Source organism: Streptomyces sp. NPDC029956, from assembly GCF_055574655.1.
Genome location: NZ_JBVHZJ010000041.1, coordinates 1 through 57671, shown reverse-complemented (window position 1 = coordinate 57671; position 57671 = coordinate 1). Strand labels below are relative to the sequence as shown.

The following is a 57671-nucleotide window of genomic DNA, read 5'->3' as shown; positions in this document are numbered from 1 at the left end:
GCCCCCGCCGGGCCGGTGGAGGTACCCGAGACGACCGCGGCCCGGGATCTGCTGGAGAGCTGGGGCCTCAGGGTGCGCACCACTCCCCGGCTCCTCGCCACCCACCGTGGCTACCTCGCCGGCACCGACGACGAACGCCTCGAAGACCTCACCGAGGCATGGCTCGATCCCGAGGTCCGAGCGGTCGTGTGCGCACGGGGCGGATACGGGACCCAGCGCATCGCGGACCGCCTCGACTACCGGCGCCTCGCGACCGCGGGTCCCAAGTTCCTCGTCGGTTCCAGTGACATCACGTGCCTTCATCACGCACTCGGCGAGCGGCTCGGCCTGGTGACGCTTCACGGCCCCATGCCCGCCTGCCGGCCGGTCCACGAAGACAGGTCCACCGCCGAAGGTCTGCACGCGGCCCTCTTCGGGCCGTTGCCGCGCTCGCTTCCCCTCACCGGCCCCGTCCTGGTCCCGGGACAGGCCGAGGGGCCCCTCGCCGGAGGAAACCTCACCATGCTCGCCTCATCGGTCGGAACCCCCGACGCACCCGATACGGAAGGCCGCATTCTCGTGCTCGAGGACGTCGGTGAGGACCCCTATCGCCTGGACCGGGCGCTGACCCAACTCAGACGCGCCGGTGTCCTGGGGCGCGCGGTCGGTGTCGTCCTCGGCGATTTCACCGACTGCGGCCCCCCGGACCAGGTGGAGGCTCTCCTGCGTGACCGCCTGTCAGACCTTGGTGTCCCCGTGGCGGCGGGACTGCCCGCCGGTCACGGAAGGCGTCAGCTGACCGTCCCCCTCGGTGCGGGCGCGGTGCTCGAGACGGCCCTGCGCCGCATCACCCTCCCCCTGCGGGAAAGGACCCCACAGTGACGCGTGTTCTCATCTCCGCGGACATGGAGGGCGTCACCGGCGTCACGTGCCCCGACGACGTCGAACCCGGCACCGCTTCCTGGGAGCGCATGCGCCCGCTTCTCACCGGCGACGTCAACGCCGTCGTCGACGGGCTCCTCGCCGGCGGCGCGAGCGAAGTCCTGGTCAACGACGCCCACTACACGCAGCGCAACCTGCTCCTGGAGACCCTCGACCCCCGTGCGCGCCTGCTCACCGGCCGTCATAAACCGCTGGGCATGATGGAGGGGATCGCCCTGGCCGACGCGGTCGTCCTCCTCGGCTATCACACGGGCGCCGGAGAGCAGGGAGTCCTGTCCCACACCTATCTCGGAACCGGGCTGACCGCGTTCAGGATCGACGGCGAGCCGGCCGACGAAGGCCGCATGAACGCTCTGATCGCCGAGGAGCACGGTGTACCCGTCGTTCTCGTGACCGGTGACGACCTCACCTGCGAGGCCGCCGGAGCCTGGGCCCCCGAGGCTCGCGTCGTGGCGGTGAAGGAGTGCGTCAGCCGGTACGCCGCCATCTGTCTTCCTCCCGCGCGAAGTGCCGAGCTGCTGCGTGCGCAGGCCAAGAAGGCCGTGCGCCGGCATCGCGTCCGGAGCGAGCACCCGGACTCAGGGACACCGCACGTGCGCGGCGGTCCCGCACGATTCCACCGCTTCGAACTCGACTTCCACGCGCCCCATCTGGCCGCGGCGGTACTCGCCGTTCCGACCGTCGAACCCAACGGCCCGCGAGGCATCGCCTTCACGGCACCCGACGCGACCACGGCGGCCAGAACCTTCAAGGTGTGCACCTCCGTCGCGGGCGCCGCGATGGAAGACCACTTCGACTGACCACCGACGCCTCCCTTCTCTTCCCCTCCCCGTCCCGACCTTCCGTGGAGAACCTCGTGATCCCCGCTCCACCGCACGGCCTGCACGACGGCTACACGACCGACGTCGCCGAACTGTGCTCGGACCTTCTGCGCATCGACTCCACCAACGAAGGGGACGGAACAGGACCCGGCGAGCGGCAGGCCGCCGAGTACGTCGCCGAAGCCCTGGAACAGGCCGGTGTCTCCACCACCCTCACCGAACCGAGACATCGCCGCACCAGTGTCCTCGCCCGGGTCGCGGGGCAGGACCCCCGTCTCCCTCCCCTGCTCGTGCACGGGCACCTCGACGCGGTGCCCGCCGAACCCGGTGAGTGGGCACTCCACCCCCTTTCCGGAGACCTCCGCCACGGCTGCCTGTGGGGACGCGGCGCGGTCGACATGAAAGGGACCGTCGCCATGACCCTCTCCCTCGTGCGCGCCTGGGCCCGCACAGGGCACCGGCCCCGCCGCGACCTGGTCCTCGCCTTCCTCGCGGACGAAGAGGCGACCGGAGAACACGGATCCCGGCACGTCGTGAGGGAGCACAGGGACCACTTCGCCGACGTGCAGGAGGCGATCAGCGAGTCCGGCGGCTTCTCGATCACCACGAGGCCGACGCATGCCGGCCCGGATGCGCGCGTGTACCCCATCGCCGTCGGAGAGCGCGGCACCGCGTGGATGCGGCTCACCGCACAGGGCACGGCAGGGCACGGCTCGGGCCCCGGAGAGGACAACGCCGTGGCAGAACTCGTCCACGCCCTCTCGCGACTCACCGCCCACCGATGGCCCACCAGTTTCACTCCGGCCGTCCGCACCCTGCTGGACGCCCTCGACCGAACGCTCGGGTTCCGGATCGACCGCACCCGGCTGGAGGAAGAGGCGGGCCGCCTCGGACAGCTGGGAGAGCTGTTCGACTGCACCCTCCGCAACACGGCCAATCCCACCGTCCTGAAAGCCGGCCGCAAGGTCAACGTCATCCCCTCACGCGCCCACGCGGAAGTCGACGGCAGATTCCTTCCCGGCGCACAGGACGCCTTCCTGGAGACCGTCGACCGGCTCCTCGGCCCGAAGGTGACAAGAGAGTTCATCAACTGCGAAGAGGCGGTCGGGGCCGACCATGAGGGGCCTGCCTTCGCCGCGATGGCCGAAGCGCTCCGCAGCCAGGACCCCCATGCGCATCCAGTGCCGTTCATCCAGTCCGGAGGCACCGACGCCAAGGCCTTCGCGAGGATCGGGATCAGCACCTACGGGTTCACGCCCCTCCTGCTCGACCCCCACCTGCACTACTTCGGCATGTTCCACGGAGTGGACGAGCGGGTGCCGCTGACCGGCCTCGACTTCGGCGTCCGCGTACTTCACCGGTTCCTGACCACCTACTGAAATGCCAGTTCGAAGGGCGAACCACCATGCACGTTCCTCATCACCTGTGGCCCGCCACGACCACGAGCGGCACCGAAGGCCTGAAGATCGGCGGCGTGCTCCTGAGCGACCTCGCCGGGGAGTTCGGCACCCCCGCCTTCATTCTCGACGAGGAGGACTTCCGAAGGCGCTGCCGGTCCTGGCGTGACGCCTTCACCGGTCACGACGTCTTCTACGCCGGCAAGGCGTTCCTCTGTCACCAGGTCGCCGGGTGGCTCAGGGAAGAGGGCCTGGGAATCGACGTGTGCTCCGCCGGTGAGCTGCGCACGGCCCGGCGTGCGGGGGTCCCGGGGGCCGCCGTGATCTTCCACGGCAACAACAAGTCGACTGCCGAACTCGCCGAGGCCGTCACCTACGGCGTCTCGCTGATCGTCATCGACTCCGTCGACGAGATGGCGAGGCTGTCGGCCGTCGCAGCACAGCACGGCGTGCGCCAGCAGGTCCTCATCCGGGTGACGCCGGGCGTGGAGGCACACACGCACGCGTACGTCACCACCGGCACCGACGACCAGAAGTTCGGCTTCTCGCTGTCCACCGGAAGCGCCCACCGCGCGATATCCCAGGTCCTGAGGACGCCCGGTCTGGAACTCGTGGGCCTGCACAGCCATCTCGGCTCGCAGATCCTGCGCCCCGACGTCTTCGAGGAGGCCGCCGACCGGCTCGTCGGCCTGATGGCCGACACCGCACGCACCCACGGAGTGCTGCTGCGGCGACTCGACCTGGGAGGAGGGCTGGGCATCGCCTACCTTCCCGACGACAGGCCCCTGGACGTGTGTGACCTCGCCCCTGTCGTCATGGACCGGGTCCGCAAGGCGTGTGCCGAGGCCGGAATCCCCATGCCGAGGCTGGCCGTCGAGCCCGGGCGGGCGATCGCGGGGCCCACCACGGTGACGCTCTACACCGTGGGCACGATCAAGCGCCAGCCCGGACTGCGGACGTGGGTGTCCGTCGACGGCGGTCTGAGCGACAACATGCGTCCCGCCCTGTACGACGCCTCCTACACGGCTTCCCGCGCAAACCGGACCACGACGGGGAGCGCCGTCGAGACGGTCACCGTCTGCGGCCGGCACTGCGAGTCCGGGGACATCGTCGTGGACTCCGCGCGACTGCCGGCCGATCTCGTCATCGGGGATCTCCTCGCCGTTCCCGCGTCCGGTGCCTACCACCGCTCCATGGCCAACAACTACAACTGCCAGCCTCGTCCGCCCGTCGTCGCCGTGCGCGACGGCACGGCACGCGTCGTCGTACGGAGGGAGACGATCGACGACGTACTGCGACTGGACGTCGAGTGACCGGCCTCCGGCGCACGCCGTTTCGGAACGGCCTCGCACGGCAGGACGAGGAACCCGGGAACCTCCGACCGGAGCGCGTCAGGGGGACGCCCCCCTGTCCGCCCACCTGGTGATCGGCGCCGCACCCGAGGGAAGCGAGGGAAAGACACATGCTGCACCAAGAGAAGCTCCGGGCCGCACTCGGACGGGCGACGCGCGCAGGCGTCCTGGGCCAGGACCAACCGGTCGCCGGCTTCATCGACGTCCAGGGCGTCCGTGACAGCGTCACCGCACTCCACGAGGCTTTCGCCCATGTGCCGGCCGTCCTGCACGCCTTCGCGGTCAAGGCGTGTCCACTCGTTCCGGTGCTGAGGCTCCTCGCGGACGCCGGAATGGGCTGCGAGGTGGCGAGCCCGGGGGAGACCCGGCTGGCGCTGGCCGCGGGGTTCGCACCCGAGCACATCGTCCTGGACTCCCCGGCCAAGACCCGCGCCGAGATCCGGGAGGCGCTCACCTTGGGAATCGCGCTGAACGCGGACAACCTCGCCGAACTCGACCGCATCGACGCCCTGCGTCCCGACGGTTCCCGGTCCGTCATCGGCCTTCGCGTCAACCCGCAGGTCGGGGGCGGCACCATCGCGGCGATGAGCACGGCGACGCCGCACTCCAAGTTCGGGGTCGCCCTGGACGACCCCGGAGCCCGCGCACGCGTACGCGAAGCCTTCCGGCAGCGCCCCTGGCTCACCCGCCTCCATGCCCACGTCGGCTCGCAGGGTTGCCCGCTGCCCCTGATCGCGACGGGCCTCGCCGCGCTGCACCGGCTTGCCGAGGAGATCGACGAGTACGTGGGCAGGCGTCAGATCACCAGCCTGGACCTGGGGGGAGGGCTGCCGGTCAACTTCTCCGACGACACGGTCACGCCGACGTACCAGGACTACGTCCAGGCCCTCACCGACACCGAACCGGCCCTGCTGGACGGCCGCTACGAGGTGGTCACGGAGTTCGGCCGCTCGCTGCTCGCCAAGAACGGCTTCACCGCGGCGGTGGTCGAGTACGTCAAGGAGTCGGGCGGCCGGAGGATCGCACTCACCCACGCCGGAGCGCAGGTGGCCGTCCGTACCGTGTTCATGCCCGATGCCTGGCCGGTGAGGATCACCGCCCATGGGCCGGACGGCCTGCCGAAGACGACTCCCGTGGTGCCGCAGGACATCGCGGGCCCGCTCTGTTTCGCCGGGGACGTGGTGGCACACGCACGCCTGCTGCCGGAACTCTCGGAAGGCGACCTGGTGGTGCTGCACGACACGGGCGCCTATTACTTCTCCGCTCCCTGGGCGTACAACAGCCTGCCGAGGCCGGGGGTGTACGGGGTTCTCCACCGCGACGGAGACGTCCTGCTCGCCCCGGTAAGGACGCCGCAGACGGTGGCCGAGCTGGTGGAGGAGAGCGGCGCGCCTCATACGGAGGCGTTGCTGACGGGGTTCGGCTCACCCGGCTCCTCATGACAGGCCGCGTGCCGTCCCTGCTGGCTTCAGCCGCCGCCCCGGCGACCCGCGCGTGAGCGTTACCGGTCCTGGACGGGAGTTCAGGAGCGACTCGTCGCCGCGGGTCTCCCCCGAGCGGCGCCGTGCCTACCCGACATGTCGCAACCGGACCGTGGCGCTGGCGTGGTCGCCCTGCGGCAGGCCGGCAGCGGAAGGCCAAAGGCCGTCAGGGCCGCCCCGGATCACTCCGTATCGGTGTCCTCGCTCCGGTACCGGGCTGCCGTCCGTGCACGCTTCAATGCGCATACCGAGGGGGAGCGCTGCGTAGGCTGGTGAAGTCGTCGTGGTGGGGTTCGGGCGAGTGGGCATGCCCTTCCGCCAGCACCTGATGATGAGATAGGAAAGCCAGCAATTGGTCAGCATGAGTCCTGAAAAACCTGAGGGCAGCTGACCGAATATGCGAATCGTTGTACGCTCCGAAGACCGCCCTTGACCTGAACACGCAGGCAGGGAGCAGACATATCTGGAGTTTCCGCATGCTTCGCATCATGTTCAAGTCCAAGATCTGACATCTGGAGGTTTCCGCAGGTCAGCTTCGTGACGTCGGATGCTTGGTCAGCAATTGGTCAGCATCAGCCCCTTAGCTTGTTCCGGGCCCATGCTTGCCGGCGTTCGTTCATGTCGTGTTTCTGGCGACCCTTCGCTGCGCAGACGCGGTGTTTGATCACGAACTTAGGACGCGTCCGATGCGGTCATGGGACGTCGGCCTCCGCCACATCTCACGCGCCGTCCTCGATTCCGCACATGTCCGCGCTGAACGGGAGCGAACTCACAGGTCCGAGTTCCGTAGAACGGGATAAGTAAACAGTCCCAGGCTCGGTGGAGCGGGTCAGGTGGTCAGCCCGCCTGCCGCGAGCCGATCACTCATGTCGCTCGCCAACCCCTTGCCCGAAATGTCGGCTGCAGTGAGTAGCGCTTCGAAGGCCCTGAGGTGGCGGAACGTCTCTGCATATGCCATTTGCTTCTCCAAGGGAAGCTGGAGCACCTGGAGGCGCCTGATGTCGACCCTGGACGAACTGGAAGCGTGGGTGCCTGCCTGGCGGCCGTTCGTCGGCGCGTAGAGACAGCCGGCGAGGAAGTGGGCTTCCAGCCGCTCCGGATCCACCCGCAGGATGTAGAGCTGAGGGCCCAGGGCCATCGGCGGTCCTTCGTGGACCCACGCCTTGAAGGCTCGAGCCACTCCGGCGACGCGCGAAACGCAACATCCGGGAGGCCGTGGGCGAACGAGGCAGGCGCAACCTGCCCCGATTTTCCTGCGCCTGCAGGACGGAGTGATGGCCGAGTGGATCGCCCGTATGGACAAATCACCGCAGATGGAGGCACACAGAGAGGCATACGTACGGTTCCGAGCCAACCGGAAGTCGGACCGCAAGACCAGTGACTTCGACCCCTACTACGGCTGGCCCGGGGCACGGTACATCGCTCTTCACACGCTCTCCCATCTGCTGATCCGGACCATCGCCCTCGAATGCGGCTACAACTCCGCCTCGCCCTCGAATGCGGCTACAACTCCGCCTCGCCCTCGAATGCGGCTACAACTCCGCCTCGCTCGCGGAGCGGATCTACGCCGGGGACGAGCGGAACCCGAGAACGGGCATCCTCATCCACACCGCGGTCCCGGACTCCGATGGCACCTTGGGAGGTCTGGTGTCCCTGGCCGAGGAACGGGACTTCGACCGGATCGTACGCCGGGCATTGGCAGACGCTCGCCACTGCTCGGCCGATCCGCTGTGCGCCGAACGCCTGCCGCATGACCCGGCCGACTTCCTGCACGGGGCGGCATGCCACGGCTGCCTGTTCGTCTCGGAAACCACATGCGAACGCGGAAATCGGTTTCTGGACCGCCGGTTCCTCGTTCCGCTGAACGAGGACCAGGATCCAGTCATGACGCCTGTCGGTCTGCTGCCGTGAGCCGACCGGCATTCGAAGACGCTGCCGAGGCAGCCGTCGAGACCCTCGGCCTCTCGCGCAGCAAGGACCTCGCCGGCCTGCTGGCGCGGGGACGCACCAGGGAGAGGATTCTGATCGAGCTGGCGACACCGTGGGTCAGCGAGGCCGTCGCGAAGCTGTACGCGGCCATGGAGTCGGACGCGGTGCCTGCCTCAGAGGCGGCCGCGTATCTGCGGGGATACGTCGCTGCCCGGCGGCACACAAGGGACGCGGTCCAGGTGCGTACCGTATGGAGCGGCCCCTCGACACCGGGCGTACCGGTGCGTGCCACGGCCCAGGTACTGGTCGAGGTCATCAACGAGGCGCAGCAAGAACTTCTGGCCATGACGTACGCGGCTCGCCCGTATCCTGCCCTGACGAAGGCCCTCACAGCGGCCGCGGACAGGGGGGTCCAGACGCACATTGTGGTCGAAACCCTGGCCGGCGCCGGCGCCGGCGGTCTGCTGTCGGGAAGGGAACCGGCCGAAGCATTCGCATCCGTGCCTGGTCTGCTGCTGTGGGTCTGGGCACGGGACCCGGTCGATCGGGGCCGCTCGCGCCAGCACGCCAAGCTCGCGGTCGCCGACCGTCGCACTCTCCTGCTCGGCAGTGCCAACCTGACCGAGTCCGGTGCTCGGCGAAACATGGAGGCGGGTGTGCTGGTGACCGGCGGTGAAGCACCACGTCGCGCGGCAGAGCACATCAGGGAGCTGCAGCGCAGGGCCATACTCAAGCCGTTCCCGCCGCATCAAGCTCCTCGCTGACCACGGACGTCTGATCGTGGTCCGACCGAAGACTCCCCAGACTCTCCAGGTCGGGGCCGTAGCGTGCCGCCGGTTCGAGTCCAAGATCTAACGTTTGGGTGTCCCCGCAGTTCAGAGGTCCGATGGAACGTCTCAGGGCAGCAGTTGGTCAGCAACGGGTGCGGAGTCGTCCCGACTTGCTGACCTGGTGAGTGCTGCGGCGGGCATCGGCGTGGGGCGCACAGGTTGGAGCGATGCGCTGCGGTCCAGGTGAGCAAGCGGTCAGCATGGGCTCCGGTTGGGCCCCGCAGTCGATCGCGGTTGATTGACTCACCGTCACCGTGAGAGTGTCTTCGCACTTGCGTTCAGTGAATGGCGCTTTGTGCGGGGGACTTCGAGCTGTGGCTGTAACTGTGCCCGATTGGGCCGACACTCTACTTGACGTCATTGGTGTCAACTGGCCGAACGTCGACGAGGACGCCTATCGGGACATGGCGGACGCGCTGAGGGAGTTCGCCGAGGACATCGAAGACGACGGTCAGCTTGCGAACCAACATGTGCAACGTTTGCTGTCGTCCGGCCACGGCGAGGCCATCGACGCGGTCAACGGCCATTGGGGCAAGGTCAAGGACAAGCACATCAAGGACATCGCCGGAGCCGCCCGCACCATTGCGGGTGCCCTGGACAACGCCGCCATGGCGATAGAAGCGATGAAGTACGTGGCACTCGGTCATCTGGGTGTGCTGGCCGGCAAGGCAGGCGTCTCGATCGCCCTGATCCCGGTCACCGGCGGGCTGTCCATGCTCATCGGGGGCGTCGCGATCGGGGCCGCCCAGCAGGCCCTCCGCAAGGTCATCAAGGAGTGCCTGGCGGAGGTCGTCGCCTACATCGTCTCCGCGATGACCGAACCGGCGGTCGCCGCTCTGGAGAACATGGCCGCGGATCTGGTGGTCCAGCTCGGGGCGGACGCGCTCGGTCTCCAGGACGGCGTGGACGTGAACCAGGTCGGCCAGGCCGGCAAGGACGGCTTCAACGAGGGCGTGGCGGGAGCCAAGGACGCCCTGCACCTCGCTTCAGCCGGCACCTCGGGCGGCTCTGCGGGCGGCGCCGGAAAGGGCGTGCACATCGAGCACGCCGAACACGACCGCGCCGGCACCCAGCTGAACCTGGTCAGCGTCGGCATCCACGGCAAGACCGCGGGCAAGCTGACGAAGGCCAGATCTCACCACAGCCGGACCCGTGGCAGGGACGACATCGCCGGCGCCTTGGACCCCGTGGTCGACAAGGCGATGGAAGCCCTGGGAAAGGCCACGAAGGAGATGGGTGACCATCTCGGCACGAGACTGCCGAAAGCGGTCAAGGAGATATCCCAGAATCAGAAGAAGACCGACCAGGACCTCAAGGACCGGTTCGTCAGGCAGCGCAAGGGCCCGGACGTCGTGCCTGACGGTGGCTCCGCCGGTTCCGGCTCCCGCCCCGGCGGGCGGGACTCCACCCACACCAGGCCGAACTCCCTCCATGACGCGAAGGACGATCCTCGCCGCAACGGCATCGCGCTGGAGAGGAAGACCTGCGAGAACGACCCGGTCGACGTTGCCACCGGCGAGATGACGCTCCCCCAGACCGACCTGGCCCTGCCCGGCACCCTGCCGCTGACCCTGCGTCGGACACACCTTTCGGAGTACCGCTACGGCCAGTGGTTCGGGCGCAGTTGGGCTTCGACCCTGGACGAGCGGATCGAGCTCGACCCGGTGGGTGGTGGTGCGGTCTGGGCCCGCGAGGACGGTTCCCTCCTGATCTACCCGCGGCTGCCGCAGCCGGACGACACCGAAGGCGTCCTGCCCCTGGAGGGTGCGCGGCTGCCCCTCGTCCACGGCGGGGAGCAGAACGCCGAGACGACGTACCGGATCACGGACCCTCACTCCGGCCTGACCCGCTTCTTCACTGGAGGCCCGTACCGGGCATCGTCGGCGTACTGGCTCACCGGGATCGCCGACCGCCATCAGAACCGGATCGTCGTCACCCGTCTGCCCGACGGCGCCCCGACGGCCGTTGCCCACGACGGCGGCTATCTGGTCACGCTCGCCGTCCAGGACGCCCGCGTACGGGAACTGGCGCTGCGCACGCCCGACGGCCCGGTCACCGTCATGCGCTATGGCTACGACGGGCAGGGCAACCTGGACGCCGTCACCAACTCCTCCGGGCTGCCGCTTCGCTTCACCTACGACGCGGACGCCCGGATCGTTTCCTGGACCGACCGCAACGACTCGACGTTCCGTTACGTCTACGACAGCGCAGGCCGAGTCGTCCGGACAGTCGGCCCCGACGGTTTCCTGTCGTCCACGTTCGCCTACGACGTCCATGCCGAGACGGGCGACCGGATCACCCGCTACACGGACTCGTTCGACGCCACGAAGACCTACCACCTCAACGACCGCCTCCAGGTGACTGCGGAGACGGATCCGCTCGGACGCACCAGCTACAAGGTGTGGGACAGCTACGACCGGTTGCTCTCCCGGACCGACGCGCTCGGTCGGACCACGGACCACACCTACGACGAGCACGGCAATCTCACCAGGGTCACTCATCCGGACGGCTCCACGGCCGAGGTCACGTACAACGAGCGGAACCAGCTCGTCTCCGTCACCGGCCCCGGCGGCGCCACCTCCCGGCAGGAGTACGACGAGCACGGCAACCCGACGCTCTTCACCCGCCCGGACGGCTCCACGACCCGGCTCGCCCACGATGCCTCGGGCCACCTCGTAGGGATCGACGATTCCCTCGGCGCGCTGGACCGGCTGCGCTGTGACCCCGCGGGTCTCCCGCTGACCGCCCGCGGTCCGCGGGGAGCGGTCACCCGCTACACCCGCGACGCGTTCGGCCGCGCCGTCCGCATCACCGACGCGCGGGGCAACACCACCGCACTGGAGTGGAGCGTCGAGGGCAAGCTCCTCCGGCACACAGCCCCGGACGGCTCCCAGCAGTCGTGGACCTACGACGGCGAGGGCAACTGTCTGGTCCACACCGACGCGCTCGGCGGCGAGACACGGTTCGAGTACACCCACTTCGACATGGTCGCCGCCCGCACCACACCGGACGGCGCGCGGCACGAGTTCGCGCACGACACGGAGCTGCGCCTCGCGGGGGTCACCAACCCCCAGGGGCTCACGTGGACCTACACGTACGACCCGGTCGGCCGTCTCACGTCGGAGACGGATTTCGACGGCCGCACGCTGACCTACGCCCATGACGCGCTGGGCCGCCTCGCCTCCCGGACGAACGGTCTCGGACAGACGGTCCGCTACGAGCGGGACGCGGCGGGCCGTGTGGTCGCCAAGGACGCCGAGGGCGTCGTCACCCGCTTCGGCTACGACGTCCACGGCTTCCTGGCGAGCGCGATCGGTCCCGACGCCGAGCTGTCGTACGTGCGGGACCCGTCCGGCCGCGTCCTGCGGGAGACCTGTGACGGCCGGCAACTCACCCATTCCTACGACGAGTCCGGTCGCCGAGTTCGCCGCACCACCCCCTCAGGGGCCGTCAGCGCATGGTCCTTCCCGGTGGACCTGCAGGCTGAACTGAACGTCTCGGGGCACCGGGTGGTCTTCGAGTTCGACGAGGCGGGCCGTGAGATCACCCGCCGGATCGGGGACACCCTGGCCATCGAGTACGCCTACGACGCGCTGGGCCGCCCGACCGACCAGCGGGTACGCGGCGCGGGGGACCGTATCGTCCAGCAGCGCGCGTACACCTACCGCCCCGACGGCCATCTGACGTCCGTCGACGATCGGCTCGCGGGCCGCCGGCACCTGGAGCTGACCCCGGCGGGCCGCGTCACCGGCGTGACCGCGGAGGGCTGGAGCGAGCGGTACGCCTATGACGAGGCCGGAAACCAGACCGAGGCGGACTGGCCGGGCAGCGACGTCGCCACCGGCTCGCGCGAGTACACCGGTACCCGTATCACCCGGGCGGGCCGGATCCGCTACGAGCACGACGCCCAGGGCCGGGTCGTCCTCCGGCAGAAGGCCCGTCTCTCCCGGAAGCCGGACACGTGGCGCTACGGATGGGACGCCGAGGACCGGCTCGTGTCGGTCACCACCCCGGACGGAACACGCTGGCGGTACCTCTACGACGCGATGGGGCGCCGGGTCGCGAAGCGGCGCCTGGCGGCGGACGGCGTGTCGATCGCCGAGGAGACGCGCTTCACCTGGGACGGAGACCTCCTCTGCGAACAGGCCAGCGGGTCGCCCGACTCCGCCGAGTCCGTCGTCCTCACCTGGGATTACGACGGAGCGAAGCCGATCACCCAGGTCGAACGGCGGCTCCTGGACCAGTCCGAGGTCGACCGCCGCTTCTTCGCCGTCGTCACCGACCTGATCGGCACCCCGCGTGAACTCGTCGACGAGCAGGGCGAGGTCGCCTGGCGCACCCGGTCGACGCTCTGGGGCACCACCAGCTGGAAGCGCGGCGCGACGGCGTACACGCCGCTCCGCTTCCCGGGCCAGTACTTCGACCCGGAGTCCGGCCTCCACTACAACCGCCACCGCCACTACGACCCGGACTCCGGCCGCTACGTCTCGACGGACCCTCTGGGCCTGGCCCCGGCGCCCAACGCGGTCGCGTACGTGGACAACCCGACGACCTGGATCGATCCCCTGGGTCTGGCGGGCTGCCCCCACCGGGGCGCGGACCAGCCCCGGCACAGCGTGGTCCTCGGGGTGGACGTGCCGCCGAACCACCCGTCGGAGTCGCTGGCGCGGTTCCTTCGCAACGACCCGGCGGAGCCGGGCTACGACGAGCGTCGTGGCAGCGACGCGGGCGCACACACGTACAACGGGCCCGACTACGCCGGTGAGGAGGCCGGAGGCCCGGTCTGGATGACGAACGTGATGGGCGCCGTCGGAGACCGCAACACCACCCTTTCCATCACTCTGGACGGAATGCCGAACAGTCGCGGTCAGGTGGGCAACTGGAGCACTCCCGAGGACATCGTGGACGCGTTCCAGACAGCGGCGCAGCACGGATCCCAGTTCAACAGCCGACACGAGGCCAACTATCCTCGGCGCGGTGACGGAACCGCGTGGGAGATGAGTGAAGTGGCCTACGCGGTGCGCAACTACGATGGGGACACGGCGTGGCAGGACCCTGAGGAGCAGCGCTCCGGCCGGTCGTGGGACGACATCCACTGGTACACCCGTGACGAAGACGGTGAAGGGAACGGGGGGTACAAGGAGATCAAGGTTCCCCGGCCCGACATTCCGGAGATCATGCCGGACCTGTCCAGACTTCCGGAAAATCTGAGGAGCGAACTCCCCGACTATCTGAGGAACACCGACTGATGACCGAAGACGAGAAGCCCCAGAACGCACAAGACCTCGTGGCCGCGGAATGGGCGACCGTCCTGGCCTACGGCCCGGAACGTGTCGACCCGATCGTGCCCCGCACCGCCTACGGCCATCCGGCCCTGCGCGAGCTGTTCCCCATGATCGGCCACGGCGTCCTCTACTTGAGCCGGTGCACACAGTACCCGTGGACACACGACGTGCCGACGGCCTTCCCGCAAGTCGCCGGCGGCTACCGCGTACGGCGCGAGTCCGACCGCACGCTCGTCGGCGTGGTCGGGACCGCGGAGGAGGCGTACGAGTTGATCGTGGCCAATCTTCCCGAGGGTTGTGGCCCGGCTGTCGACGGCACTCCGGACGATCTGTAACCCGTGTCAAGCCCACTATGGCGAGGTCACCCGGCGTGACGTCCGAGATACCTGAGGACCGCTGACCGGAACAGGGAAGCCCCGACGGTATCGGTCCGACCGAAGGGGGTGGGACCACGGTGCGCTCGGTGGCGCCGTGGGTGCGGGGGCGAGGCGATCGCGTCAGCCGGAGCGGGCCATGGTCGTGACCCGTACCCAGGATGAGTGCCGATGGAGGCGAGCGGGACGCCCTCTCTGAGGCGCGCTGAGGCCGCCCCCTGCGCGGCGGCTCAGCCGCACGACTTCCCGGCCCGTTTTTTCACGAGAATCGGGCCCGGCTCGTACGGAACCTCCGTCGGTGCGACGCTCGTCGGCAAGCGGGCCCCACCACTTCGGCCGGCAAAGCATCTGCACTGTTGATTCGTCGGGGCAGCTGGCAACCAGCCAGCTTGAGTCTCGCAACACCTGGGCACGACTGACCGGACATGTGAATCGTTGTGCGCCGCGAGGACCCCCCTTGACCTGCGGGAATGGGGCAGGCAGAACGGGAGTCTCTCCATGCTTCGTTCCTTGCTTCTGCTGCTCCACCGGTCCTCGCGGTCGGTCATCAGCGAGCTGGGGCAGCTGCCCGGTAACGGACACTTCGCCGCGCTCGACAAGTACGCGGACAGTCGCAGGCTCCCGGGCCTGATCGTGTTGCGTGTGGAGGTCGGCATCCACTTCGCCAACGCCGAGCGGATCCGATCCGAGGTCCGCAGGATTGCCGCCCGGAAGGAGGTGACGGCGGTCGTGGTCGACGCCGAGACGATTCCCTTCGTGGACGTCAGGGCCGTAAGCATGCTCGACAACCTGGCCGAGGAGCTCGAGGTCCTCGGTGTCCGGCTCCTGCTCGCCCGCGACTTGGGGCACGTGCGGGACGTGTTGCGCACCGCCGAAGCAGGGCGGGACTGAGGCGCGCCTCGCGCCAAGCTGGCCGACTTCCTGGTCGCCGAGGGTGGCGACGACATCAGCCAGGAGGGCCTGCGCATCCTGCTCCGCGAGGAAGGCGTCTCCTTTCCACGCGCGAAGACCTGGAAGACCTCCCGCGACCCCGACTACGCGGCCAAGAAGCCCCTGGTCGAACACCTCTACGCGATCGTCACCCGTCCAAGGCCCATCCTCAGCCACTCTCGATATCTCCCCGCTCCATTCGATCAGAGACTGCGAGCCGGCTTCCGGGCCGGTCGAGCGTCGACGGGCCGATGGCCAAAGGAAACGTGTTCCCTGAACCGGAGGGATGCCGGTGCCCGACAGGCCAGTGGTGCGTGGACGGACGTCATCCGTGTGTGCAGAGAGGTCACCCGCATGTTTGATGCTTCATCAGGTAAGTCAGCATCCGGTCAGCATGAGTCGACGGGCGTCCCGGGAGATTGCCTCACAGGCGTCGGTGGCGGCGCGAAAGCCCAGGTAGGAAGCCGTTTCTCCTGACTAGAGCGATGTTCCTCACAAACATCGGACGGGGGTGTCGGTGTAAAGTCGGGACCGCCCTTGACCTGCAGAAAGCAGGCAGGGAGCCGTCTTCGAGGAGTCCACAGTGCTGCGCACTCTGTTCAAGTCCAAGATCCACCGGGCCACCGTGACCCAGGCCGACCTGCACTACGTCGGTTCGGTCACCGTCGATGCAGATCTGATGGAGGCGGCCGACCTTCTGCCCGGTGAGCTCGTGCACATCGTCGACATCGACAACGGCGCCCGGCTCGAGACCTATGTCATCGAGGGCGAGCGCGGTTCCGGTGTCATCGGGATCAACGGCGCCGCCGCCCACCTCGTTCACCCCGGCGACCTCGTGATCCTCATCAGTTACGCGCAGATCGAGGACTCCGAGGCCCGGACCTTCGTGCCGCGCGTCGTGCACGTCGACGGCGACAACCGCATCGTGGAACTGGGGACCGACGCGTCCGCGCCCGTCCCCGGGAGCGACACGGTGCGCGGCCCGCACGCCGTGCCCGCGCCCGCCGCCGCGCACAGCTGACCCGTCCGCACCGAGGGAGCGTCGGCCCATGGCCGAGCCGGAGATTCGTGACGACCGCGCGAACGGACGCCTCGAGGCCTTCGAGGACGACACCTACGTCGGTGTCGTCGTCTACTTCGTGCTCACCGTCGAGCCCCACGCCCTCGTCGCCGTGCACACCGTCGTCGAGGACGGCCACGAGGGCAAGGGCGTCGCGGGATCGCTCGTGCGCGAGTTCTACGCGATCGCCGCACGTGAGGGCGTACCCGTCGTGCCGCTCTGCCCGTACGCCGCCGTCTGGGCCGAGCGTCACCCGGACGAGGCGCCGGTCGCCCCGTCCGAGGTGGTCCGCGCGGCGAAGCTCCAGCTGAAGGCCAGCCCGGGCCTGTGGTGACCGCGACCGGCACCCTGTCCCTGCTGCACACCTCGCCGGTCCACGTCCCCGTCTTCGACGGGCTCCGCGACCGGCACCACCCCGGGCTCGTCCTGCGTCACCTCGTCGACGAGGAGCTGCTGGTACGCGCCCGGGAAGCGGGGCCCGACGCGGTCGCCGGGGCGGTGGGGGCGGCGCTCGCGGCGGCCGTCGCCGACGGTGTCGGGGCCGTGCTCCGCACCTGTTCCACGATCGGCGGGATCGCCGACATGGCCGACGCCGTCGACCGGACGACCACCGCACGCCCGGTCCTGGCGAGTCCACGCCTCGGGCTCGCCGCCGCCGTCGAAGCGGTGTCCGGTCCGCGCGGCGCGGCCGGCGACTGACCCGAAGGACGGGATCCGGCGGGCGCCGCGGCGCCCGCCGGGCCACCCTGGGGAGGGAGAACCCGTCGACCGAGAGGTCCGTGATGACCCACCCGTACCCCGATCCAGTGCCCCCTTCGCCCATTCCGCCGCCGGTTCCCTCGCCGCCGCCGGTGCCCCCGCCGAACCCGGTCCCGGTCCCGCCGGACCCCGGTCCGAGCCCGGCGCCGCAGCCCGGCGGACCCGTACCGGAACCCGAGCCTCAGCCCCAGCCGGGGCCCGCCGGTCACCGGCCGGCGTCAACGGGAAGGTGACATAAGGGCCTTGGGCTTCGGCGTATCCCTTGTCACGGAGCGTGCGCCACCCCTAACTTGGACGGCTGTTGCTGTGTTCAAGGGGGGCCCATGGCCGTACGCGGACGTCACCGCCGCCACCAGCCGAGCCGGATCAACCGTGCCTCGCTCACCGTCACCGCGGGGGGCGCCGGAATGGCGCTGCCCTTCATCGGCGCGGGCACCGTCGAGGCCGCCTCGCTCGACGTCTGGGAGAAGGTCGCCTCCTGCGAGTCGACCTCTCACTGGCACATCAACACGGGCAACGGCTACTTCGGCGGTCTGCAGTTCAGCCAGTCCACCTGGGAGGCCTACGGCGGCACGCATTACGCGCCGCGCGCCGACCTCGCCTCCAAGGACCAGCAGATCGCGATCGCCGAGCGGGTCCTGAAGGGCCAGGGGCCCGGCGCCTGGCCGTCCTGCGGCCCCGACGCGGGCCTCGCCAGGGGCGGCGACGGCCCGGACGTCTCTCCCGGTACGGGGACCACGAAGGCGTCCCGCGGCGGGAACGCGCCCAGCACCGCCTCCCTGCCCGGGCAGCGCGCCTTATCCGAGCGGCCGGCCAGGAACGTCGGCCCGACCGCCGTCCCCACCGTCCGTGAGATGTACACGGTGACGCCCGGCGACTCCCTGTCGAAGATCGCCCGCGACGAGCGGGTCCAGGGCGGCTGGAAGCGCCTGTACGACGCGAACCGGCCGGTCGTCGGCGACGACCCCGACCTCATCCATCCCGGCCAGCGCCTGACCCTGCGCATCGCCGCCCCGAAGAAGCCCCCGACGAAGGCGCCCTCGGTCGCGACGTCCCCGCCGAAGCTCTCGGGACCGGGCACCGCGCCCCGCACCCGGCCCGCCGCACCGCCGACCGCCGAGCCGAGCGCGAAGCCGGTCGCGCAGCGGCCCGCGGCGAAGCCGGTGACCAAGCCCGTCACGAAGCCCGCGTCCAAGCCGCCGGTGAAGCAGGTGTCCAAGCCTGCCGCGAAACCCGTGCCGAAGCAGACGTCGAGGCCCGCCGCGAAGCCCGCGCCCAAGCCGAAGACGAAGCCCGCCGCCCGGCCCGCCGCCACGCCGCGGCCGTCCGCCGCGACGGAGGCCCGCTACTCCGCCCCCGTCTCGGCGGGCATCGGCACCCGCTACGGCAAGCCCGGCTCCTCCTGGTCCAGCGGCTACCACACCGGCGTCGACTTCCCCGTGCCCACCGGCACCTCCGTCAAGGCCGTGGCCGGGGGCCGGATCGTCTCCGCCGGGTGGGGAGGCGCGTACGGCTACCAGATCGTGCTCCGCCACGACGACGGCCGCTACAGCCAGTACGCCCACCTCTCCGCGCTCGCCGTCCGCGAGGGCCAGCGGGTCACCGCCGGCCAGCGCATCGGCCGCTCAGGATCGACCGGCAACAGCTCGGGGCCGCACCTGCACTTCGAGGTACGGACGGGTCCCGGGTACGGCTCCGACATCGACCCCCTGGCCTACCTCAGGGCGCGCGGGGTCTCCCTCTGACCCCGCCGCTGGTCCGGAGTCCGGCGCACGCCCCTCACCCGACGCCGGGAGCGACCCGGCCGGCGCCGTCATCCGGTCCATCGTGAGCTGGATCAGTCCGCCGGCGGCCACCGCGCCGCTGATCAGCGCGGCGACGGTGCCCGCCGTGCCGTAGCGGAAGCTCTCGCCGAACAGGGTGAGGCCCACTGCCGCCGCGACCACCGGGTTGACCACCGTGACGGTGGCCAGGGGCGCCGCGAGCCCCGCGCCCCGGTAGGAGGCCTGCGACAGGAGCAGCCCGGTCACGGCGAGCGCCGAGAGCACGAGGAGCGCGGTCCACTCGGCCAGCGGTGCGCCGGGCGCCCACTCCTCCGCCACCGATTTCGTGAAGACCGAGGCGATGCCGAAGGCGACACCCGCGGCGGCCGCCAGGACGACGCTGCGCAGCACCGACCTGCCCACCAGGTGGGCCGCCGCGAACAGCGCGCCCACCACGGCGAAGGTGCAGCCCGCGAGCAGCCACCGGTCGCCGTCGGTCAGGGACCGCGCCTCGGCGCCGCTCGTCAGGCTGAGCAGCCCGGCCAGACCCACCGTGGCCATCACCGCGCCGCGCCAGGCCCGCGATCCGGCCCTGCGGCCGACGAACAGCGCCGCCATGGGCAGCGCGAACACGATCGTCAGCGCGCCCAGCGGCTGGACCAGGCTGAGCGGCCCGTACGCGAGGGCCGCGACGTGCAGGGTCGCGCCGATGCCGTTGAGCAGGACGGACCCCCACCAGGCCGGGCTGCGCAGCGGCGCGTAGCGCGGACCTGCGGCGGAGGCCGCGACCCGCTCCTGCACGATCGCCGCGGCCGCGTAGGCGACCGCCGAGACCAGGGCCAGGAGCACGGACAGCAGGAGGGGACTCATACCTTCCACGATCTCTCTTCCCGGCCGATCGCGTCGTCGTACCAGGGGACGTCTTCGCGGGTACACCTGGCGCAGTACGTGGGCCCCACGTACGCCTGTGGATGTACACCCGTGCAGGTCAGAATGGGTGCAAAGCGACTTTTTCGAGCCGTTCCGAAGAGCCCCGCGCAACGGTTACGGTGGTCGGAATCCGTGCCCGGAGGACCTCGGCACGCGACCGGGACCGGAACGAGGGGGAGCTCGGGTGGACCTTGTGGAGAGCGCATCGGTGGGCGGGTTCTTCGCCCTGCGCACGGGCGCGCCGGAGAACGGCGGGGCGCACCGCCCGCTCGCGGGCCTGTACGCGGGCGACGACGGCCCCCTCCACGCGCGCGTGGACCGGGTCGCCGCCCGGCTCGGCGCCCCCGAGCGGCGCGTCGGGGCCTCCGTCGCCCACCTCGGCCTGGCCGCCCGGCTCTGGTCGACCGCCCTCGGGCCCGCCGCCCTGTACGGCCGCTTCCCCGACCTCGACCCCGCCGAGCTGCACTGGGACGGGGCCCTCACCTCTCCCGACGACCTGTGGTGGAGCGGCTCCGGGACCCGCCCCGCAACCGTGGAGGAGATTCGCGCGGCCGTCCAGGAGGCCCACCTCGTGCCGCTCCACGAGGCCCTCCGCCGCGACGGGCACATCTCCCCGCGCCTGCTCTGGGGCAACGCGGGCTCCGCCCTGGCCGGCGCCCTGCGCGAGCTGACCCGCTGGGCGCACGCCCACGGCCGCCCCGAGGCCGCCGCACGGGCCGCCGACCTGGTCTCCGGACTCCTCGACCACCCCGACCTCGCCGGTACGGTCCGCGGCCCCCGGCTGCGCCGCGCCAGCTGCTGCCTCTACTACCGCTGCCCCGGCGCGGGACTCTGCGGCGACTGTGTCTTCGACCACGCCCCCCGAACGGGTTTGGAGGGGCGGCCATCCGCTCCGTAAAGTTGCCGGGGTTGCCGTCCTGTGAGCCCACGGACGGCGACAGCCCACGAACGGTGACGTACGAGCGAACGAGGAACCCGAAGGCCATGACGGTGACCGAAGAAGACCAGGACTACGGGCCGGGTATCGACCCCGATCGCCTGGCCGTCTGCCTCGGCGTCCTCGACGAGCTCGACAAGCTGGACGTCGACCACCCGGACGCCATCCGCGTCCGGCGCGCCACCGCCGGGATCTACCGGACGGTGAAGCAGCGCCGCCGCCAGGAGCGCCGGGCGTCCAAGACCGCCAACGACAAGGCGGTCACCGAGGCCACGGCCACCGGCTCCGCGCAGCGCATCGACGACGAGACCGAGGGCATCCTGCCGTCCTCCGTCACCGAGGAGGGCCGGATCGCGGGGATACTCCAGCGTCCGCGCTCCTGCTACGTCTGCAAGACGCGGTTCGTCGAGGTGGACTACTTCTACCACCAGCTCTGCCAGAAGTGCGCCGCCGAGAACCGGGCCAGGCGAGAGGCGCGCGCCGACCTCACCGGCAAGCGTGCCCTGCTCACCGGCGGCCGGGCGAAGATCGGCATGTACATCGCGCTGCGGCTGCTGCGCGACGGCGCCCACACCACCATCACGACCCGCTTCCCCAAGGACGCCATCCGCCGCTTCAAGGCGATGGAGGACTCGGCGGACTGGATGCACCGCCTCGAGGTCGTCGGCATCGACCTGCGCGACCCGGCCCAGGCCGTGGCGCTCGCCGACCAGATGACCGAGGCCGGGCCGCTGGACATCCTCATCAACAACGCGACGCAGACCGTGCGCCGGCTGCCGTCCGCGTACGCCGCCCTGGTCGAGGGCGAGAGCGCCGCGCTGCCGGCCGGCGAGCTGCCCGCCCACCACGTGATCGGCGCCTTCAACTCCGGCGCGGTCGGCGAGCTCGTCGGGTCGTCCGAGCTTCCCGCCGGCGTGCGCGACGTGGAGGCCCAGCAGGTGGCCGACCTCGCGCTCGTCGCGGGCAACGCCACCATCGCCAAGCACCTCGACGGCACCGCCATCGACGCGGGCGGCCTGGTGCCGGACGTCGTCGACTCCAACACCTGGGTGCAGAGCATCGAGCAGATCTCCCCGGTGGAGCTCCTGGAGACCCAGCTCTGCAACTACACGGCGCCGTTCATCCTCATCAGCAAGCTGCGCCCGGTGATGGCCGAGGCGGCGAAGAAGGCCGCCAGCGGCCGTTCCTACGTCGTGAACGTGTCCGCCATGGAGGGCGTGTTCAGCCGCGGCTACAAGGGCGCGGGACACCCGAACACCAACGCCGCCAAGGCCGCGATGAACATGGTGACGCGGACCAGTGGCGAGGAGATGTTCAAGACCGACGGCATCCTCATGACCTCGGTCGACACCGGCTGGATCACCGACGAGCGTCCGCACTTCGACAAGCTGCGCCTCGCCGAGGCCGGCTTCCACGCCCCGCTCGACCTGGTCGACGGCGCGGCCCGCGTCTACGACCCGATCGTGCGCGGCGAGGACGGTGTGGACCTCTACGGCTGCTTCCTGAAGGACTACGCCCCCGCGAACTGGTAGGAACCGGGTCCCGCTGTTCCGGCAAGAGCGCCTCACCGGCCAGGTGGGGCGCTCTTTCGGCTCGGTTCACCCGATTGCGTCACACTTCGGAGCCCGGTAGAGCGCGGGCGTGCTCATTTGGTTAGTCTGATGACCACGGTCGGCCACCGAGGACACACACCGTCCTCACGGCCTTCCAGGGACAGGCCTGCCACCAAGGCTGCGGTCCCGCCCGACTACGGCGCCACCGCGACCGACCGGCATCTGTCCTACAGGTACGCGACACAAAGGAGTGCGCGGTGACTTCAGAACTGACGAAGCAGGAACCGCGACCGGCCGAACCCAAGAAGGACCGGACGCGCAGGAACGGCGAGCTGGGGAGCCTCGAAGTGTGGGCCCACGCGGCCCCGATCCGGCTCGCGGGCTACGAGGACGACCTCGCCGAGCCCCACATCCTGCCCGGTATCGACTGATCGCCTGCTTCACCCGCGGTGCCCCCGTCCGTTCGCGGCGGGGGCACAGGCGCGTTCAGCGGGGCCCGGGCGCCGATTCCCGCAGCCGGGTCGGCGGCAGGTACTCACGGACGAGCGTCCGGTGCCACCAGGCCCCGGTCGCCCGGAGTTCGCGCCAGGTCGTGTACCGGTAGCGGTAGAGCCGGGCGCGGACGAAGGTCGGTGGCGCGTCGGGGAACGGATTGTGCGCGAGCAGCCGCAGGGTGTCCCGGTCGCCGTCGAGCAGCCGCTCGACGAACGGGCCGAACCAGTCGCGCGCGTACCCCGGGCTGAGCGCCGCGAACCACATCAGCCAGTCGAGCCGCAGATGGTACGGGGCGAACTGCCGGGGCAGCCGGCGCGGGTCGCCGGGCTTGCCCTTGAAGCCGTACTCCCGCCAGACCGTTCCCGCGTGCGGCGCCGGGTCGTCGGTGCCCTCGACGACGATCTCGTCCCTGATCCGTCCGACCGTGCCGAACGCTCCGTACGTGTTGACCAGGTGGTACGGGTCGTACGAGCGGTTCATCGCCTGGTTCCGGGAGAGCAGATTGCGCACCGGGCGATAGCTCCGCACCAGGACGAACGCGGTGACCGCGACGACCAGCACCACGTACCAGAGCGGCGGATCCGGCCGGGGGTGCTCGCCGGTCACGGGGGAGGCGTCCACGACGGAGAGGGCCAGCACGATGGTGATCCAGTTCAGCCAGGCGAAGTTGCCGGAGAGCACCAGCCACAGCTGGGTCGCGATCATCAGGCCGGCCGCGATCGACGCCACCGGCTGCGGGGTGAACAGCAGGAACGGCACGAAGAGCTGGACGACATGGTTGGCCGCCACCTCCACCCGGTGCAGCGGGCGCGGCAGGTGGTGGAAGAACCAGCTCAGCGGACCGGGCATCGGCTGGGTCTCGTGATGGTGGTAGAGGCAGGTCAGGTCGCGCCAGCACGGGTCGCCGCGGATCTTGATGAGCCCGGCGCCGAACTCGACCCGGAAGAGCAGCCAGCGCAGCAGCAGGAGCACGAGGACGGGCGGCCCCGTGTCGTCGTTGCCGAGGAAGACCGCCAGGAACCCGGTCTCCAGGAGCAGCGACTCCCAGCCGAAGGCGTACCAGGTCTGGCCCACGTTCACGATCGACAGGTACATCCCCCAGAGGACCAGCCACAGCAGCATCGAGACCGGCAGCGGCACCGCGTCCCCGGCGCCCGCGAGCAGCGCGAGGGCGAGCGCGGCGCCGGACCAGGCGACGGCCGCGAAGAGGCGGTCGGAGTAGCGCCAGTGGAACAGCGACGGGGTGCGCCGCGGCCGGGTCCCGCGCACGTACTCCGGTACGGGGAGCATGCCGCGCTCCCCGATCAGCGCCCGGAACTGCAGGGCCGCCGACAGGAACGCCACGCAGTACAGCCCGGCGAGGCCCCGCTGGAAGACGATCCGGCTCAGCCAGTGGTCGGGCGCGGTGAACCACTCCATCGGTTCCAGTATCGGCCCGGGATCACGTCCTGACGAGGCGCCGCAGGGTCCGGCCCAGCTGACGTGCGTAGGCCCGCTGGAGGAGGGGGATCACGGGGCCGCCGAGCCGGGTGTACCAGGCGGCGGGGCGGCTGAACGCGGTGACCGCGAACCGGACCGTGCCGTCCGGCTCCAGATGGACCATGAAGGACTCCTCGCCGCACTCCGGATGCCCGGTGAGGGTTCCGTAGGCGAAACCGATGCGCTGTTCCTCGTGCGCGGTCCAGATCACCGTGCAGGGGGCGCCGAGCCGGAGCGGGCCGAGGCCCGCCGAGACCTCGACGGTGACGCCGGGGGCGGCGCGGTCGGAGTCGGCGAGGAGGCGCGCCCCGGTGGCGCGGTGCATCCGCCAGGTGGTGACGGCGGCTCCGGCGGCCTCGAACGCGGCCCGGCCGTGGCCGACGACGGCGCTGTACCGCAGGTGGTGGTAGCCCTCGGGGAGGGCGTCCGGGGTGCGGGTGGCGGCGACCTCGCGGTAGCTGAGGGTCGGGCGGGGGCGGTCGGGCCGGGACAGGCTGTTCATGAGGCGGGTCATGCCGGGAGCTCCGTTCGCGGGAGAGCCGTGGGGTTGGTGGGGTCTGTGGAGGTGGTGGGGTCCGTGGGGGTGGCGAGGTGCGCCGGTGTCGGGTGGTCCGAGCGGAGGCGGCGGTGGGCGAGCAGGGCGCAGACCGCGAAGCCCAGGGCGTTGCCCAGGCCGTGGGTCGCGGCCGTCCAGGTCAGATCGAGGTGGGGAAGGCCGGTCGCCTCACCGAGTGCCCAGCTCAGCGCGAGCAGCATGGTGACGAAGAGAACCAGGGCGGAGACGGCGAGCAGTCCCCGGGTGAGGCGGTCGGCCGCCAGGGTGCGGCGCTCGCGCAGGGTCAGGACCGCGACCGCCGTCATGCCGGCCGTGAGGACGACGGCGCCGAGCAGCTCGGCCCAGTCGTCGACGAAGTAGCCGAGCAGGACGAGCAGGGTGCCCGCGGGGACGCTGAGCGCGGCGAACCGGGCGGTGGGGCCGTCGGCGACGCGGCAGAGGAGTCCGGCGACGAGGGCGGCGGCGAAGCCCGCGAAGTGGAAGTGCGGGACGGTCAGCGCCAGGATGTCCAGGTCGAAGCCGAAGAGCGGGTACGAGGCCCGTTCAGCGACCAGCGCGAGGCCGGCGACGGAGGGCGCGACCAGGGCGGTGAGGACAGCGACCTCGCCCGGCCCGAGGGAGCGGGTCAGGAACAGCCGGGCCGGGGCCTGGAGCGCGAGGGCCAGTGTGGCGAGGGCGTAGACGGCGGCGAGACCGGTCGAGAGCCCGGAGCGGGGCAGCCACACGGCGAGCGCGCCGGGGGCGGCGAACAGCGGCCAGGCGCGCCGGAGCGCATCCCAGCCGGGTGGTCGGGGGCCGTCGAGGAGCGCGAGCCCCGTCGGGACCACCCAGAACATGCCGACCGTGACGACCGTGCCTACCAGGACCGACAGTGCGGTCATCGTGAACCCCCCACTTGAACGTGTTCAACTGGCATGTCCGAGCGTAGAACGTTTCTTGAACGTGTTCAAGTGCGCCTCCCGACACGGTCGGCGGCCCTCCGCTTGCGGGGCTCCGCGCACTGCGACAGACATGAAGGACTGGCCGGAACCGGGCGCCGTGGCCCGGGGGAGAGAAAGCGGGAGAATCAGGTGCGCTCACCCCTCTGCCGGACGCGGAGAACCCCCACCGCCTCCGGCGCGACCCACCCGACCGCTCCGGATCCGGCCGCTTCCCGCGCGACCGACCCTGCCGTCCCCCGCGCGGCAGACCCCACCGATCCGGACGCGACCGCTTCCCGCGCGACCGACCCGCCCGCCCCCCGCGCCGCCCTGGCCCGGTCCGCGGTCGCCGCGGTCGCCGCGTCGCTCCTGCTCGCGGGGTGCACCTCCGTCTGGGAGGGGTCCCGGGGCGGGGCCCAGCCCGCCGCGGCCGGTTCGGAGCAGGACGTCCTCCTCCAGCCGCTCGCCGACCAGGGCCCCGACCCCTTCACCCAGTCGTCGGCCCGGGCCACCACACGGACGTCCTCCCCGGCCTCGGGTCCGCAGGCCGAAGGCATGCAGGTCCGTGAGGTCACCGGGTCCACCCCCGGCCTCTACGGCGGCACGCGCGCGGAGGGCAGCTGCGACGTCGAGCGGCAGGTGTCGTTCCTCGCCGCCGACCCCGACAGGACCCGGGCCTTCGCCGACGCCGCCGGAATCCCCGAGGCCAACGTCGCCGACTGGGTGCGCGGGCTGACCCCGGTCGTCCTGCGCTCGGACACCCGGGTCACCAACCACGCCTACCGCGAGAGCCGTGCCCACGCCTTCCAGTCCGTCCTCCAGACCGGTACGGCGGTCCTCGTCGACCAGTACGGCTCCCCGCGCGTCCGCTGCGCCTGCGGCAACCCGCTCCGCTCCCCGGCCGCGGTCCGGGACGGCATCCACCAGGGCGAGCCCTGGGACGGCTTCGACCCCGACCGCGTGATCGTCGTCCGGCCGACCACCACCGTGGTCACCAGCCTGGTCATCGTCAACAACGCCGACCGCAGCTGGATCGAGCGGGCCACCGGCAGCGACGGGGCCCAGGACCGCAAGCCCGCCGTCGAACCCGACTGCGACCCGGACGCGTGCGCCCTCGCCGACACGACCCCCGACCCGGCCGGGCCCGACGGCGCCACACCCGACCGCGGTACCTCCTCCGACCCCGCCGCACCGGAGAGTCCCTCCCGGGTGCCCGCCCCGGTCCCCCCGGCCCCGGAGAACCCGCTGCCCGACGCCTCCGGGACCGGTGGCACCGACCCCGACCCGCACCCCGTGCCCGACGCGGATCCGTACCAGGACCCGAACGCCGACCCCCGCGTGCAGCCGGACCCCGCCGACCCGTACGCGGTGCCCCCGGGCGAGGAGACCGTCCCGGACGGCGAACTGCCGCCGGACTTCATTCCCGCCGAACCGGTCCCGGACCAGCCCGAGACCTTCGAGGGATGAAACGGATCTTCATGGTGCGCACGGGCGGGGCTGCGCCTAGCGTGGCCCCATGAACGCGGGCAACGGGGGCGGGGATGCGGCCGAGCGGCTCAGCCGCGTCCTGGAGGGAGCGAGCTCCGGAGCGAGCGCCGGGACGGCACGGATCCTCGCCGCATTCGGCACGGCCTTCCGGATGGGCGGCTTCGACTGGGATCTCGCCAACGGCACCATGATCATGGACGAGGCCGCTCTCGACGTCTTCGACCTGGACCGCGCGGACTACGACGACCGCCCCGACTCGCTCGGCTCGCGGGTCCTGCCGGACGAGGCCCGCCGCCTCGACACCCTGGTCGCCCAGGCGCTCAAGGACGGCAGCGCGGAGTACGGCGCGTACTTCCGCATCCGCCGCCGCGACGGCGTGCACCAGTGGACCCACACCCAGGGGATCGTCCACCGTGACGACACCGGCCGCCCCGTCCGTATCGTCGGCGTCGTCCGGGACGCCACCCACGAACTCAGCGAGTCAGCCGCCCGGCTCGGCCTCGACGAGGGGCGGCGCCGGCGCGCCGGGGTCGTCGAGGGCACCACGGCCGCCCTCGCCTACGCGCGGACCGTGCAGGACGTCATCGACCTGCTCAACGACTCCCACGCGCTGGAACACTTCGGCGCCGCGAGCCTCGTCATGGGCCTCCTCGACGCCGGCCGCATCCATCTGGTCGCCGAGGGCCCCGAGGGCGCCTTCGTGCCGGGCACCCGGTTCACCCGGGTGGACGAGCCGTACCCGATGAGCGAGGTGATCCGCACCCTGCGGCCGCGGTTCATCGAGTCGCCCCGGGACTTCGCGGCCTCCTTCCCGGTGCTCTGGCCGCACATCAGCGGACTCGGCATCACCGCCGCCGTCTATCTGCCGCTCATCGCCCAGGCCCGGCCCATCGGCGCGCTCGGCCTCCTCTACAGCGACAAGACCGGTTTCAGCGAGGACGAGCGGACCCTCCTCGTCGCCCTCGGCAGCAGCATCGCCCAGAGCCTCCAGCGGGCCATGCTGTACGAGCAGGAGCACGACCTCGCCGAGGGGCTCCAGCAGGCGATGCTGCCCCGCCGCATCCCCGACGTGCCGGGCGCCCAGACGGCCGTCCGCTACCGTTCGGCCCGGCTCGGCCGGGACATCGGCGGCGACTGGTACGACGTCATCGCGCTCCCCGGCGGGCGGGTCGGCGCCGTCATCGGGGACGTACAGGGCCACGACACCCACGCGGCGGCCGTCATGGGCCAGCTGCGGATCGTGCTGCGCGCGTACGCCGCCGAGGGGCACACCCCGGCCACGGTGATGGCCCGCGCCTCCGTCTTCCTGCACGAACTCGACACCGAACGCTTCGCCACCTGCACGTACGCGGAGGTCGACCTCGGCACCGGAGTCGTCCAGGTGGTGCGCGCCGGCCACGTCGACCCGCTGATCCGGGAGATCGACGGGCGCTGCCGCAGGATCCCCGTGGAGGGCGGACTGCCGCTCGGGCTCTCCGCCGAGTTCGGCCGGCTCGACTACCCGGTGACCACGCTGGAACTGGACCCCGGGCAGACGCTGATGCTCTACACCGACGGTCTGGTCGAGAAGCCCGGCTCCGACCTCGACGAAGGCCTCCAGTGGCTCTCCGCCCTCGTCCGGCGCGGCCCCGCCGACCTCCAGGAGCTCGCCGACCACCTGTGCGACGTGGTCGCCGACCGGGGCGGCGAGGACGACGTCGCGATCCTGCTGCTGCGCCGCCAGACCGCGACCGCCGCCCATGGCGCGGGCCGGTTCCAGCAGCACGTGGCCCAGAACGACCCCGAGGCGCTGAGCTCGGCCCGGCACATGATCAGGGCCGCCGTCCGGGCCTGGGGCGCCGGGGAGCGGGCCGACGAGATCGAACTGGTCGCCGACGAGCTGATGACCAACGCGCTGATGCACACCGACGGCGGGGCCATCGTGACCCTGCGGATCCTCGGCGGGGCCGAACGGCGGCTCCGGGTGGAGGTGGAGGACCGCTCCAGCGCGCTGCCCCGGCGCCGCGAGGCGGGGGAGGCGGGCGTGTCGGGGCGCGGCCTGCTGCTCGTCGACCAGCTCTCCGACGTCTGGGGAGTGGAGTCGCGGGGGAGCGGCAAGTGCGTGTGGTGCGAATTCACCGTGCAGAACTGAGCCCGTCACACGGGGGTGCGACGGTGGACAGAGGAGTACGACTGTTCACGGAGCGTGCATTGATCGTACTTGACCGTAACTGTCGGTGCGCGATTGACTTCGTGCTCCCGGCTCTCCGCGCAGCACGTACGTGAGGACACCCGTGAGCAGCGAGCTACTGGCACCACTGGACCTGGCCTTCTGGCACCTGGAATCGACCGCGCACCCCCTGCACCTCGGGGCGCTCGCCCACTTCGGCCCCGCCCCCACGGGCAGCGGCCAGGAGCCGCCGGACGTCCTCGGCCTGCTCGCCCGCCGCGCCGCCGCCGTCCCCCGGCTCCGGATGCGCGTCCGCGACGTCCTGCTCCCCGTCGGCGGCGCCGCCTGGAGCGCCGACCCCGACTTCGACGTCAGCCGGCACGTCCACGAGATCAGCCTCCCCGGCGCCGACTTCCCCGCCGAGGCCGCCCACCTCGCCGCCGAGCTCATGGAACGGCCCGTCGCCCGCGGTCTGCCGCCCTGGGAGATGTACCTGCTCAGCGGCGCACCCGACGGTTCCTTCGCCGTCCTCGTGAAACTCCACCACGCCCTCGCCGACGGCATGCGCGCCGTCGCCATCGGCGCCGGGATCTTCGACGAGATCGCCGCGGGTCGCCGCACCGCCGGCCGCGCCCGCCCCGTACCCCCGCGCTCCTGGCTCCCCGGACCCGGACGGCTCCTCGGCATGGCCCGCGACCGGCTCGGCGACCTCGGCCGCGCCGTCGAGGTCGGCGCCTCCGTCGTCCGCGCCAGCCGCCTCGACGGACGGCCCACCGCCGCACTCGCCGCCGAGTCCAGCGGCACCCGCCGGATCGCCACCGCCTCCCTGCCCCTGGAGCGGGTCCACCGGATCCGCCGCACCACCGGCGGCACGGCCAACGACGTCCTCCTCGCCGTCGTCGCCGGGGCCCTCCGCCGCTGGTTCGACGGGCGCGGGCTGCCGCTCCCCGGAGCCGACCTCCGGGCCCTCGTCCCCGTCTCCCGGCGCAGGCCCGGCACTCCGCCCGGCCCCGGCAACAGCCTCTCCGGCTACCTCGTCGACCTGCCCGTCACCGAGGCCGACCCGGCTACCCGGCTGGCCGCGGTCCGGAGCGCCATGGACCGCAACAAGGCCGCGGGCCCTCTCAGGGGCGCCGGGGCCGTGGCCCTGCTCGCCGACCAACTGCCCCCACTCGCCCACCGCTTCGGCGCCCCCTTCGCCTCCGGCGCCGCCCGGCTCCTCTTCGACCTCCTGGTCACCCAGGTGCCGCTGCCCCGCTCCGCGCTCTCCCTCGGCGGGGCACCGCTCCGCGCGCTCTTCCCCATGGCCCCGCTGGCCCGTGGCCAGTCGCTCGCCGTCGCGATGTCCCCGTACGGCGGCCAGGTCCACATCGGGCTCGTCGCCGACGGAGAGGCCGTCCCGGACCTCGACGCGCTGGCCGACGCCCTGACGGCCGAACTCGACCTCCTGGACCCGCCGGACACGCCGTAGCCCTGCGGCTCGCGCGGCACGGAGCGTGCCAGGAGACCCCGTCCGGCCCGCGTGCGGACGCGGCCACCCCCGTCCGGCCCGGCGGCGGACACGACGACCGCCGTGTCCGGCCCGCGGCGGACACGCCCGAGCGCGTCCCGCGTCCGACGTCCGGCGAGCGGCCCCGCCACCGTTCGGGCAGGGTGGAACCATGCCCGAACTCCCCGAGGTGGAAGCGCTCCGCGCGTTCCTCGCCACGCACCTGGTGGGCAAGGAGATCGCCCGCGTGCTGCCCGTGGCGATCAGCGTCCTCAAGACGTACGACCCGCCCCTGAGCGCCGTCGAGGGCGCCGAGGTCACCGCGGTCGGACGGCACGGGAAGTTCCTCGACCTCACCACCACGGGGCCCGCCGGCGAGCTGCACCTCCTGTTCCATCTCGCCCGCGCGGGCTGGCTCCGCTGGCAGGACCCGCTGCCCTCGGGACCGCCCAAGCCCGGAAAGGGCCCGCTGGCACTGCGGACCGCGCTCACCGGCGGCGACGGCTTCGACCTCACCGAGGCGGGCACCACCAAACGCCTCGCCGTGTACGTGGTCCACGACCCGGGGGAGGTCCCGGGCGTCGCACGGCTGGGACCCGACCCGCTCGCCGAGGACTTCGGCCCCGAGGAGTTCGCCGCGCTGCTCTCCGGCGAACGGCGCCAGATCAAGGGCGCGCTGCGCGACCAGAGCCTCATCGCCGGCATCGGCAACGCGTACAGCGACGAGATCCTCCACGCCGCGAAGATGTCCCCGTTCAAACCCACCCAGAACCTCACCCCGGACGAGACCGCCGACCTCTACACGGCGATGCGGACCACCCTCCACGAGGCCGTCGAACGTTCCCACGGCCTCGCCGCGGGCAAGCTCAAGGCCGAGAAGAAGAGCGGCCTGCGCGTCCACGGCCGCACCGGCGAACCCTGCCCCGTGTGCGGCGACACGGTCCGCGAGGTCTCCTTCAGCGACTCCTCCCTCCAGTACTGCCCCACCTGCCAGACCGGCGGCAAACCCCTCGCCGACCGCCGCCTGTCCAGACTCCTCAAGTGACCCGGCACTCCGCGAGTACCCCCCAGTCCTCGAGTACCCCCACTCCTCAGGCACCCCGGCACTCCTCAGGCAGCCGACGCCGCCGAGGCGCTCGCGGCCGCCCGTTACACTCCGCCGCATGCTGCGCGTACTGGCCGTCGACGACGAGGAACCCGCCCTCGGGGAGCTGCTCTACCTGCTGCGCGCCGACCCCCGTGTGCGCTCCGCCGAGGGCGCGGGTGACGCCACCGCCGCCCTCCGCAGGATCGGGCGCGCCCTGGAGGCCGGGCCGGACGGCGACGACGCCGTCGACGTCGTCTTCCTCGACATCCACATGCCCGGCCTCACCGGACTCGACGTGGCCAGGCTGCTCGCCGGGTTCGCCCGCCCGCCGCTCGTCGTCTTCGTCACCGCCCACGAGGGCTTCGCGCTCCAGGCCTTCGACCTGAAGGCGGTCGACTACGTGCTCAAGCCCGTCCGCCGCGAGCGCCTCGCCGAGGCCGTCCGCCGGGTCCACGAGCTCGTGCACGCCGCCGCCCCTGCCCCGGCGGGACCCGCCGCCCCCGCCGTGCCCGAGCAGATCCCCGTCGAGCTCGGCGGGATCACCCGGTTCGTCTCCGTCGACGACATCGTGTACGCCGAGGCCCACGGCGACTACGCCCGCCTCCACACCGACCACGGCAGCCACCTCGTCCGCATCCCGCTGTCCACCCTCGAGGAGCGGTGGGCGGCCCGCGGCTTCGTCCGCATCCACCGCAGCCACCTCGTGGCGCTCGCCCGGATCGACGAGCTCCGCCTCGACGGCGGTGCCACCTCCGTACGGGTCGGCGACACCGACCTGCCGGTCAGCCGACGGCACGCCCGCCCCCTGCGAGACCTGTTGATGCGCCGCGCCGGGGGCTGAACCCATCCCGCCCCGCCCCCTACCGCAGGTACTCCCACCTGCGTAGACTCCACGCGTCCCGGGCCAGAGGCCCGCTCCTTCCGACCGAGGCGGACGACGATGTCCGAGCAGCAGCCTCCCGCGCGCCGGCCCCGCCGCGAGACCGTCACGTACGCCTCCGCCCACGGCGCAGGGACGACCGTGCCCGGCCCCGCCCGGCGCCACCCCGTCCACCCGCCGGCGCGCTCCGAGATCGACGAGCAGACCACCCTCGGCCACACCTACGTCCGCTCCCTGATGCGCAGCCAGCTGCGCGCCGCCCTCACCGCCCTGGGCGCGCTCGCGCTGCTGGTCGGCTCGCTGCCGCTGCTCCTCGCCCTGCCCGCCCCCGAGGCCTTCGTCTGGCTCGCCCTCGGCGTCGGGGTCCAGCCCGTCGTCTGGGGCATAGCGCACTGGTACGTACGGCGCGCCGAACGCAACGAGCGCGACTTCACCGGCCTCGTCGAACGCTGAGACGCACTCCGTGAACGAGCCCCCGAAGCGCCGGTCCCTCAAGCACCGGTCCCTCAAGAACCGGCCCCGTACGGACGAGCCCCGCGCGGGCGCCGCGTGAACCAGACCTACGCCGTCGCCGCCGTCACCGCCGTCGTTCTCGCCACCGTCCTCATCGGCGCCCTCGGCCTGCGGATCTCCCGGACGACCTCCGACTTCTACGTGGCCTCGCGCACCGTCCGGCCCGGCCTCAACGCCGCGGCCATCAGCGGCGAGTACCTCTCCGCCGCCTCCTTCCTCGGCATCGCGGGGCTCGTCCTCGTCCAGGGCCCCGCGATGCTCTGGTACCCGGTCGGCTACACCGCCGGCTACCTCGTACTGCTGGTCCTCGTCGCCGCCCCGCTGCGGCGCTCCGGGGCGTACACCCTCTCCGACTTCGCCGAGGCCCGCCTCGAGTCCCCACAGGTGCGCCGTCTCGCCAGCCTCTTCGTCGTCGGCATCGGCTGGCTCTACCTGCTGCCCCAGCTCCAGGGCGCCGGGCTCACCCTGGAGATCCTCACCGGCGCCCCCGACTGGGTCGGCGGGCTGCTCGTCGCCCTCGTCGTCACCGGCACGGTCGCCGCCGGCGGGATGCGCAGCATCACCTTCGTACAGGCGTTCCAGTACTGGCTGAAGCTCACCGCCCTGCTCGTCCCCGTCCTCTTCCTGCTCGCCGCCTGGTACGGCGACGGGGCACCCAGGGCCCGCTTCGACGCCCCCGCCGTGCTGCGCGGCCACACCGTCGTCAAGGTCGCCGACACGGTACGGATCGGGCTCGACGACCCGCTCACCGTCACGGTCACCGGCAGCGTCGACGCGGTCCCGTACGAGAAGCGGACCGTGACCCTCGCCCCCGGCACCCATCACGTCCTCGGCGGCACCACCCTCGCCTTCGCCCCGGGAGCGGCACTGCCGGAGCGGGTCGCCAGCGGATCGGATCCCCTCGGCTGGTCCCAGCCACTGGCCGGCGGCCGCGACGGACACCAGCTGTACGCCACGTACGGACTGATCCTCGCGACCTTCCTCGGCACCATGGGCCTGCCGCACGTCGCCGTCCGCTTCTACACCAGCCCGCACGGCCGGGCGGCCCGCCGCACCACCCTGGTCGTACTCGGCCTCGTGGGCGCCTTCTACCTGTTGCCGCCGCTCTACGGCGCCCTCGGCCGGATCTACGCCCCCGAGCTCGCCCTCACCGGCTCCGCGGACGCCGCCGTGCTCGTGCTGCCCGACCGCATCGTGGGCGGCCTGCTCGGCGACCTCCTGGGCGCGCTCCTCGCGGGCGGCGCCTTCGCCGCCTTCCTGTCCACCGCCTCGGGGCTCACCATGTCCGTCGCCGGAGTCCTCACCCAGGACGTCCTGCCGTCCCGGGGCGTACGGCACTTCCGTCTCGCGACCCTGCTCGCCACCGCCGTACCGCTGGCCGTGGGGGTGTTCGCATCGAAGGTGCCGGTCGCCGACGCCGTCGGCCTCGCGTTCGCCGTCTCCGCCTCCTCCTTCTGCCCGCTGCTCGTCCTCGGCATCTGGTGGCGGCGCCTGACCCCGCCCGGCGCGACGGCCGGACTGCTCCTGGGCGGCGGCTCCGCGCTCGCGGCCGTGATGGCGACCCGGGCGGGGCTCGCCCCCGAGGGCTGGCCGCACACCCTGATGGCCTGGCCGGCGGTCTGGTCGGTCCCGCTCGGTTTCCTCACCATGGTCCTCGTCTCCCTGGCCACACCCCGCCGCGTCCCGCCCGGCACTCCGACGCTCCTCGCCCGCCTCCATCTGCCGGAGGAGATCACCGGCACCGTCCCCGTCCCCGCCCCCGTCCAGGAGGTCCGCCGTTGAGCGGCATCGCCCTCGCCGCCGCGGCCGCCGCCGGCGCCGTGCTGCTCGCCGCGGGCTTCGTCCTCGGCCGGTTCACCGCCCGGCGCGGCGGCCGCGCCGCCGATCCCGACCTCGGCACGCCCGTCGAACGGGCCACGTTCCACACGCTGCACACCGCCTCCCTCGCCGCGCCGCCGCTCCGCGCCGGGCTCACCGAGGAGACCGCGCGCAGGGCCGCCGGCACCCTCCGCTCGCTGCTCGGCACCGAGGCGCTCTGTCTCACGGACCGGGGCGCCGTCCTCGCCTGGGACGGACCTGGCGAGGACCATCACCGGGCGCACGTCCCGGAACAGGCGGCCGAGACCCTGGAGACCGGCCGCAGCCGATCCGTGCACACCGACTGCGCCGACCCCGCCTGCCCGCTGCGCTGGGCGGTGATCGCCCCGCTCAGCGGCGAGGACGGGGTGCTCGGCGCGCTCGTCGCCTACGGTTCGCGGGAGTCGGCCGTCCTGGTGCGGGCCGCGACCGAGGTGGCCCGCTGGGCCTCCGTACAGCTGGAGCTCGCCGAGCTCGACCGCTCGCGCACCCGCATCGTGGAGGCCGAGATCCGTGCGCTCCGCGCGCAGATCTCCCCGCACTTCATCTTCAACTCCCTCGCCGCCATCGCCTCGTTCGTCCGCACCGACCCGGAGCAGGCCCGCGAACTCCTCCTCGAGTTCGCGGACTTCACCCGCTACTCGTTCCGCAGGCACGGCGAGTTCGCCCAGCTCGCCGACGAACTGCGCTCCATCGAGCAGTACCTGGCGCTCGCCGGGGCGCGCTTCGGGGACCGGCTCAAGGTGACGCTGCAGATCGCCCCCGAGGTCCTGCCGGTCACGCTGCCCTTCCTGTGCCTCCAGCCCCTCGTGGAGAACGCCGTGAAACACGGCCTCGAGGACCGGGAACGGGGCTGCCGGGTCACGATCGCCGCCCGCGACGCGGGCGCGGAGGCCGTGGTGACCGTCGAGGACGACGGCATCGGCATGGACCCGGAGCTGCTCCGCGCGGTCCTGCGCGGAGAGCACCCCGCCGGCTCCGGCATCGGCCTCTCCAACGTGGACGAGCGGCTGCGCCAGGTGTACGGCGCGGAGTACGGCCTCGTCATCGAGACGGGGGTCGGCGCGGGGATGAAGGTGACGGTGCGCATCCCCAAGTACCACCAGGGAGTGCACCGTTCGTCACCCTGACCGGGTACGGACCGGCAGGGGCGGGTCAGCGCAGGTGCAGCGAGAGATGGGCGAGCGGCAGGCCCAGCTTCCACGCGGGCAGCCAGATCTGCTCCTCCTCGTCGACCGTGCAGGCGGACTCGTCGTCCGTCCGGCCGTCGAGGTCGGCGGCGCGGACCCAGGTGTCGCGCAGGCCGCGCCACGCGGTCTCCGCGAGCGCCAGGTCGGGGCCGCCGTCGCCGGCCGCCCGGCGCGCCGCGAGCCGTTCCTCGACCCAGGGCGGCCAGGGCCGGTCGTAGGCCGTGTGCCGCAGCCATTTGTCGACGCGGCCCGCGGGCCTTCCGCCCACCGGTCCGTCCGCCTCCTCGGAGAGGTGGACGGTGAGGGCGAGGGCCTGGAGGCCCGCCCGGTACTCCAGTGAGCCGGGTGCCACGAGGGCGGCGGCCCGCAGCACCTCGTCGGCCAGGTACTCGGCGCACAGCCAGGCCATCGGGACGGCGAGTTCGCCGCCACTCGTGCCGCCGGCGCCGTTCGTGCTCTCGGGGCGCAACGCTCCCACCTTCTCCCGGACATCGGGGACCCGGACGTGTGGGACCCGGGGAGAGCTTCCTCCGTGGAGGGCGCCCGCGTGTCCCGCTTTGCTCAACTCGCCCGTGTGGTTTCGGATACGTTTCCCGGCCGGATCGGTGCCGGTGGGATTACTGAGGTCCCGGGAGGCGAACGGGGTGGGAGAGGCGTCTCCGGCAGCGGTCGGCAGCGGTCGGGGCAGCGGCAGCGGCCGGCAGGGTCGCGGCAGCGGCAGGGGCAGCACCGGCTCCGCCGGCCACCGGGGTGGCGGCCGGAAAAGACGGCGGGGGAGACGGCGGCTCAGCCGAGGATCGCGTACACCGCCGTCGCGTGGGCCGCGACCTCCGCCGTGCCCTCGGCCGTCATGGTGATGTCGGCGAAGGCCATCCGCTTCCCCGCCTTGGTGAGCCGGGCCCGCACCAGGACGTCGGCGCCGACGACCGCCCGCTGGAAGCTGGTCGACTGCTGGACGGTGGTCATGGGTACGAAGCCGCCCCGGGCCGCGGCGACCGCGATCACCGTCGCCGTGTCGGCGGCGGCCATCAGGGCCTGCCCGGACAGGCCCCCGCCCTCCCGGGCGAGCCGCTCCGACCACGGGAGCCGGAGCACGGCCTCCTGGCCGTCGACCGATTCGACGGCGAGCCCGAGATCGAGCACCCAGGGTGCGAAGTTGTCGGCGAGGATCTTTTCGGCGGCGGCGAGTGTCAGCGTCACGGCGTCATTGTGGGGCCGCGACGCGGGGCCGGGCAACGGCCGCGCGATGCGGCCGGTAGCCGGGGAGCGACCGGCCCAGCTGCCGCAGCGCGTAGTGGGAGCGGGACTTGACGGTGCCGGCCGGGATGCCGAGGTCGACGGCGGCCTCGTTGACGGTCAGTCCGTGGAAGTAGATCCGGACCAGGACCGCGCGGTGTTCCGGGCTCAGTTCGCGGACGGCCGCCCGTACGTCGAGCGCGGCCTCGGCCGAGGCCGTGGCGTCGTCGGGATCGGGGGTCACCGCGAGGACGCCGTCCCCGATCTCGGCGGGTCGGGCGAGGCGTGAGCGCCGGGCGTCGATGGCGAGGCGGCGGGCCACGGTGAAGAGCCAGGGGCGCATCGACTCGTAGGGGCCGTCGAAGGCCTCGGGGTGGAGCCAGGCCCGTACCAGGGTCTCCTGGACGAGGTCCTCGGCCCGCTGGCGGTCCCCGTAGGTGAGGCCGAGCAGAAAGGAGAGGAGTGCGGGGCCGTGGTCCCGCTGCAGCTCCTCGAGGGTTCGTTCGTCGGTGGTCGCCGTTGTCATGCTCCCCGCCTCTCCTGCGGCTCGTCGTCCGGGGCGTATCGGAACCCATTCGGACAGCGAGGGACAGGGAACGGACATCGGTCTGCGACGAACGGTCGCACCGAGCGGCGAATGGTGCGGCGAGCGGTCACGAGCCGGTCGACCGGAGTCACTGCGTCCGTTTCAGCGGGGTTCCTGTCGCTCTGCGGCCTTGACCCTTGACTGCGGCTTTCTCGCGAGATCAATTCGTAGGAACAGATGTTCATCCCACGAATCGGGCGGAGTGCCGTACATGACCTCACGCACCAGATCCGCGGGCGTGGTGGCGCTCGCCGCCGTCCTGCTCGCGGCGGCGACCGGCTGCACCGACGGGAGCGGCCCGGCCGACGGAGGCCCCAGCCCCGAGGCCACGAACGGACGACCGGGATCCGGGCGGCCCGACGCCCCGTCCGCCGCACCCGGCGGGGCGTCCGCACCCGCCGGATTCACCCTCGTCGCCTCCGGGGACATCCTCCCGCACGACTCGATCATCCGCCGCGCGGCCCAGGACGCGGGCGGGGGCGGCTACGACTTCGCGCCGATGCTCTCCGGGGTGAGGTCCGTCGTCTCGCAGGCCGATCTGGCCATCTGCCACATGGAGACCGTGTACGGGCAGGAGGGCGGGCCCTACACCGGCTACCCCGCCTTCAAATCGCCGCCCGAGGTCGCCGCCGCGCTCAGGGCCACCGGCTACGACTCCTGCTCCACGGCCTCCAACCACACCCTGGACGACGGAGCGGCGGGCCTCGGCCGCACGCTCGACGCCCTGGACCGGGCCGGTGTCCGCCACGCCGGGTCGGCACGTACGGCGGAGGAGGCGGCGAGGCCCACCCTGCTCGAGGCGGGCGGCGCCACCGTGGCCCAGCTCGCCTACACGTACGACACCAACGGGTATCCGATGCCCGAGGGGCAGCCGTGGGCCGTGCAGACGCTCGACGAGCAGAAGGTGATCGCCGATGCCCGCGCCGCCCGCGCGGCCGGCGCCGACGTGGTCGTGGTCAGCGTCCACTGGGGCACCGAGTGGCAGACCGAACCCGACGGGCGCCAGCTCACGCTCGGCAGGGCGCTCACCGCCTCGCAGAGCGGCGGCCGCCCCGACATCGACCTGATCCTCGGAACGCACGCCCACGTCCCGCAGGCGTACGAGAAGGTCAACGGCACCTGGATCGTCTACGGCATGGGCGACCAGATCGCCGGGGACATGATCAACCACGAGGGAGCCCACGACCCCCGTGGCAACCAGGGCAGCATCGGCCGCTTCACCTTCGGTCCGCCCCGGACCCCCGGTGGGCGCTGGGAGGTCACCAAGGCCGAGTTCGTCCCCCAGTGGTTCGACACCGGACGCGGCCGGGTGGTCAACCTCGGCGCCGCCGACGGCTCCGACCCGCGCCATGCCGAGATCCGGGACGCCGTCCGGCAGGTGGTGCTCAGCCGCGGCGCGGCCGAGGACGGCCTGGTGATGGGCAGGTAGACGGCCACCGACCGACCGACCGACCGACCGATCGAACCGGTCACGGTACGACGGTGACCGGCCAACGGCCCGCCTTCACGAGCCGTACGGCCACCGAGCCCACGAACCGGTGGCCGGCCGACTCGGAGGCGCCCACCACCACGGCGTCCGCCGTCAGCTCCTCGGCCGCCTGGACCAGACCCGCGTAGGCGTCGCCCCGGAAGGTGTGGAACTCCCACCGCATCCGCCAGAGGTCCTTCACCCGCTCGGCCGAGGCACGGATCTCCGCGGCCAGGTCCTGGGCGATCTCCTCGGTGGTCCCCGCCGTCGGCGCGCCCATGGCGGCCCCCGCGGTGATCACCGGCTGCACGTAGACGAGCGCGAGCAGGGCGTTCTGCCGCCGCGCGAGCCCGGCCGCGTACGCCGCCGCGCGCAGTGAGGAGTTGGAACCGTCGACTCCCGCCATGATCACTTTCGGGCCGTCGGTACCGCGTTCGAACCGGCCGGGCTGTTGTTCGCTCACCCTTCGAGGCTATCGGCTCATCGGGTGCTTTCGGTGGGGCGGCCGGTGTCGATGAGCCGCGCGGGTCCTCATCCGTATGAACCATTGGTCATGAAAAAGGATCAGATGCCTCATGGGCGCCGTGCGGTGCTGCGGCTCGCCGCCGCCCTCGGGGCCACCGCCACCGTCGGAGTCATCGCGGCGGACCGGCTCGCGGCGCCCGAACGGGCCGGCGGGACCGCCGCGCCTCCTGCTCCACCCCGCGGAGGGGCCGGACCCGCCGCCGGCCCGCAGGCGCAGTCCGCCAGGCTCCGCCCCAGCGCGTACCGCCTCCAGCCGATGACCGCGTACGCGCCCCCCGCGTTCCGGCGCGCGGTGCCCCCGGTCCGGCAGCGGCCCTTCCTCAGCATGTCCGGGGTCGGCCGCTCGATGGTGCTCAGCTTCGACGACGGCCCGGACCCCCGCTACACACCGGGCATCCTGGAGACCCTGCGCCGCTACGACTGCCGGGCCATGTTCTTCGTCTGCGGCGAGATGGCGGTCGAGAACCCGGATCTGCTGCGGGAGATGGCCGCGGACGGGCACGTCGTCGGCAACCACTCCTGGTCGCACCCCCTCATCCCCACACTGCGCCCCTCCCGCATCCGCGACGAGCTCGGCTCCACCAGCGAGGTCGTCGAACGGACCCTGGGCTCGGCCCCGCTCTGGTACCGCGCGCCGTACGGCGCCTGGAACCGGCACTCCTTCGAGATCGGGGCCGAGCTCGGCATGGAGCCGCTCGCCTGGACCGTCGACACCCTGGACTGGAAGGAACCCGCGGTCGCCGACACCATCGTCCGCCGGGTCCTCGACGGAGCCGCCCCCGGCGCCGTCGTGCTCTCCCACGACGCCGGCGGCGACCGGGCCCGGACCGTGACCGCGCTCCGCCGCTATCTGCCCGAACTCCTCGACGCGGGCTACCACATCACCGTCCCCCGGCGCTGAGCGCTCCGGTACGGGAAAGGGCCCCGGCGGCTGGTGCTGCCGGGGCCCTTCGCCGTGTCCCTCCGGTCCTGTCGTGTGACGACGACAGGGCCTGGCCGTCTCTTCCGGATCTTGCCCGGCCCGCGCCGCCCGGCACCGCACCCCGCCGCGTTGTCGGGACACCCGAGTACACCCAGTACGCGGGCGCCCCTCCGCCTTGCGATGCGTCCCCTCGGCCCTGGCGGGCCTGGGAGACCCCAGGCACCGGACGACGCGGGCCTGACCGGCAGGATCCGAAAGAGACGACCTAGCGGGAGCCGACCATGCGCGCGTACACGACGACGTTCCCGTCGTAGCCACGCGCGCGCGTGTAGCCGCCGCCGCAGGTGATGACCCGCAGTTCGGGGGCGCCGGTGTCGGCGTACACCTGCACGCCCGGGAAGTTGTCCTTCGCGTACACCTCGAGCCCGTAGATCTCGAAGACCGCGATCCGGCCGTCGTACCGCTCGACCTCGATGTGCTGGCCCTTCTCCAGGGAGCCGAGGCCGTAGAAGACCGCGGGGCCCTGTGCGTTGTCGACATGGCCCACGACGACCGCGGTGCCGCGCTGGCCGGGGGAGATGCCGTTCTGGTACCAGCCGGCGAGGTTGGCGTCCTGCGGCGGCGGGGCCGCCACCCAGCCGTCCGGGTCGAGACCCACGTCCATGATCGGGGCCGCGACCTGGATCGCCGGGATCTTGATCCGGGAGGCGGGGGCGAACGGCAGCGGCTCCAGACCCTCGGTCGCCCCGTCCTGCGGCGGCACGACGGGATGCGCCACCGGACGGGCCGCCGCGGCGGGCTGCGGAGGCCCGAGTGCGACGTCCACCCCGTTGCGCATCATCGCGACCCCGGACAGCATGGCGAGGGCCAGGATGCCCCAGGGGCGGCGTCTCCTGCGCGGGAAGACGCGGAAGTCCTTCGGGGGCATTCGTTCTCCCTTCGTGGCGTCGTCAGAACGGTAAGGGCGACCTGACGGGCCGTCGCGCCGGACGGTGCGAACGGGTGGGGGCCGACGCCGGAAGGGTGCCGGAGCACGGCCACGGGGGTGTGTCGACGTCCCGCCCGCCCCGCACGCGTCCAGGGCGGCGCGGTCGGCGGGCGGCGTCGGGGGGGCAGCACGCGACGATGCCCCGGGGGCCGACAGGCGGGTGACAGGGGGCTGACCCATCCGAGTAATCGTCAGATAAGCAGCCCTCTCGCGCCTGACCTGCGCTTCTTCCACCTGCGAGGACTCGATTCCGGGCGTGTCGCCTCACTGGGGTGGACCAGTGCCGAAATGCGCGGCTCGCTCGGACTTGTGATGGTTCGTCATGGAAGGCGTACTCGTCGACACTCCCGGAGCACCGCTTTGGGGCGTCTTCCACTGGAGGTTCAACCATGCGTGCTGCACGCACTCTGGCGGTGACCGCCACCGCGATCGCGGCGGTCGGCCTCGCGGCCCCCCTTGCCGCCGCCACCTACGGTCCGGGCAACGTCGTCGCCGGCGGCAACAACAACACCCCCAGCAACGTCACCGTCAGCCCCTTCGAGGTCCACCCCGGGTCGACGCTCACGATCACCGCCAGGGGCTGCAACCGTGGTGGCACGGTCACGTCCAACGCCTTCCCGGACGCCACCCTCTCGGGCGGCAACGGCGTCTCCACGGCCGTCGCCCGCGTCTACAACAACGCCACTCCCGGCAACTACAACCTGGCCGTCAGGTGCAACGGCGGCTCCAACGTGGTCACGGAGCCGTTCCGCGTCCTCCCGGGCCGCGGTGCCCAGGGCGGCCTCGGCGGCTCGATGGCGCCCACCTCCACCGAGATGGCCGTCGGCGGCAGCCTGGTCGCCGCCGCCGCGCTCGGCGGCGGGCTCTTCATCGTCCGTCGTCGCCGTATCACCGGTGCGGGGGTCTGACCGGTCGAACCTCCCGGTCGGCCCGCCCTGCCCGTCGCCCCCGAGTCCCTGCCGGGACCCGGGGGCGACGGGCGTCCGCGGACGCCGGTCACCGACACCGGACCGGTCGTGCCCGCCGCTCAGTGGCGACGGGTCGCGCCGGAACGGCGACGCACCACGTACACGCCGCCGACGGTGGCGGCGAGCACGAGCGCTCCTCCGACGGCCAGTTGGAGCGGCTCGACGCCGCCCACCGAGCCGCCCAGACCGCCCTGCACCCCGCGCGGGGGAGTGAGGATGGTGGAGCTGATCGTGGGGGTGGCGGTCGGAACGCCGCTGATCGTCAGGGTCGCGGTGTCCGAGATCCCGCCGGTGCAGTTGAACGACACCGTGTACACGGCGCCGGGTCGGGCGTCCGCGTCCACGGTGGCGATGGCCGCCGAGCCCGGGGCGATGGTGACGGTGTCGAAGATGCCGGCCGAGGCCGTCGCCGTGCTGGCGCAGCCGGGGGCGCTCAGCGTCACCCGGCCGCCCGGCGCGACGACCGAGGGCGACACGACGAAATCGCCCGGTGCCTTGGCCCGTGCCGCTCGCGGGTTCGGTGCGGGGGCACCGTCCGCCGCGACGGCGGTGGGGGCGGCCAGGGCGAGGGCGGCCGCTCCCAGCAGGGCAGTGGACGCGGCACGTATCGCGCGCATGGTGAATCCTCCGGGTCCCGAGGGGCAGCCGCGGAAAGGGGGTTTCCGCGAAAGACCGTGCGTACACCTCGATGTCCGAAACGCTAGAAGCGCCCTACCACAGCCGCGATCCCAGACGTGCGAATGGGGCATGGATGTCCCCCGAGTGGCTCATCCGGTGGTGTCGCCTCACCGCGTGAGCTGCGGGAACAGATCGGTGAACGGCGCGGCGGTGGCCGAGATGCCCCGGCCGAACGGCGCGTCGAAGTCCCAGATGAGGAACAGCAGGAAGGCGATCAGCACGCTGAAGAGTCCGGCGAGCAGCAGTTCGCGCCCGGTCCTGCGGATCTGCAGGGTGAAGATCAGGCCGACCGTCACCAGGGCTCCGATGATGAGGCCGAACCACACCACCCCCGGCATGGTCGCCCCCGCGTTCTGCCCCCGGGCTCCCCGGGCGTCGTCGGCCACCGCCACCTGGTCGACCAGCGGCTGGTACGCCTGTCCCTCGAAGTCGTCGGCGGGCTGGTAGTCGGTGACGCTGCGCCGCACCTTCTCCAGGAGCGCGGTGCCCTCCTCGCTCAGCTCGCCGTGCTCCGCCATGTACGTCCACTCGTCGTCGACCACATAGCCGACGTACGCCTCGACATCGGCGCGGATGCGCTCGCGGACCGCCTGCGGGTACACCTCGACGCGGGCCGAGATCTCGTGCATCGCCTGCGCCTCCTGCCGCACGGTCTCCTGGGCGGCGCCGCGGGCCTCCCAGACGCCGGCGATGGCGAGACCGAGGACGATCGCGTAGATCACGCCGATCATCATCGTCATGTACTCGATGACGTCCGGGGTCTCGCTCGGGTCGTCGTCCTCTGTGATCCGGCGGTTGTTGATGACCACGATCGTGAGGACGACGGCGCACGCGGCGGCCATCGCAAGGGTGAGAACAAGCCATTCAGACATGGATTCCTCTAGCGGGATTCAGAGGGACGTAGGGGTGGACGGAGCGGCGGGTCACTTGGACCGCGGGCGCAGGATCGCCGTCGCGAGCACCGCGGGCGCGGTGATCATGAGGGTCGCGGTGACGACGGAGGTGCCGTTCTTCGGCTGGGTGTGCGTGGCGCGGCGGTAGTGGGGCAGCGCCACGGGGCCGGGTGCCGGGGGCCGCACGGTGGGCGGAGGCGTGGGGCTCGGGCGCGGCGGAGGCGGGGGCGGCGGAGGCGGCGCGGGCGCGCGCTCCGGCGGCCTCGTGGTCGGAGGCGCGGGGGGCGGCGGCTCCGGGCGGGGTGCGGGCCGGGTGGCCGGTGGCTTCGGCGCGGGTCTGGGCGGGAGAGGGGCGGGCGGCGGAGGCGGCTTCGGAGTGGGCGTGGGCGTCGGGGAGGGGGACGGTGGTTCGGGTGTCGGCTTGGGCGTCGGCTTGGGAGTCGGATTCGGCGTGGGCGTGGGCGTGGGCGTAGGGGTGGGCGTCGGCTCGGGTGTGGGGGACGGGCACGGCGGGGGCGGCTCGGTGGGGCAGGGCTTCGGGTGGTGGTGATGGCCGTGCCCCTTGCCCTTTCCCTTGCCGTGACCCTTCCCGTGGCCCTTGCCCTTACCTGAACCGCCGTGGCCGTCGTCGTCGCCGCCGCCGGCGATCGCCACCGCGACATGGGAACCGCCCGGGCCGGTCGAGGCGTAGGCGCAGGCGTCCGCGGCGGCGGGCACCGGGGTGGCGAGGAGCCACACCAGTCCGAGGGCCGCCAGCGGCCGCGCGAGGAGTGATCCGTACAGAGACACGCCGTCGAGCTTGATCACAGGCACGGCGCGCCGGGGCGGAATCGAGCGGGATTCGCCGGATGGAGCGGATCTTCGGACGTACCGGTTTGACGTTTCGCCTCGCCCGAAGCCGGCCGGGGCGCCTCTACGGGGCTCAAGGTCCCCGTATTGCCGGGCAGATGGATTCCGGAAGACGGCGGACCGGGTCCGTTCCGGCCTCGGATCGATAACTGTCCGGTTGTCGCCCTGTCGGGCGGGAAGGAGAAGGGGGCATCCTGCACCGGCGACCAGACGCCTCCGACGGCAACAACCGAGGTACAGGCGGGGCCTGGGCGCCCATCGAGGGGAGCCGCACTCGGCCGAAGAGCCGACGCACACTCATATGCACGTGAATTTGCACAGTCTGAAGGCGTGAACTCTTCGTTCCCGAGAGCACGTGCCAATGGCGTGTGACCAAGAACGGACCGCGAATTTCCGTTTCTACTCGCTCTCTCGGCGGGCGATCAGTAGCCTCACCTCGAACACCGGCCGCGAACACATGGCCGCATCCCCCATGGCGACTTGTTGGAGACATTGATGGAGCGTCCCGCCTGGGCTCCGCCTGGTATCGACATCTCGGTGCCGAGCGTGTCCCGTATGTACGACTTCTATCTGGGCGGCTCGCACAATTTCGAAGTGGACCGGGAAGCGGCGCGCAAGGCCATGGAGTTCATGCCTGGCCTGCCCAAGATCATGCAGGCGAACCGTGCCTTCATGCGGCGCGCCGTCCGTCACGCCGTTGACAACGACGTCACCCAGTTCCTGGACATCGGCTCCGGCATACCCACCTTCGGCAATGTGCACGAGGTCGCCAGGACCGCCGACCCCGCGGCCCGCGTCGTCTACGTCGACCACGACCCGGTCGCCGTGGCCCACAGCCGCGCCGTCCTGGAGGGCGACGAGGGCGCCGCGGTCGTCGCCGCGGACCTGCGCAAGCCGGCCGACATCCTCTACAGTCCCGAGGTGTCCCGACTCCTCGACCTGGAGCGGCCGGTGGCGCTGCTCCTCGTCGCCGTCCTGCACTTCCTGGAGGACCAGGACCGGCCGTACGAAGCCGTCACCGAACTGCTCGACGCCCTCGCGCCCGGCAGCCTCCTGGTGCTCACCCACGCCTCGTACGAGGGCATCCCGCTCTCCGAGGAGCAGGCCGGCGGCACCGTCGGGGTCTACCGGAACATCCGCAACCCGCTGGTGATGCGTTCCGGCGCCGAGATCGCCCGCTTCTTCGAGGGCACCGAACTGATCGAGCCCGGCCTCGTCCCGATGCCCGACTGGCGTCCGGACAGTCCGGTCGAGGAGGAGGATCCGTACGCCTTCTCCGGTTTCGCAGGGGTGGGGCGCAAGGCGTGAAGGTCCCGTCTCAGCCGTCCGGCGGCGTTGCCGAAGCCGACGGCCCGGAGGACAGACTCAGGCGGTTCGTCACCATCTGGAGCCGTGCCATCTTCCCGGTGACCGCCACCTCGCTGACCCGCGCCGAGTTCGAGGTGCATCTGCTGCCGCTGGCCCGCACCCTGAACGACGCGCTGCACGCCCGGCCGTTCGACACGGCCCCGGCCCAGCGCACCGGCGCGGCGCTGATCGCCGCCCACTGCACCGACCCGGACGCCCTCGGACGCAGCCTCGGGGTCGTGGACTCGTACCTGGTGCTCTACTGCGGTGCCGAGTCGGACCTGCCGGCCGAGGAGCTCCGGGCCCGCTGCGCCCGGCTCCAGCACGCCATGGCCACCGGCTACGCCCAGGCCCTGCGCGAGCGGACCCGGGCCGAGCAGGAGGCCATCGCGCGTTCCGCGCTCTCCGCCCGCAGCGCCGCCGAGATCGCCCTGCACGCCACCGAGAGCCGCTTCCGGGCGGTCTTCGACGGGGCGGCGATCGGCATCGGCATCGCGGACCTCGACGGCAACGTCCTGGAGGTCAACGAGACCCTCACGCGTATGTTCGGCGGAATGGAGGGGCCGCTGCGCAGCCGGAACGTGAGCCAGTGGGTCCACCCGGAGGACGGACCGCACGTCTGGAAGCTGTACGACGAGCTGGTCCGCGGCGACCGTGAGCACTACCGGGTCGAGAAGCCGTACTACCGCGGAGACGGAACGGTTCTCTGGACCAATCTCACCGTCTCGCTCCTCCGCGACGCCGAGGGCAACCCCCAGTACCAGCTGGCCCTCATGGAGGACACCACCGAGCGGCGCCTGCTCCACCTGCGCCTGCGGTACGAGGCCACCCACGACGCGCTGACGGGGCTCCCCAACCGGACCCTGTTCTTCGAGCGTCTCGAGAAGGCCCTCGCGCCCGGCGACAACGCCCGCTTCGGCCTCTGCTATCTGGACCTCGACGGCTTCAAGGTCATCAACGACAGCCTCGGCCACTCCACCGGCGACCGGCTCCTCGTCGAGGTCGCCGACCGGCTGCAGAGCTGCGTCACCGGGTCCGGCGAGATGGTGGCCCGGCTCGGCGGCGACGAGTTCGTCGCCCTCACCACCGGCGCCGCAGGCGAACAGGACGTCACCGAGCTCGCCGACCGCATCCTCGCCGCCCTCGCCACCCCCCTCCGCATCGACGGCCGCGAACTGACCGTCCGCGGAAGCCTCGGCGTCGTCGAGGGCCCGGCCGGCGAACGCACCCCGGCCGAGGTGCTGCGGAGCGCCGACATCACCATGTACCGGGCCAAGTCCGCCGGGGGCAACCGCTTCGAGCTCGCCGACCCGGAGGCCGACGCCCGCGCCATCACCCGGCACGGCCTCACCACGGCCCTGCCGACCGCGCTGGAACGCGGCGAGTTCTTCATCGAGTACCAGCCGCTCGTCCACCTCGACGACGGCAGCGTCCACGGCGCCGAGGCGCTCGTACGGTGGTGCCACCCGCAGCACGGCGTGCTCGGCCCCGACCGGTTCATCCCGCTCGCCGAGGACACCGGGCTCATCGTGCCGCTGGGCCGCTGGGTGCTCCAGGAGGCCGTGCGCCAGGCCCGTTTCTGGCAGGCCCGGCACGCCGACGGCGGCCCGCTGCGGATCAACGTCAACCTCTCCCCGACGCAGCTCCACCACCCGCGCCTGGTCGCCGACACCGTCGACGTCCTGGAGCGGTCCGGGCTCGAACCGGGCGCGCTCTGCCTGGAGGTGACCGAATCGGCGCTCATCGGCGCCGACGAGGACCTGCTCAAGCCGCTGCGGCAGCTCGCCGAGATGGGCGTGGACATCGCGCTCGACGACTTCGGCACCGGCTACTCGAACCTGGCCAATCTGCGCCGGCTGCCGGTCAGCGTCCTCAAGCTGGACCGCTCCTTCACCCGGGGCATGCAGCAGCATCCGGTGGACCCGGTCGACCTCAAGATCGTCGAGGGGATCGTCTCCCTGGCCCACAGCCTCGAACTCGCCGTCACCGTCGAGGGCGTGGAGACCGGGGCCCAGGCCCGCCAGCTCCGCGACCTGGGCTGCGACACGGCCCAGGGCTGGTACTACGCCCGCCCCGGTGCCCCGGACCGCATCCACTCACTGCTCCTGGCGGACGCGGTCTGAGAACCGGACACACGAGACCGGCCTCCCCGCGCGAAGCGGGGAGGCCGGGAAGAGTACGGGGGAGGAGAGCGGAGAGGCTATTTCATTGGAGTATGAGAAGGAAGCCTCTCCATGGCCTCGCCCCGGAACGACCGTAGCACTCAGGCGGGCAGCAGGTCGCGCAGATTTTCCGGGGTGAAGACCCGCGAGCCGGGGGCGAGGCCGTCCGGCCGCTCCAGACCGAGGTACGTGACCGGGCCTTCCGGTACCGTCCGGCCGTCCCACAGTGTCGTCTCCGCGCCCGACTCCTCCATCAACGCCACGAGATGACCGACCGTCAGGGGCGTACGACCCATCAGACCGCGCAGCAGGACCGCGATCGACACCCGGTGTTCCTCGACCCGGTTCGCCGACGGCGTGCCCCGCAGGTAGAGGTGGAGCCAGTGCGCGTGCCAGCGGCCCTCCTCGTCCCGTCGGAACGCGAGCGGCAGCGCCACCCGCCCGGGGCCGCGCAGATCCGACTTCATCCGCACCGTGCGCGGCTCGAACGGCCGGCCCCGCTGCTCGGACTCGCGCAGCATGAAGCCGAAGAAGCCCTCCGCCACCTGGTCGAAGCCCTCGCCCGAGAAGACGTGCACCTGCGGGACGATGAACGAGCCCCGCACCGCGCCGAGCCGTAGGTCGATGAACTCCGAGGCCCCGTCGGGCGCTTCGGTGATGTCACCCGAGTGCCGGCCCTCGACGTCGGTCAGGGCCGTGTACGACAGCCAGGTCACCGTCGCGTACTCCTCGTCCAGGACGAGCGCCGACAGATCGAGATCGGTCGTCTGCCGCGCCTCCCGCCAGTACGTGAAGAAGCGCAGCAGCTCCCCCTCGACCGGTGAGACCGAGCCGCGCGGCAGCACGCCGAGCCCCGCCGAGGACGCCCGGCCGCTCAACGGCAGGGCCACGTCCAGGACGTCGGGGTCGATCAACAGGCGCCCCGCGGGGGGCAGTCGGCGCCGGGTCTCGGCGTCGAGGGCCGCGACGAGCCGCTCGCGGTGGGTGTCCTCCAGCGGCGGGCGCACGTCGTCGGTGACCCAGGCCTTGCCCTCCCGGTTCACGAACACCCTGCGCTCCCCGGCGCTCCCGCCCCGGCGGTTCTGCAGGTGCTCGCGCACCGACAGGACGACCCGGCCCGCCACCTCCGGGGCGGCCCGCTCGACGGCCGCGAGAACCGCCTCCCGCTCCTTGTCGTCCGCCGCGACGCGCAGCAGCCGGTCCAGGGCGCGGAACAGCCGCCCCGGGGCGTGCGAGGCCAGCAGCTCCGCCGCTCCCGCGACATCGCCCCGTGCGAGCGACTCCTCCACGCGGCTGTCGAACGACGGCGCCTTCCGCTCGCCCCGGGCGACGGCGAACACCTCGGCGGCGTGCGGCCAGTGCGGGTACTCGTGGGGGTGCAGGCGCTCCCCGAGGCGCTTCCACGCCTCCCCGTGCGCGGACACGTCCGACAGCTTCGCCGGGGACGCGGCCACCACCGCGTCGAGACCCGCGAGCAGGGCACGGCGATGCGGACGGGGAAGCGCGCGGAAACGCGTGGGCTCGCGGAGGGTGACATCGCCGTCGGTGAGCGCGCAGGCCAGCCGCAGGACGTCGGTCACGGTGTCGAGCAGCGGGGCGGCGCCCACCCGCAGCCGGGCGTGGTTGACGACGGCGCGGTTCTCCCTGACCGTGATCGTCTCGGGCTGCGGGCCGTCCGCGCAGTGCTCGGCGAGCACGGCCAGATCCCGCAGACGCTCCTCGCCGAGCGGGGTGGTGCCGCCGGCCAGGGCCAGGTAGAGCGCGGTCACCTCGGTGTCCGCGTCCGCGCCGAGGTGCAGCACCGTCAGCCGGTCGCCGGCCGCCGCGATCAGCTCGTCGTGGACGGCGAGCATCTCCTCGTACGTGTGCCGGTAGCGGCCGTACGACGGGAGGGTCAGCAGGTCGAGGACGCCGGCGCTCAGCTGGTCGACGGTACGCGGGCGGGCGTCGTCGTCGGCGAGCGCCTCGGCCACGCACGCCCGCCAGAAGTCGAGCGTGTCCGGCACGTTGTCCGGGAAGTCGACGAAGTGGACGTTGTGCCGGACGTGGTCGCCGAGGATCTCACGGACGGTCACGAGGGTGCGGACGGCGGTCTCGACGACGGTCGGCCCGGCCAGCCCCGACAGGCGCTCGACCAGTTCGCCCGACAGCTTGAACCCGGCGGTCATCAGGGCCGCGTCGAACCTGCGCGCGGCGGCGGCCCCGTCCCCGGCCGGACCGGTGGGGGAGGGGAGGCGGTGGGTGTGCCGGACGACCAGGTGTTCGAGAGCGTGGACCATGGGGGCATGCTCGCAGCCGCCGCCGTTCTGCCGCACGCGCATTTACGGGGGCCCGGGAGGAGCGACGGGGGTGTGTGAGGGGTGACGGCGTAGGGCGGCGACCTCGTCAGCCGACGCCCACCACCCGGTCCGTGCCGCCCCGCCGCGAGGCGAGCAGTATCCGCTGGAGCTCCCGTGCCGCCCTCGGCGGTGCGACGTCGCTCCGGTGCGCGAGGGCGATGGTCCGGCGCAGGCCCGGCCGGGCCAGGGCGGTCACACGGAGGTCCCGGCCCGCCCGCGCCGCCACCATCGCGGGGACGACCGCGAGCCCGAGCCCGGCCCGCACGAATCCGAGGACCGCGTCCAGCTCGCCCCCCTCGACCGTGAACGTCGGCTCGAAGCCCTCCGCCCGGCAGGCCGCCACGGTCAGTTCCCGCAGGTCGTAGCCGTGCCGGAACATCACGAGCGGCTGGTCGCGCAGATCGGTGATCCGCACCGGGCGGCGCGGCGCCGGAGCCGAGGCGGAGGAGACGACCACCAGGTCCTCCCGGAGCAGCTCCACCGTCGTCAGGGCCGGGGACGGGCTCGGCAGCGGCAGCACCACCAGCGCCAGGTCGAGGGCGCCGCGGGCCAGCTCCCGTACGAGATCGTGCGAGCCGCCCTCCTCGATGAGGAGCTCGATCCCCGGGTGCAGGTCGTGGAAGGCGCGCAGTACGTCCGGCAGCAGCCCCGTGCACAGGCTCGGGGTCGCGCCGAGCCGTACCCGGCCCCGCTTCAGCTGGGCCAGCTCCTGCACCTCGATGCGGGCCGTCTCGGTGTCGGCGAGGATCCGGCGCGCGAGCGGCAGCAGGGCCTCGCCCGCGTCGGTGAGCGTGATGTTCCCCCGGGCGCGGCTGAACAGCTCGGCGCCCAACTCCTGTTCCAGGGCCTTGATCTGCTGGGAGAGCGAGGGCTGTGAGACATGGACACGCTCGGCGGCCCGGGTGAAGTGACGGGTCTCGGCCACGGCGACGAAGTAGAGGAGCTGCTGGAACTGCATGGTGCCAGGGTAGGTGACATTCATAGGACGGGCCTATCGAGATCAGCCGGACCATGTCTTGGACCTCTCGGGCCCTTCGGCTCTAGCGTCGTGAGCATGGCTCTGGCACCCACGAGGGAACGGACGACGGGCCGCCCGCCGTCCCCCACACCGTCACGCGGATTCCTGTCATCGACCCTCGGCAAGAAGACGGTCATGGCAGTCAGCGGGCTGCTCATGCTCGGCTATCTCGTCGCCCATGTCGCCGGCAACCTGAAGGTCTTCTTCGGCCCCGAGGAGTTCAACGCCTACGGCCACTGGCTGCGGGTCATGGGCGCCCCCGTCCTGCACCACGAGTGGGCCCTCTGGATCGTCCGGATCGTCCTCCTCGGCGCCGTCGTGGCCCACGCCGTCTCCGCGTACCAGCTCAGCCGTCGTGACGTGCGGGCCCGCCCCACCGCATACGCCCACCGCCGCAAGCGCTCCTCGTACGCCACCCGCACCATGCGCTGGGGCGGGATCATCCTCGGGCTCTTCATCGTCTGGCACATCCTCGACCTGACCACCGGCACCGTCCACCCCGGCGGCTTCGAGGAGGGCAAGCCCTACCAGAACGTCGTCGACACCTTCTCGACCTGGTACGGCAACGTCATCTACATCGTCGCCATGCTCGCCGTCGGCCTCCACGTCCGGCACGGCTTCTGGAGCGCCGCCCAGACCCTCGGCGTCGGCAGTGCCCGCCGTGAGCGCCTGCTGCGGGGCACCGCCGACATCCTCGCGCTCGTCCTGACCGCGGGCTTCGTCTCCGTCCCCGTCGCCGTCATGACCGGAGTGGTGAGCTGACCATGATCTCCACCGAATTCGCGGCCTACGCCACCGGTGAGCCGATCACCGACACGAAGGCCCCCGCAGGACCCGTCGCCGAACGGTGGGACACCCGCCGCTTCGAGGCGAAGCTGGTCAACCCCGCCAACCGCCGCAGGCACCGCGTCATCGTGGTCGGAACCGGCCTGGCCGGCGGCTCGGCCGGCGCCACCCTCGCCGAACAGGGCTACCACGTCGTCCAGTTCTGCTTCCAGGACTCCCCGCGCCGGGCCCACTCCATCGCCGCCCAGGGCGGCATCAACGCCGCCAAGAACTACCGCAACGACGGCGACTCGATCCACCGTCTCTTCTACGACACCGTCAAGGGCGGCGACTTCCGCGCCCGCGAGTCCAACGTCCACCGGCTCGCCCAGATCTCCGTCGAGATCATCGACCAGTGCGTCGCCCAGGGCGTCCCCTTCGCCCGCGAGTACGGCGGACTCCTCGACACCCGCTCGTTCGGCGGCGTCCAGGTCTCCCGTACCTTCTACGCCCGCGGACAGACCGGCCAGCAGCTCCTGCTCGGCGCCTACCAGGCGCTGTCCCGGCAGATCGCCGCCGGAAACGTCGAGATGCACGCCCGTACGGAGATGCTCGACCTGGTCGTCGTCGACGGACGGGCCCGGGGCATCGTCGCCCGCGACCTGATCACCGGCGAGATCTCCACCCACTACGCGGACGCGGTGGTCCTCGCCAGCGGCGGCTACGGCAACGTCTTCTACCTGTCGACGAACGCCATGAACTCCAACGCCACCGCCGTCTGGCGGGCCCACCGGCGCGGTGCGTACTTCGCCAACCCCTGCTTCACCCAGATCCACCCCACCTGCATCCCGCGCACCGGCGACCACCAGTCCAAGCTGACGCTGATGAGCGAGTCGCTCCGCAACGACGGCCGCATCTGGGTCCCCAGGGCCAAGGGCGACACCCGCGCCGCGGCCGACATCCCCGAGGACGAGCGCGACTACTACCTGGAGCGGATCTATCCCTCCTTCGGCAACCTCGTCCCGCGTGACATCGCCTCCCGCGCCGCGAAGAACGTCTGCGACGAGGGCCGCGGCGTCGGACCCGGCGGACAGGGCGTCTACCTCGACTTCGCCGACGCGATCCGCCGCATGGGCCGGGCCGCCGTCGAGGAGAAGTACGGCAACCTCTTCGACATGTACGCGCGGATCACCGCCGAGAACCCGTACGAGGTCCCCATGCGGATCTACCCCGCCGTCCACTACACGATGGGCGGACTCTGGGTCGACTACGACCTCCAGACCACCGTCCCCGGGCTCTTCGCCATCGGCGAGGCCAACTTCTCCGACCACGGGGCCAACCGGCTCGGCGCCTCCGCCCTCATGCAGGGCCTCGCCGACGGCTACTTCGTCCTCCCGGCCACCATCAACGACTACCTTGCCCGGCACCCCCACAGCGAGCCCGTCACCGACGACCACCCGGCCGTGAAGGAGGTGCTCGCCGAGACGGAGGACCGGCTGAACCTCCTCCTCGCCGTCGACGGCGACCGCACCCCCGACTCCTTCCACCGCGAACTCGGCGAACTCATGTGGGAGTACTGCGGGATGGCCCGGACGGAGGCGGGCCTGCGCACCGCGCTGGCCCGCATCCCCGAGATCCGCGAGGAGTTCTGGAGCCGGATCAAGGTCCCCGGAACGGGCCAGGAGTTCAACCAGTCGCTGGAGAAGGCCAACCGCATCGTCGACTACCTGGAACTCGCCGAGCTCATGTGCCTCGACGCGCTCCACCGCGCCGAGTCCTGCGGCGGCCACTTCCGCGAGGAGTCCCAGACGGCCGACGGCGAAGCCGCCCGCCACGACGAGGAGTTCGCGTACGCCGCGGCCTGGGAGTTCGGCGGCACGGGCACGGCCCCCGTCCTCCACAAGGAGGACCTCACCTTCGAGTACGTCCACCCCACCCAGCGGAGCTACGCATGAGGCTCACCCTGCGCGTCTGGCGCCAGCGGAACGCCGACACCCCCGGCGCGATGTCCACCTACGACGTGGACGGGATCTCCGCCGACATGTCGTTCCTGGAGATGCTCGACACCCTCAACGAGGAGCTCATCCTGCGCGGCGAGGACCCCGTGGCCTTCGACCACGACTGCCGCGAGGGGATCTGCGGCGCGTGCAGCCTCGTCATCAACGGCGACGCGCACGGACCGGAGCGGACCACGACCTGCCAGCTCCACATGCGGTCGTTCCGCGACGGCGACACGATCGACGTCGAGCCCTGGCGTGCCTCCGCCTTCCCCGTCGTCAAGGACCTGGTCGTCGACCGCTCCGCCTTCGACCGCGTCATCCAGGCCGGCGGCTACATCTCCGCCCCCACGGGCTCGGCCCCCGAGGCCCACGCGACCCCCGTCCCCAAGGCGGACGCGGACTCCGCCTTCGAGCACGCCGAGTGCATCGGCTGCGGCGCGTGCGTGGCGGCCTGCCCCAACGGCTCGGCGATGCTCTTCACCTCCGCCAAGGTCAACCACCTGAACGTGCTGCCCCAGGGCTCCCCGGAACGCGAGACCCGGGTCCTCGACATGGTGGCCCAGATGGACGCGGAGGGCTTCGGAGGCTGCACCCTGACGGGCGAGTGCGCGACGGCCTGCCCGAAGGGGATCCCGCTGCCTTCGATCTCCGCCATGAACAAGGAGTGGCTGCGGGCGCAGCGGAGGACGGCCCGCGGCTGAGGCCGGATCAGGACAGTCTGACGGCGTGGGCTCCGCCACACGCCGTACCCCGAATCGAAAGATCGTTCACGAAACGAACACTTTCTCCGTAAGATCTTCTCTTCGGGGGGCTGTCGACCGTCCGGACAGCAAGATCAACTCCGTTCAACTCTGTACATTGTGTGGCGGGTTGTCCACTTAGCGGCCAACCCGCTTCCGGCGATTTCCGCCCCGCCCCCGCTCCCGGGTACTGATGAGCACTGCCGGGGGCATATGACCAAACCCCCGGTCGCGCAGACCATTTGGGGGTTTCATGTCCAGCATCACCCGCCGCCGGGTTCTCGGCGTCGCGGCCGGGGCCGCGGGGGCCGCCGCGGGGCTCGCCCTGGCCGGTTCCGCCGTCGCCGACGCCTCCCGGGCCGCCGCTCCCGCGGCCGGCCCGGCCCCGGCGTCCTTCGACGAGGTCTACCAGGGCCGTCGCATCAAGGGCGGACCGGCGCACGGCGGAGGTCACCACGGAGGCGGCTACTCCGTGACGATCGACGGCGAGGAACTGCACGTCATGCAGAACGCCGACGGCACCTGGATCAGCGTGATCAACCACTACGAGCCCGTCGCCACACCCAAGTCGCTGGCCCGCGCGGCCGTCCGCGAACTCCAGGGCGCCCCGCTCGTCCCCCTCACCCTCGGCTGATCGATCCAGGAGCGGCACCCGTCATGACCGTACGCAAGAACCAGGCCTCCCTCACCGCCGACGAGAAGCGGCGCTTCGTCAACGCCCTCCTGGAGCTCAAGCGCTCCGGGCGGTACGACACCTTCGTCACCACCCACAACGCCTTCATCATGAGCGACACCGACAACGGCGACCGTGTCGGCCACCGCTCGCCGTCGTTCCTGCCCTGGCACCGGCGCTTCCTCATCGAGTTCGAGCAGGCGCTGCAGTCCGTCGACCCGACCGTCAACCTCCCCTACTGGGACTGGACGGCCGACCGCACCTCCCGCTCCTCGCTGTGGGCGCCCGACTTCCTCGGCGGCACCGGGCGCGCCCGCGACGGCCAGGTGCTCGACGGCGCGTTCGCCCGCAGCGGCAACCGCTGGACGATCACCGTCCGCGTCGACGGCCGCGACTACCTCCGGCGCGACCTGGGCGCGGGCGGCCGCCAGCTGCCCACCCGCGCCGAGGTGGACTCCGTCCTCGCCATGGAGACCTACGACACGGCCCCCTGGAACAGCTCGTCGGACGGCTTCCGCAACCACCTCGAAGGGTGGCGCGGCGTGAACCTGCACAACCGCGTCCACGTCTGGGTCGGCGGCCAGATGGGCACCGGAGTCTCGCCGAACGACCCCGTGTTCTGGCTGCACCACGCCTTCATCGACAAGCTGTGGGCCGACTGGCAGGCCCGCCACCCCCGGTCCCCGTACCTGCCGGCCGCGGGCACCGCGAACGTCGTCGACCTCGGCGACACCATGCGCCCGTGGAACGACGTGACCCCGGCGGACATGCTGGACCACACCCGCCACTACACCTTCGACACGGCGGCCTGACCGCGCGCGGGCCCCGGGTCCGGCGCCGGAAGCCTGACATCGCCGGGCCCGGACCCGGACCCGGCGGTCTGACGCTGCCGGACCCGGACCCGGCGGTCTGACGGTGCCGGGCCCGGACCCGGACCCGGCCTCGCCTCCGGCGGCCCGGTCGCGCCGGGCCCGGGTCCCGCGTCCGGCGGCCTGGACCCGCCGGACGGTCCCCCGCTTCATCCCGTGGGGTTCCGGGCCCTAAGAAGAGGCACGCCAGTGGGGCTTTCCCCCCACCCCGCCCCCCCGC

General features: G+C 72.0%; 47 protein-coding genes and 4 pseudogenes (1 of these 51 running past the window's edge). 36 read left to right on the top strand and 15 right to left on the bottom strand.

The window, feature by feature from the left end; genetic code table 11:
• The 5 genes from ACZ4XX_RS27925 to ACZ4XX_RS27905 form a co-directional block, all read left to right on the top strand.
• A protein-coding gene (locus ACZ4XX_RS27925; protein ID WP_468510627.1) for a S66 peptidase family protein crosses the window boundary here: on the top strand, positions 1-861 show its 3' portion. It extends 102 nt beyond the left edge of the window; 861 of the gene's 963 nt are visible here — the last part of the coding sequence; its start codon lies beyond the left edge, outside the window; its stop codon occupies positions 859-861.
• Positions 858-1721, top strand: coding sequence for a M55 family metallopeptidase (locus ACZ4XX_RS27920; RefSeq protein ID WP_468510626.1), 864 nt, complete (start codon positions 858-860; stop codon positions 1719-1721). The genes ACZ4XX_RS27925 and ACZ4XX_RS27920 overlap by 4 nt, the downstream gene beginning before the upstream one ends.
• 59 nt (positions 1722-1780) lie before the next feature.
• Positions 1781-3121, top strand: coding sequence for a M20/M25/M40 family metallo-hydrolase (locus ACZ4XX_RS27915; RefSeq protein ID WP_468510639.1), 1341 nt, complete (start codon positions 1781-1783; stop codon positions 3119-3121).
• Between the two features lie 26 nt (positions 3122-3147).
• On the top strand, positions 3148-4452 hold the full coding sequence (gene lysA / locus ACZ4XX_RS27910; protein ID WP_468510625.1) for a diaminopimelate decarboxylase: 1305 nt from the start codon (positions 3148-3150) through the stop codon (positions 4450-4452).
• Positions 4453-4601: 149 nt separating this feature from the next.
• Positions 4602-5933 (top strand): type III PLP-dependent enzyme domain-containing protein, encoded by a 1332-nt coding sequence (locus ACZ4XX_RS27905; protein ID WP_468510624.1) that lies wholly within the window; start codon positions 4602-4604, stop codon positions 5931-5933.
• Between the two features lie 868 nt (positions 5934-6801).
• On the opposite strand, the pseudogene ACZ4XX_RS27900 reads toward ACZ4XX_RS27905, so the two are convergent.
• Positions 6802-7161: pseudogene (locus tag ACZ4XX_RS27900) on the bottom strand (N-6 DNA methylase); the annotation flags it as partial.
• 58 nt (positions 7162-7219) lie between these two features.
• Between ACZ4XX_RS27900 and ACZ4XX_RS27895 the strand changes: the two are divergent.
• The 10 genes and pseudogenes from ACZ4XX_RS27895 to ACZ4XX_RS27850 form a co-directional block, all read left to right on the top strand.
• Positions 7220-7883 (top strand): annotated as a pseudogene (locus tag ACZ4XX_RS27895) (Zn-binding domain-containing protein); the annotation flags it as partial.
• Entirely contained in the window at positions 7880-8665 is a 786-nt protein-coding gene (gene drmC, locus ACZ4XX_RS27890; protein WP_468510623.1) for a DISARM system phospholipase D-like protein DrmC, read from the top strand. The pseudogene ACZ4XX_RS27895 and the gene drmC, both read left to right, overlap by 4 nt.
• A 380-nt stretch (positions 8666-9045) precedes the next feature.
• Positions 9046-13980: an RHS repeat-associated core domain-containing protein gene (locus ACZ4XX_RS27885; RefSeq protein ID WP_468510622.1), complete on the top strand. Its 4935-nt coding sequence runs from the start codon at positions 9046-9048 to the stop codon at positions 13978-13980.
• A complete protein-coding gene (locus tag ACZ4XX_RS27880; protein ID WP_468510621.1) occupies positions 13980-14351 on the top strand; it encodes a DUF6193 family natural product biosynthesis protein in 372 nt (123 codons plus the stop codon). Before ACZ4XX_RS27885 ends, ACZ4XX_RS27880 begins: the two co-directional genes overlap by 1 nt.
• 537 nt (positions 14352-14888) lie before the next feature.
• Complete coding sequence (locus ACZ4XX_RS27875; protein WP_468510620.1) at positions 14889-15281, top strand: sodium-independent anion transporter; 393 nt, start codon at positions 14889-14891, stop codon at positions 15279-15281.
• 12 nt (positions 15282-15293) lie between these two features.
• Positions 15294-15467 (top strand): annotated as a pseudogene (locus ACZ4XX_RS27870) (IS630 family transposase); the annotation flags it as partial.
• Between the two features lie 436 nt (positions 15468-15903).
• A complete protein-coding gene (gene panD, locus ACZ4XX_RS27865; protein WP_468510619.1) occupies positions 15904-16341 on the top strand; it encodes an aspartate 1-decarboxylase in 438 nt (145 codons plus the stop codon).
• Positions 16319-16714, top strand: a pseudogene (locus ACZ4XX_RS27860) (GNAT family N-acetyltransferase); the annotation flags it as partial. The gene panD and the pseudogene ACZ4XX_RS27860, both read left to right, overlap by 23 nt.
• Positions 16708-17079: a hypothetical protein gene (locus ACZ4XX_RS27855; protein ID WP_468510618.1), complete on the top strand. Its 372-nt coding sequence runs from the start codon at positions 16708-16710 to the stop codon at positions 17077-17079. The pseudogene ACZ4XX_RS27860 and the gene ACZ4XX_RS27855, both read left to right, overlap by 7 nt.
• Positions 17080-17462: 383 nt before the next feature.
• Positions 17463-18884 carry a transglycosylase family protein gene (locus ACZ4XX_RS27850; RefSeq protein WP_468510617.1) on the top strand — a complete coding sequence of 474 codons (1422 nt, stop codon included), beginning with the start codon at positions 17463-17465 and terminating at the stop codon, positions 18882-18884.
• Here the strand turns inward: ACZ4XX_RS27850 and ACZ4XX_RS27845 are convergent.
• Positions 18765-19772, bottom strand: coding sequence for a DMT family transporter (locus ACZ4XX_RS27845; RefSeq protein ID WP_468510616.1), 1008 nt, complete (start codon positions 19770-19772; stop codon positions 18765-18767). The two genes, ACZ4XX_RS27850 and ACZ4XX_RS27845, sit on opposite strands and share 120 nt — an antisense overlap.
• Positions 19773-20016: 244 nt before the next feature.
• Between ACZ4XX_RS27845 and ACZ4XX_RS27840 the strand changes: the two genes are divergently transcribed.
• From ACZ4XX_RS27840 to ACZ4XX_RS27830, 3 genes are all read left to right on the top strand, one after another.
• The gene (locus ACZ4XX_RS27840; RefSeq protein WP_468510615.1) at positions 20017-20730 is read left to right on the top strand and encodes a (2Fe-2S)-binding protein; all 714 of its coding nucleotides are present in this window, start codon (positions 20017-20019) and stop codon (positions 20728-20730) included.
• A gap of 86 nt (positions 20731-20816) precedes the next feature.
• Complete coding sequence (locus ACZ4XX_RS27835) at positions 20817-22301, top strand: SDR family NAD(P)-dependent oxidoreductase (protein ID WP_468510614.1); 1485 nt, start codon at positions 20817-20819, stop codon at positions 22299-22301.
• Between the two features lie 278 nt (positions 22302-22579).
• Positions 22580-22753 carry a hypothetical protein gene (locus ACZ4XX_RS27830; protein WP_468510613.1) on the top strand — a complete coding sequence of 58 codons (174 nt, stop codon included), beginning with the start codon at positions 22580-22582 and terminating at the stop codon, positions 22751-22753.
• 55 nt (positions 22754-22808) lie between these two features.
• Here the strand turns inward: ACZ4XX_RS27830 and ACZ4XX_RS27825 are convergent, their stop codons facing one another.
• The 3 genes from ACZ4XX_RS27825 to ACZ4XX_RS27815 are packed head-to-tail and all read right to left on the bottom strand — an operon-like array spanning position 22809 to position 25724.
• Positions 22809-24236 (bottom strand): lipase maturation factor family protein, encoded by a 1428-nt coding sequence (locus ACZ4XX_RS27825; protein WP_468510612.1) that lies wholly within the window; start codon positions 24234-24236, stop codon positions 22809-22811.
• A gap of 22 nt (positions 24237-24258) precedes the next feature.
• On the bottom strand, positions 24259-24810 hold the full coding sequence (locus tag ACZ4XX_RS27820; protein ID WP_468510611.1) for a DUF1990 family protein: 552 nt from the start codon (positions 24808-24810) through the stop codon (positions 24259-24261).
• Positions 24807-25724 (bottom strand): YndJ family protein, encoded by a 918-nt coding sequence (locus ACZ4XX_RS27815; RefSeq protein WP_468510638.1) that lies wholly within the window; start codon positions 25722-25724, stop codon positions 24807-24809. The genes ACZ4XX_RS27820 and ACZ4XX_RS27815 overlap by 4 nt, the downstream gene beginning before the upstream one ends.
• A 198-nt stretch (positions 25725-25922) precedes the next feature.
• On the opposite strand from ACZ4XX_RS27815, the gene ACZ4XX_RS27810 reads away from it, so the two are divergent.
• From ACZ4XX_RS27810 to ACZ4XX_RS27775, 8 genes are all read left to right on the top strand, one after another.
• Complete coding sequence (locus ACZ4XX_RS27810; RefSeq protein WP_468510610.1) at positions 25923-27239, top strand: DUF6777 domain-containing protein; 1317 nt, start codon at positions 25923-25925, stop codon at positions 27237-27239.
• A 49-nt stretch (positions 27240-27288) separates the two neighbouring features.
• Positions 27289-29391 carry a SpoIIE family protein phosphatase gene (locus ACZ4XX_RS27805; protein WP_468510609.1) on the top strand — a complete coding sequence of 701 codons (2103 nt, stop codon included), beginning with the start codon at positions 27289-27291 and terminating at the stop codon, positions 29389-29391.
• 142 nt (positions 29392-29533) lie between these two features.
• Entirely contained in the window at positions 29534-30880 is a 1347-nt protein-coding gene (locus ACZ4XX_RS27800; protein ID WP_468510608.1) for a wax ester/triacylglycerol synthase family O-acyltransferase, read from the top strand.
• 190 nt (positions 30881-31070) lie between these two features.
• The gene (locus tag ACZ4XX_RS27795) at positions 31071-31943 is read left to right on the top strand and encodes an Fpg/Nei family DNA glycosylase (protein ID WP_468510607.1); all 873 of its coding nucleotides are present in this window, start codon (positions 31071-31073) and stop codon (positions 31941-31943) included.
• Positions 31944-32061: 118 nt separating this feature from the next.
• Positions 32062-32826 (top strand): LytR/AlgR family response regulator transcription factor, encoded by a 765-nt coding sequence (locus tag ACZ4XX_RS27790; RefSeq protein ID WP_468510606.1) that lies wholly within the window; start codon positions 32062-32064, stop codon positions 32824-32826.
• 99 nt (positions 32827-32925) lie between these two features.
• Positions 32926-33318 carry a hypothetical protein gene (locus tag ACZ4XX_RS27785; RefSeq protein WP_468510605.1) on the top strand — a complete coding sequence of 131 codons (393 nt, stop codon included), beginning with the start codon at positions 32926-32928 and terminating at the stop codon, positions 33316-33318.
• Positions 33319-33414: 96 nt separating this feature from the next.
• Positions 33415-35160, top strand: a complete 1746-nt coding sequence (locus tag ACZ4XX_RS27780; RefSeq protein ID WP_468510604.1) for a sodium/solute symporter — start codon at positions 33415-33417, stop codon at positions 35158-35160.
• Positions 35157-36365 (top strand): sensor histidine kinase, encoded by a 1209-nt coding sequence (locus tag ACZ4XX_RS27775; RefSeq protein WP_468510603.1) that lies wholly within the window; start codon positions 35157-35159, stop codon positions 36363-36365. The genes ACZ4XX_RS27780 and ACZ4XX_RS27775 overlap by 4 nt, the downstream gene beginning before the upstream one ends.
• A gap of 25 nt (positions 36366-36390) precedes the next feature.
• On the opposite strand, the gene ACZ4XX_RS27770 is transcribed toward ACZ4XX_RS27775, so the two are convergent.
• From ACZ4XX_RS27770 to ACZ4XX_RS27760, 3 genes are all read right to left on the bottom strand, one after another.
• A complete protein-coding gene (locus tag ACZ4XX_RS27770; RefSeq protein WP_468510602.1) occupies positions 36391-36894 on the bottom strand; it encodes a hypothetical protein in 504 nt (167 codons plus the stop codon).
• Between the two features lie 317 nt (positions 36895-37211).
• Positions 37212-37625: a PaaI family thioesterase gene (locus ACZ4XX_RS27765; RefSeq protein ID WP_468510601.1), complete on the bottom strand. Its 414-nt coding sequence runs from the start codon at positions 37623-37625 to the stop codon at positions 37212-37214.
• A 4-nt stretch (positions 37626-37629) separates the two neighbouring features.
• On the bottom strand, positions 37630-38187 hold the full coding sequence (locus ACZ4XX_RS27760; RefSeq protein WP_468510600.1) for a sigma-70 family RNA polymerase sigma factor: 558 nt from the start codon (positions 38185-38187) through the stop codon (positions 37630-37632).
• 271 nt (positions 38188-38458) lie between these two features.
• Here ACZ4XX_RS27760 and ACZ4XX_RS27755 point away from each other — a divergent pair, with 271 nt between their 5' ends.
• Complete coding sequence (locus tag ACZ4XX_RS27755) at positions 38459-39676, top strand: CapA family protein (RefSeq protein WP_468510599.1); 1218 nt, start codon at positions 38459-38461, stop codon at positions 39674-39676.
• A 40-nt stretch (positions 39677-39716) separates the two neighbouring features.
• Here the strand turns inward: ACZ4XX_RS27755 and ACZ4XX_RS27750 are convergent, their stop codons facing one another.
• Positions 39717-40178 carry a universal stress protein gene (locus ACZ4XX_RS27750; RefSeq protein WP_468510598.1) on the bottom strand — a complete coding sequence of 154 codons (462 nt, stop codon included), beginning with the start codon at positions 40176-40178 and terminating at the stop codon, positions 39717-39719.
• Positions 40179-40283: 105 nt separating this feature from the next.
• On the opposite strand from ACZ4XX_RS27750, the gene ACZ4XX_RS27745 reads away from it, so the two are divergent.
• Positions 40284-41141: a polysaccharide deacetylase family protein gene (locus tag ACZ4XX_RS27745; protein WP_468510597.1), complete on the top strand. Its 858-nt coding sequence runs from the start codon at positions 40284-40286 to the stop codon at positions 41139-41141.
• Positions 41142-41427: 286 nt separating this feature from the next.
• On the opposite strand, the gene ACZ4XX_RS27740 is transcribed toward ACZ4XX_RS27745, so the two are convergent.
• Positions 41428-42090, bottom strand: a complete 663-nt coding sequence (locus ACZ4XX_RS27740; protein ID WP_468510596.1) for a class F sortase — start codon at positions 42088-42090, stop codon at positions 41428-41430.
• A 449-nt stretch (positions 42091-42539) separates the two neighbouring features.
• On the opposite strand from ACZ4XX_RS27740, the gene ACZ4XX_RS27735 reads away from it, so the two are divergent.
• On the top strand, positions 42540-43058 hold the full coding sequence (locus ACZ4XX_RS27735; RefSeq protein WP_468510595.1) for a hypothetical protein: 519 nt from the start codon (positions 42540-42542) through the stop codon (positions 43056-43058).
• A 119-nt stretch (positions 43059-43177) separates the two neighbouring features.
• Here ACZ4XX_RS27735 and ACZ4XX_RS27730 read toward each other — a convergent pair whose 3' ends face one another.
• The 3 genes from ACZ4XX_RS27730 to ACZ4XX_RS27720 all read right to left on the bottom strand — a co-directional run bounded on the left by ACZ4XX_RS27730 (position 43178) and on the right by ACZ4XX_RS27720 (position 45478).
• On the bottom strand, positions 43178-43735 hold the full coding sequence (locus ACZ4XX_RS27730) for a hypothetical protein (protein ID WP_468510594.1): 558 nt from the start codon (positions 43733-43735) through the stop codon (positions 43178-43180).
• Positions 43736-43903: 168 nt separating this feature from the next.
• Entirely contained in the window at positions 43904-44668 is a 765-nt protein-coding gene (locus ACZ4XX_RS27725) for a bestrophin-like domain (RefSeq protein WP_468510593.1), read from the bottom strand.
• A gap of 51 nt (positions 44669-44719) precedes the next feature.
• Positions 44720-45478 carry a hypothetical protein gene (locus tag ACZ4XX_RS27720; RefSeq protein ID WP_468510592.1) on the bottom strand — a complete coding sequence of 253 codons (759 nt, stop codon included), beginning with the start codon at positions 45476-45478 and terminating at the stop codon, positions 44720-44722.
• Between the two features lie 555 nt (positions 45479-46033).
• On the opposite strand from ACZ4XX_RS27720, the gene ACZ4XX_RS27715 reads away from it, so the two are divergent.
• Positions 46034-46846: an SAM-dependent methyltransferase gene (locus ACZ4XX_RS27715; protein ID WP_468510591.1), complete on the top strand. Its 813-nt coding sequence runs from the start codon at positions 46034-46036 to the stop codon at positions 46844-46846.
• A complete protein-coding gene (locus ACZ4XX_RS27710; RefSeq protein ID WP_468510590.1) occupies positions 46843-49008 on the top strand; it encodes a putative bifunctional diguanylate cyclase/phosphodiesterase in 2166 nt (721 codons plus the stop codon). The genes ACZ4XX_RS27715 and ACZ4XX_RS27710 overlap by 4 nt, the downstream gene beginning before the upstream one ends.
• A gap of 140 nt (positions 49009-49148) precedes the next feature.
• Here ACZ4XX_RS27710 and ACZ4XX_RS27705 read toward each other — a convergent pair whose 3' ends face one another.
• Together ACZ4XX_RS27705 and ACZ4XX_RS27700 are read right to left on the bottom strand one after the other, a co-directional pair.
• Positions 49149-51326, bottom strand: coding sequence for a hypothetical protein (locus ACZ4XX_RS27705; RefSeq protein WP_468510589.1), 2178 nt, complete (start codon positions 51324-51326; stop codon positions 49149-49151).
• 106 nt (positions 51327-51432) lie between these two features.
• Complete coding sequence (locus tag ACZ4XX_RS27700; protein WP_468510588.1) at positions 51433-52344, bottom strand: LysR family transcriptional regulator; 912 nt, start codon at positions 52342-52344, stop codon at positions 51433-51435.
• A gap of 96 nt (positions 52345-52440) precedes the next feature.
• Here ACZ4XX_RS27700 and ACZ4XX_RS27695 point away from each other — a divergent pair, with 96 nt between their 5' ends.
• From ACZ4XX_RS27695 to melC2, 5 genes are all read left to right on the top strand, one after another.
• The gene (locus ACZ4XX_RS27695) at positions 52441-53166 is read left to right on the top strand and encodes a succinate dehydrogenase (RefSeq protein ID WP_468510587.1); all 726 of its coding nucleotides are present in this window, start codon (positions 52441-52443) and stop codon (positions 53164-53166) included.
• A gap of 2 nt (positions 53167-53168) precedes the next feature.
• Positions 53169-55124 carry a fumarate reductase/succinate dehydrogenase flavoprotein subunit gene (locus tag ACZ4XX_RS27690; protein WP_468510586.1) on the top strand — a complete coding sequence of 652 codons (1956 nt, stop codon included), beginning with the start codon at positions 53169-53171 and terminating at the stop codon, positions 55122-55124.
• Positions 55121-55870 carry a succinate dehydrogenase/fumarate reductase iron-sulfur subunit gene (locus ACZ4XX_RS27685; protein ID WP_468510585.1) on the top strand — a complete coding sequence of 250 codons (750 nt, stop codon included), beginning with the start codon at positions 55121-55123 and terminating at the stop codon, positions 55868-55870. The genes ACZ4XX_RS27690 and ACZ4XX_RS27685 overlap by 4 nt, the downstream gene beginning before the upstream one ends.
• Before the next feature lie 292 nt (positions 55871-56162).
• Positions 56163-56543 carry an apotyrosinase chaperone MelC1 gene (gene melC1, locus ACZ4XX_RS27680; RefSeq protein WP_468510584.1) on the top strand — a complete coding sequence of 127 codons (381 nt, stop codon included), beginning with the start codon at positions 56163-56165 and terminating at the stop codon, positions 56541-56543.
• A gap of 23 nt (positions 56544-56566) precedes the next feature.
• A complete protein-coding gene (melC2, locus tag ACZ4XX_RS27675) occupies positions 56567-57394 on the top strand; it encodes a tyrosinase MelC2 (RefSeq protein ID WP_468510583.1) in 828 nt (275 codons plus the stop codon).
• The last annotated feature ends 277 nt before the right edge of the window (positions 57395-57671 follow it).

Coding starts and splice junctions, on each gene's coding strand:
- ACZ4XX_RS27755 (WP_468510599.1), top strand. CDS start 38,459: ATGACCTCACGCACCAGATCCGCGGGCGTGGTGGCGCTCGCCGCCGTC.
- ACZ4XX_RS27745 (WP_468510597.1), top strand. CDS start 40,284: ATGCCTCATGGGCGCCGTGCGGTGCTGCGGCTCGCCGCCGCCCTCGGG.
- ACZ4XX_RS27785 (WP_468510605.1), top strand. CDS start 32,926: ATGTCCGAGCAGCAGCCTCCCGCGCGCCGGCCCCGCCGCGAGACCGTC.
- ACZ4XX_RS27835 (WP_468510614.1), top strand. CDS start 20,817: ATGACGGTGACCGAAGAAGACCAGGACTACGGGCCGGGTATCGACCCC.
- ACZ4XX_RS27805 (WP_468510609.1), top strand. CDS start 27,289: ATGAACGCGGGCAACGGGGGCGGGGATGCGGCCGAGCGGCTCAGCCGC.
- ACZ4XX_RS27825 (WP_468510612.1), bottom strand. CDS start 24,236: ATGGAGTGGTTCACCGCGCCCGACCACTGGCTGAGCCGGATCGTCTTC.
- ACZ4XX_RS27760 (WP_468510600.1), bottom strand. CDS start 38,187: ATGACAACGGCGACCACCGACGAACGAACCCTCGAGGAGCTGCAGCGG.
- ACZ4XX_RS27690 (WP_468510586.1), top strand. CDS start 53,169: ATGATCTCCACCGAATTCGCGGCCTACGCCACCGGTGAGCCGATCACC.
- ACZ4XX_RS27730 (WP_468510594.1), bottom strand. CDS start 43,735: ATGCGCGCGATACGTGCCGCGTCCACTGCCCTGCTGGGAGCGGCCGCC.
- ACZ4XX_RS27735 (WP_468510595.1), top strand. CDS start 42,540: ATGCGTGCTGCACGCACTCTGGCGGTGACCGCCACCGCGATCGCGGCG.
- ACZ4XX_RS27725 (WP_468510593.1), bottom strand. CDS start 44,668: ATGTCTGAATGGCTTGTTCTCACCCTTGCGATGGCCGCCGCGTGCGCC.
- ACZ4XX_RS27795 (WP_468510607.1), top strand. CDS start 31,071: ATGCCCGAACTCCCCGAGGTGGAAGCGCTCCGCGCGTTCCTCGCCACG.
- melC2 (WP_468510583.1), top strand. CDS start 56,567: ATGACCGTACGCAAGAACCAGGCCTCCCTCACCGCCGACGAGAAGCGG.
- ACZ4XX_RS27740 (WP_468510596.1), bottom strand. CDS start 42,090: ATGCCCCCGAAGGACTTCCGCGTCTTCCCGCGCAGGAGACGCCGCCCC.
- ACZ4XX_RS27850 (WP_468510617.1), top strand. CDS start 17,463: ATGGCCGTACGCGGACGTCACCGCCGCCACCAGCCGAGCCGGATCAAC.
- ACZ4XX_RS27875 (WP_468510620.1), top strand. CDS start 14,889: ATGCTTCGTTCCTTGCTTCTGCTGCTCCACCGGTCCTCGCGGTCGGTC.
- ACZ4XX_RS27700 (WP_468510588.1), bottom strand. CDS start 52,344: ATGCAGTTCCAGCAGCTCCTCTACTTCGTCGCCGTGGCCGAGACCCGT.
- ACZ4XX_RS27695 (WP_468510587.1), top strand. CDS start 52,441: ATGGCTCTGGCACCCACGAGGGAACGGACGACGGGCCGCCCGCCGTCC.
- ACZ4XX_RS27705 (WP_468510589.1), bottom strand. CDS start 51,326: ATGGTCCACGCTCTCGAACACCTGGTCGTCCGGCACACCCACCGCCTC.
- ACZ4XX_RS27820 (WP_468510611.1), bottom strand. CDS start 24,810: ATGACCCGCCTCATGAACAGCCTGTCCCGGCCCGACCGCCCCCGCCCG.
- ACZ4XX_RS27790 (WP_468510606.1), top strand. CDS start 32,062: ATGCTGCGCGTACTGGCCGTCGACGACGAGGAACCCGCCCTCGGGGAG.
- ACZ4XX_RS27715 (WP_468510591.1), top strand. CDS start 46,034: ATGGAGCGTCCCGCCTGGGCTCCGCCTGGTATCGACATCTCGGTGCCG.
- lysA (WP_468510625.1), top strand. CDS start 3,148: ATGCACGTTCCTCATCACCTGTGGCCCGCCACGACCACGAGCGGCACC.
- melC1 (WP_468510584.1), top strand. CDS start 56,163: ATGTCCAGCATCACCCGCCGCCGGGTTCTCGGCGTCGCGGCCGGGGCC.
- ACZ4XX_RS27845 (WP_468510616.1), bottom strand. CDS start 19,772: ATGAGTCCCCTCCTGCTGTCCGTGCTCCTGGCCCTGGTCTCGGCGGTC.
- ACZ4XX_RS27880 (WP_468510621.1), top strand. CDS start 13,980: ATGACCGAAGACGAGAAGCCCCAGAACGCACAAGACCTCGTGGCCGCG.
- ACZ4XX_RS27685 (WP_468510585.1), top strand. CDS start 55,121: ATGAGGCTCACCCTGCGCGTCTGGCGCCAGCGGAACGCCGACACCCCC.
- ACZ4XX_RS27905 (WP_468510624.1), top strand. CDS start 4,602: ATGCTGCACCAAGAGAAGCTCCGGGCCGCACTCGGACGGGCGACGCGC.